This window comes from Aurantiacibacter sp. MUD11 (assembly GCF_026967575.1).
Taxonomy (GTDB): Bacteria; Pseudomonadota; Alphaproteobacteria; order Sphingomonadales; family Sphingomonadaceae; genus Alteraurantiacibacter.
This window is the reverse complement of sequence record NZ_CP114054.1, coordinates 896,249-951,285: the sequence shown is the minus strand read 5'-3', so window position 1 is coordinate 951,285 and position 55,037 is coordinate 896,249. Positions and strand designations below refer to the sequence as shown.

At 65.7% G+C, this 55,037-nt stretch carries 54 protein-coding genes, 1 tRNA gene and 1 pseudogene (2 of these 56 running past the window's edge); 18 read left to right on the top strand and 38 right to left on the bottom strand.

Annotated elements, in window-relative coordinates:
* The 3 genes in view from OZN62_RS04695 to purM are tightly spaced (at most 57 nt apart) and all read right to left on the bottom strand, a layout consistent with a single transcriptional unit that may run on beyond the window.
* Positions 1–879: the 5' portion of a sulfotransferase family protein gene (locus OZN62_RS04695; RefSeq protein WP_269101584.1), read on the bottom strand. It extends 270 nt beyond the left edge of the window; 879 of the gene's 1,149 nt are visible here — the first part of the coding sequence; its start codon is at positions 877–879; its stop codon lies beyond the left edge, outside the window.
* A 57-nt stretch (positions 880–936) separates the two neighbouring features.
* Positions 937–1,899 (bottom strand): phosphoribosylglycinamide formyltransferase, encoded by a 963-nt coding sequence (gene purN / locus OZN62_RS04690; protein ID WP_269101583.1) that lies wholly within the window; start codon positions 1,897–1,899, stop codon positions 937–939.
* Positions 1,892–2,989 (bottom strand): phosphoribosylformylglycinamidine cyclo-ligase, encoded by a 1,098-nt coding sequence (gene purM, locus OZN62_RS04685; protein ID WP_269102106.1) that lies wholly within the window; start codon positions 2,987–2,989, stop codon positions 1,892–1,894. Before purM ends, purN begins: the two co-directional genes overlap by 8 nt.
* A gap of 69 nt (positions 2,990–3,058) precedes the next feature.
* Here purM and OZN62_RS04680 point away from each other — a divergent pair, with 69 nt between their 5' ends.
* The 4 genes from OZN62_RS04680 to OZN62_RS04665 are packed head-to-tail and all read left to right on the top strand — an operon-like array spanning position 3,059 to position 6,101.
* Positions 3,059–4,342, top strand: a complete 1,284-nt coding sequence (locus OZN62_RS04680; protein ID WP_269101582.1) for a heavy-metal-associated domain-containing protein — start codon at positions 3,059–3,061, stop codon at positions 4,340–4,342.
* A gap of 11 nt (positions 4,343–4,353) precedes the next feature.
* Positions 4,354–4,962, top strand: coding sequence for an HdaA/DnaA family protein (locus OZN62_RS04675; RefSeq protein ID WP_269101581.1), 609 nt, complete (start codon positions 4,354–4,356; stop codon positions 4,960–4,962).
* Positions 4,963–5,007: 45 nt separating this feature from the next.
* A complete protein-coding gene (epsC, locus tag OZN62_RS04670; RefSeq protein ID WP_269101580.1) occupies positions 5,008–5,736 on the top strand; it encodes a serine O-acetyltransferase EpsC in 729 nt (242 codons plus the stop codon).
* Positions 5,736–6,101 carry a DUF2794 domain-containing protein gene (locus OZN62_RS04665; RefSeq protein ID WP_269101579.1) on the top strand — a complete coding sequence of 122 codons (366 nt, stop codon included), beginning with the start codon at positions 5,736–5,738 and terminating at the stop codon, positions 6,099–6,101. Before epsC ends, OZN62_RS04665 begins: the two co-directional genes overlap by 1 nt.
* 60 nt (positions 6,102–6,161) lie before the next feature.
* On the opposite strand, the gene OZN62_RS04660 is transcribed toward OZN62_RS04665, so the two are convergent.
* On the bottom strand, positions 6,162–7,214 hold the full coding sequence (locus OZN62_RS04660; RefSeq protein WP_269101578.1) for a hypothetical protein: 1,053 nt from the start codon (positions 7,212–7,214) through the stop codon (positions 6,162–6,164).
* An 82-nt stretch (positions 7,215–7,296) separates the two neighbouring features.
* Positions 7,297–7,968 (bottom strand): HAD-IA family hydrolase, encoded by a 672-nt coding sequence (locus OZN62_RS04655; RefSeq protein WP_269101577.1) that lies wholly within the window; start codon positions 7,966–7,968, stop codon positions 7,297–7,299.
* A 61-nt stretch (positions 7,969–8,029) separates the two neighbouring features.
* Here OZN62_RS04655 and glmU point away from each other — a divergent pair, with 61 nt between their 5' ends.
* The 5 genes from glmU to OZN62_RS04630 all read left to right on the top strand — a co-directional run bounded on the left by glmU (position 8,030) and on the right by OZN62_RS04630 (position 14,558).
* Positions 8,030–9,388 carry a bifunctional UDP-N-acetylglucosamine diphosphorylase/glucosamine-1-phosphate N-acetyltransferase GlmU gene (glmU, locus tag OZN62_RS04650; RefSeq protein WP_269101576.1) on the top strand — a complete coding sequence of 453 codons (1,359 nt, stop codon included), beginning with the start codon at positions 8,030–8,032 and terminating at the stop codon, positions 9,386–9,388.
* 28 nt (positions 9,389–9,416) lie between these two features.
* The gene (locus OZN62_RS04645) at positions 9,417–9,728 is read left to right on the top strand and encodes a hypothetical protein (protein WP_269101575.1); all 312 of its coding nucleotides are present in this window, start codon (positions 9,417–9,419) and stop codon (positions 9,726–9,728) included.
* A gap of 17 nt (positions 9,729–9,745) precedes the next feature.
* Positions 9,746–10,195 (top strand): hypothetical protein, encoded by a 450-nt coding sequence (locus tag OZN62_RS04640; protein WP_269101574.1) that lies wholly within the window; start codon positions 9,746–9,748, stop codon positions 10,193–10,195.
* A gap of 116 nt (positions 10,196–10,311) precedes the next feature.
* A complete protein-coding gene (glmS, locus tag OZN62_RS04635) occupies positions 10,312–12,135 on the top strand; it encodes a glutamine--fructose-6-phosphate transaminase (isomerizing) (protein ID WP_269101573.1) in 1,824 nt (607 codons plus the stop codon).
* A 71-nt stretch (positions 12,136–12,206) separates the two neighbouring features.
* A complete protein-coding gene (locus OZN62_RS04630) occupies positions 12,207–14,558 on the top strand; it encodes a putative bifunctional diguanylate cyclase/phosphodiesterase (protein WP_269101572.1) in 2,352 nt (783 codons plus the stop codon).
* A gap of 37 nt (positions 14,559–14,595) precedes the next feature.
* On the opposite strand, the gene purQ is transcribed toward OZN62_RS04630, so the two are convergent.
* From purQ to wrbA, 8 genes are all read right to left on the bottom strand, one after another.
* Positions 14,596–15,267 carry a phosphoribosylformylglycinamidine synthase subunit PurQ gene (gene purQ, locus OZN62_RS04625; RefSeq protein WP_269101571.1) on the bottom strand — a complete coding sequence of 224 codons (672 nt, stop codon included), beginning with the start codon at positions 15,265–15,267 and terminating at the stop codon, positions 14,596–14,598.
* Positions 15,267–15,500: a phosphoribosylformylglycinamidine synthase subunit PurS gene (gene purS, locus OZN62_RS04620; protein ID WP_269101570.1), complete on the bottom strand. Its 234-nt coding sequence runs from the start codon at positions 15,498–15,500 to the stop codon at positions 15,267–15,269. Before purS ends, purQ begins: the two co-directional genes overlap by 1 nt.
* Before the next feature lie 92 nt (positions 15,501–15,592).
* Positions 15,593–18,490, bottom strand: coding sequence for a M16 family metallopeptidase (locus tag OZN62_RS04615; protein WP_269101569.1), 2,898 nt, complete (start codon positions 18,488–18,490; stop codon positions 15,593–15,595).
* Between the two features lie 56 nt (positions 18,491–18,546).
* Positions 18,547–19,353 (bottom strand): phosphoribosylaminoimidazolesuccinocarboxamide synthase, encoded by an 807-nt coding sequence (gene purC, locus OZN62_RS04610; RefSeq protein WP_269101568.1) that lies wholly within the window; start codon positions 19,351–19,353, stop codon positions 18,547–18,549.
* A gap of 200 nt (positions 19,354–19,553) precedes the next feature.
* The gene (locus OZN62_RS04605) at positions 19,554–20,069 is read right to left on the bottom strand and encodes a hypothetical protein (protein WP_269101567.1); all 516 of its coding nucleotides are present in this window, start codon (positions 20,067–20,069) and stop codon (positions 19,554–19,556) included.
* A gap of 132 nt (positions 20,070–20,201) precedes the next feature.
* Complete coding sequence (locus OZN62_RS04600) at positions 20,202–21,494, bottom strand: cation:proton antiporter (protein ID WP_269101566.1); 1,293 nt, start codon at positions 21,492–21,494, stop codon at positions 20,202–20,204.
* A 71-nt stretch (positions 21,495–21,565) separates the two neighbouring features.
* The gene (locus tag OZN62_RS04595; protein WP_269101565.1) at positions 21,566–22,003 is read right to left on the bottom strand and encodes a DUF2267 domain-containing protein; all 438 of its coding nucleotides are present in this window, start codon (positions 22,001–22,003) and stop codon (positions 21,566–21,568) included.
* Between the two features lie 119 nt (positions 22,004–22,122).
* On the bottom strand, positions 22,123–22,725 hold the full coding sequence (gene wrbA, locus OZN62_RS04590) for an NAD(P)H:quinone oxidoreductase (protein ID WP_269101564.1): 603 nt from the start codon (positions 22,723–22,725) through the stop codon (positions 22,123–22,125).
* Between the two features lie 63 nt (positions 22,726–22,788).
* Here wrbA and OZN62_RS04585 point away from each other — a divergent pair, with 63 nt between their 5' ends.
* Together OZN62_RS04585 and OZN62_RS04580 are read left to right on the top strand one after the other, a co-directional pair.
* Positions 22,789–23,781: a hypothetical protein gene (locus OZN62_RS04585; RefSeq protein WP_269101563.1), complete on the top strand. Its 993-nt coding sequence runs from the start codon at positions 22,789–22,791 to the stop codon at positions 23,779–23,781.
* Positions 23,778–24,827, top strand: a complete 1,050-nt coding sequence (locus OZN62_RS04580) for a hypothetical protein (protein WP_269101562.1) — start codon at positions 23,778–23,780, stop codon at positions 24,825–24,827. The genes OZN62_RS04585 and OZN62_RS04580 overlap by 4 nt, the downstream gene beginning before the upstream one ends.
* Positions 24,828–24,837: 10 nt before the next feature.
* Here OZN62_RS04580 and OZN62_RS04575 read toward each other — a convergent pair.
* From OZN62_RS04575 to infA, 5 genes are all read right to left on the bottom strand, one after another.
* Positions 24,838–24,912 (bottom strand) — tRNA-Phe (locus OZN62_RS04575).
* Between the two features lie 100 nt (positions 24,913–25,012).
* The gene (locus OZN62_RS04570) at positions 25,013–25,186 is read right to left on the bottom strand and encodes a DNA gyrase inhibitor YacG (protein ID WP_269101560.1); all 174 of its coding nucleotides are present in this window, start codon (positions 25,184–25,186) and stop codon (positions 25,013–25,015) included.
* Positions 25,183–26,181, bottom strand: coding sequence for a ribonuclease (locus OZN62_RS04565; RefSeq protein WP_269101559.1), 999 nt, complete (start codon positions 26,179–26,181; stop codon positions 25,183–25,185). The genes OZN62_RS04570 and OZN62_RS04565 overlap by 4 nt, the downstream gene beginning before the upstream one ends.
* Positions 26,174–26,755, bottom strand: coding sequence for a Maf family protein (locus tag OZN62_RS04560; RefSeq protein ID WP_269101558.1), 582 nt, complete (start codon positions 26,753–26,755; stop codon positions 26,174–26,176). The genes OZN62_RS04565 and OZN62_RS04560 overlap by 8 nt, the downstream gene beginning before the upstream one ends.
* Positions 26,756–26,771: 16 nt before the next feature.
* Entirely contained in the window at positions 26,772–27,023 is a 252-nt protein-coding gene (infA, locus tag OZN62_RS04555; protein WP_119585286.1) for a translation initiation factor IF-1, read from the bottom strand.
* Positions 27,024–27,344: 321 nt separating this feature from the next.
* Here infA and OZN62_RS04550 point away from each other — a divergent pair, with 321 nt between their 5' ends.
* Positions 27,345–30,194 (top strand): TonB-dependent receptor plug domain-containing protein, encoded by a 2,850-nt coding sequence (locus OZN62_RS04550; RefSeq protein ID WP_269101557.1) that lies wholly within the window; start codon positions 27,345–27,347, stop codon positions 30,192–30,194.
* A 108-nt stretch (positions 30,195–30,302) separates the two neighbouring features.
* Here the strand turns inward: OZN62_RS04550 and OZN62_RS04545 are convergent.
* Positions 30,303–31,483: pseudogene (locus tag OZN62_RS04545) on the bottom strand (NAD(P)/FAD-dependent oxidoreductase).
* Entirely contained in the window at positions 31,484–32,758 is a 1,275-nt protein-coding gene (locus tag OZN62_RS04540; RefSeq protein ID WP_269101556.1) for an APC family permease, read from the bottom strand.
* Between the two features lie 98 nt (positions 32,759–32,856).
* On the opposite strand from OZN62_RS04540, the gene uvrC reads away from it, so the two are divergent.
* Both uvrC and OZN62_RS04530 read left to right on the top strand, forming a co-directional pair.
* Positions 32,857–34,803, top strand: coding sequence for an excinuclease ABC subunit UvrC (gene uvrC, locus OZN62_RS04535; protein WP_269101555.1), 1,947 nt, complete (start codon positions 32,857–32,859; stop codon positions 34,801–34,803).
* A gap of 69 nt (positions 34,804–34,872) precedes the next feature.
* On the top strand, positions 34,873–35,676 hold the full coding sequence (locus tag OZN62_RS04530) for a universal stress protein (protein ID WP_269101554.1): 804 nt from the start codon (positions 34,873–34,875) through the stop codon (positions 35,674–35,676).
* A gap of 16 nt (positions 35,677–35,692) precedes the next feature.
* Here the strand turns inward: OZN62_RS04530 and OZN62_RS04525 are convergent, their stop codons facing one another.
* From OZN62_RS04525 to hisG, 8 genes are all read right to left on the bottom strand, one after another.
* A complete protein-coding gene (locus OZN62_RS04525; protein ID WP_269101553.1) occupies positions 35,693–36,586 on the bottom strand; it encodes an acyl-CoA thioesterase in 894 nt (297 codons plus the stop codon).
* Positions 36,587–36,619: 33 nt separating this feature from the next.
* Complete coding sequence (locus OZN62_RS04520; RefSeq protein ID WP_269101552.1) at positions 36,620–37,504, bottom strand: cupin-like domain-containing protein; 885 nt, start codon at positions 37,502–37,504, stop codon at positions 36,620–36,622.
* Positions 37,501–38,673, bottom strand: a complete 1,173-nt coding sequence (locus OZN62_RS04515) for a GNAT family N-acetyltransferase (RefSeq protein WP_269101551.1) — start codon at positions 38,671–38,673, stop codon at positions 37,501–37,503. The genes OZN62_RS04520 and OZN62_RS04515 overlap by 4 nt, the downstream gene beginning before the upstream one ends.
* Positions 38,674–38,843: 170 nt before the next feature.
* A complete protein-coding gene (locus OZN62_RS04510; RefSeq protein WP_269101550.1) occupies positions 38,844–40,952 on the bottom strand; it encodes a sodium-translocating pyrophosphatase in 2,109 nt (702 codons plus the stop codon).
* Between the two features lie 140 nt (positions 40,953–41,092).
* Positions 41,093–41,965 carry a thiamine-phosphate kinase gene (thiL, locus tag OZN62_RS04505; RefSeq protein WP_269101549.1) on the bottom strand — a complete coding sequence of 291 codons (873 nt, stop codon included), beginning with the start codon at positions 41,963–41,965 and terminating at the stop codon, positions 41,093–41,095.
* Positions 41,962–42,414 carry a transcription antitermination factor NusB gene (gene nusB, locus OZN62_RS04500; protein ID WP_269101548.1) on the bottom strand — a complete coding sequence of 151 codons (453 nt, stop codon included), beginning with the start codon at positions 42,412–42,414 and terminating at the stop codon, positions 41,962–41,964. Before nusB ends, thiL begins: the two co-directional genes overlap by 4 nt.
* An 11-nt stretch (positions 42,415–42,425) precedes the next feature.
* The gene (gene hisD / locus OZN62_RS04495) at positions 42,426–43,721 is read right to left on the bottom strand and encodes a histidinol dehydrogenase (RefSeq protein WP_269101547.1); all 1,296 of its coding nucleotides are present in this window, start codon (positions 43,719–43,721) and stop codon (positions 42,426–42,428) included.
* Positions 43,721–44,401 carry an ATP phosphoribosyltransferase gene (gene hisG, locus OZN62_RS04490; protein WP_269101546.1) on the bottom strand — a complete coding sequence of 227 codons (681 nt, stop codon included), beginning with the start codon at positions 44,399–44,401 and terminating at the stop codon, positions 43,721–43,723. The genes hisD and hisG overlap by 1 nt, the downstream gene beginning before the upstream one ends.
* A gap of 84 nt (positions 44,402–44,485) precedes the next feature.
* Here hisG and OZN62_RS04485 point away from each other — a divergent pair, with 84 nt between their 5' ends.
* Positions 44,486–45,535, top strand: a complete 1,050-nt coding sequence (locus OZN62_RS04485) for a DUF2332 domain-containing protein (protein WP_269101545.1) — start codon at positions 44,486–44,488, stop codon at positions 45,533–45,535.
* Here OZN62_RS04485 and OZN62_RS04480 read toward each other — a convergent pair.
* The 5 genes from OZN62_RS04480 to OZN62_RS04460 are packed head-to-tail and all read right to left on the bottom strand — an operon-like array spanning position 45,532 to position 48,834.
* On the bottom strand, positions 45,532–46,431 hold the full coding sequence (locus tag OZN62_RS04480; RefSeq protein ID WP_269101544.1) for an alpha/beta fold hydrolase: 900 nt from the start codon (positions 46,429–46,431) through the stop codon (positions 45,532–45,534). The genes OZN62_RS04485 and OZN62_RS04480 overlap by 4 nt on opposite strands.
* A gap of 1 nt (position 46,432) precedes the next feature.
* Positions 46,433–46,921, bottom strand: coding sequence for an FKBP-type peptidyl-prolyl cis-trans isomerase (locus OZN62_RS04475; RefSeq protein ID WP_269101543.1), 489 nt, complete (start codon positions 46,919–46,921; stop codon positions 46,433–46,435).
* A gap of 28 nt (positions 46,922–46,949) precedes the next feature.
* Positions 46,950–47,837, bottom strand: a complete 888-nt coding sequence (locus OZN62_RS04470) for a pirin family protein (protein ID WP_269101542.1) — start codon at positions 47,835–47,837, stop codon at positions 46,950–46,952.
* Positions 47,838–47,851: 14 nt separating this feature from the next.
* The gene (locus OZN62_RS04465; RefSeq protein WP_269101541.1) at positions 47,852–48,559 is read right to left on the bottom strand and encodes a glutathione S-transferase; all 708 of its coding nucleotides are present in this window, start codon (positions 48,557–48,559) and stop codon (positions 47,852–47,854) included.
* On the bottom strand, positions 48,556–48,834 hold the full coding sequence (locus OZN62_RS04460) for a BolA family protein (protein WP_269101540.1): 279 nt from the start codon (positions 48,832–48,834) through the stop codon (positions 48,556–48,558). The genes OZN62_RS04465 and OZN62_RS04460 overlap by 4 nt, the downstream gene beginning before the upstream one ends.
* Before the next feature lie 55 nt (positions 48,835–48,889).
* Between OZN62_RS04460 and OZN62_RS04455 the strand changes: the two genes are divergently transcribed.
* Positions 48,890–49,480: a J domain-containing protein gene (locus tag OZN62_RS04455; protein WP_269101539.1), complete on the top strand. Its 591-nt coding sequence runs from the start codon at positions 48,890–48,892 to the stop codon at positions 49,478–49,480.
* Here the strand turns inward: OZN62_RS04455 and OZN62_RS04450 are convergent.
* The 3 genes from OZN62_RS04450 to OZN62_RS04440 all read right to left on the bottom strand — a co-directional run bounded on the left by OZN62_RS04450 (position 49,477) and on the right by OZN62_RS04440 (position 51,220).
* The gene (locus OZN62_RS04450) at positions 49,477–50,073 is read right to left on the bottom strand and encodes a glutathione S-transferase family protein (RefSeq protein ID WP_269101538.1); all 597 of its coding nucleotides are present in this window, start codon (positions 50,071–50,073) and stop codon (positions 49,477–49,479) included. The genes OZN62_RS04455 and OZN62_RS04450 overlap by 4 nt on opposite strands.
* Positions 50,074–50,191: 118 nt before the next feature.
* Positions 50,192–50,548 (bottom strand): DUF1428 domain-containing protein, encoded by a 357-nt coding sequence (locus OZN62_RS04445; RefSeq protein WP_269101537.1) that lies wholly within the window; start codon positions 50,546–50,548, stop codon positions 50,192–50,194.
* Positions 50,549–50,563: 15 nt separating this feature from the next.
* A complete protein-coding gene (locus OZN62_RS04440; protein ID WP_269101536.1) occupies positions 50,564–51,220 on the bottom strand; it encodes a glutathione S-transferase family protein in 657 nt (218 codons plus the stop codon).
* 82 nt (positions 51,221–51,302) lie between these two features.
* Between OZN62_RS04440 and cobS the strand changes: the two genes are divergently transcribed.
* The gene (gene cobS / locus OZN62_RS04435) at positions 51,303–52,286 is read left to right on the top strand and encodes a cobaltochelatase subunit CobS (protein ID WP_269101535.1); all 984 of its coding nucleotides are present in this window, start codon (positions 51,303–51,305) and stop codon (positions 52,284–52,286) included.
* A 4-nt stretch (positions 52,287–52,290) separates the two neighbouring features.
* On the opposite strand, the gene OZN62_RS04430 is transcribed toward cobS, so the two are convergent.
* Both OZN62_RS04430 and OZN62_RS04425 read right to left on the bottom strand, forming a co-directional pair.
* Positions 52,291–53,985, bottom strand: a complete 1,695-nt coding sequence (locus tag OZN62_RS04430; RefSeq protein WP_269101534.1) for an SMP-30/gluconolactonase/LRE family protein — start codon at positions 53,983–53,985, stop codon at positions 52,291–52,293.
* Complete coding sequence (locus OZN62_RS04425) at positions 53,982–54,362, bottom strand: DUF6152 family protein (RefSeq protein WP_269101533.1); 381 nt, start codon at positions 54,360–54,362, stop codon at positions 53,982–53,984. The genes OZN62_RS04430 and OZN62_RS04425 overlap by 4 nt, the downstream gene beginning before the upstream one ends.
* A gap of 208 nt (positions 54,363–54,570) precedes the next feature.
* On the opposite strand from OZN62_RS04425, the gene OZN62_RS04420 reads away from it, so the two are divergent.
* On the top strand, positions 54,571–55,037 hold the 5' portion of the coding sequence (locus OZN62_RS04420; protein ID WP_269101532.1) for a transglycosylase domain-containing protein. Its footprint extends 1,711 nt past the window's final position; only the first 467 of its 2,178 coding nucleotides appear in the window; its start codon is at positions 54,571–54,573; the stop codon falls past the right edge of the window.

The window sequence follows — 55,037 nt, the reverse complement described above, 5'->3', positions numbered from 1 at the left end:
CCAGGCATAGTCCACCGCGTTGGACTGGATCGCCATCTGGTTGGCGACTAGCGAGGCGGAACTGCGCACGAGATCCTCCTCGCAGCGCTTGGTGAGCACGACGCGTGCATCGGGGAACTGGGCCAGCAGGGTGGGCAGGTCTTCGGCGAATTGCGGCACCTTGAGCACGCGCGGACGCTCTGCGCTACCATGCCAGGCGGCATCGGTGCGCAACATGCGGGCAAATTCGCGGTAGACCGGGCCGGGTTCGCGGCCTTCGCTGAAGGCGGTGAAAGTCGGGATGCGCCACTGCGCTTCGTAGGCGCAGTGATCCAGGGCGGCGGCCAGCCAGCCCAGTTCCTCGTCGGCGCGGGTGACGCCGAAGGGATGGATCGTATCCAGCCACGGGTCCAGCGCGCGGGCGAACATCAGCGACAGGGCAGACCATGCCGGGCGCGTATCGGGCGTGCGGGGAACGGGATGCCAGCTGTCGCAGAAGCGCGTCGATGACAGGGCCGGGTCCGCCGCCAGCAGGCGATGGACGCGCGTCGTGCCGCTGCGCATCTGGCCGACCACGATGATCGGGGGCGCCAGCGGCGTTTGCAGCAGTTCCGGTTCGCGCTGCCACAGTGCACCGAGGTGCAGCCGCTGCCGGATGACCCGCACCAGCTGACCGTGCGCCATGGTCAGACCCAGCGAATTGAGCTGCGCTTCGGCCTGCAGCGATTCCGCCAGGATTTCCAGTCGCAGGCGGAAGTCGGCCATTTCGGCATCGCTACGCGGTCCGCCTTCGCCATGCGCGGGGGCATCCTTCAGCGCCTTCGCCCACAGGGCATCGGGATCAAGCGTGGGGCGCGTGCTCAGCCCCTTGCGCCAGGCCGCCTCCAGCCAGCCGATCACCCGGTCGACGCGCGCGGAACGAGTGCAGGGATGAGGGCGATGGGGGGCTGGCATCCGTCAGAATTCGTCCGCTGCGTCGAGCAACCTGGTCAGCCGCTTGGGCGCCACCGTCCGCCAGCTGCGTTCCAGCCATTCGGATACGTGGTCCCAGTCAACGCCCGGACGGTTCAGGATGATCCCGACCCAGCCGCTGGCGCCGTAGTAGGCTGGTTTGAAATAGGTTTCCGGTGCGGTTTCGACGAGGCCGGCAAGCTCGTCCGGCCCGCTGGTCTTCACCAGCACGGCGATATGCTCGCTGCCGTGGTGCTGGTCGGTGAAATAGGCGAAGTACTTGCCGCTTTTCCCGCCAGTACGCCAGCCGGGCGAACCGTGGCTTTCGCGTTCCTCCACCTCGGGCAGGTCCATCGCGCGAGCGTGGACCTGTTCCAGCAGCCAGTCGGTGCGGTACTGTCGCCCGACATAGTCGGCGACCATGCGCGGATAGAGCTGGTATTCCGCCAGGATCACGCGATGGGCGAGGCTCTCTGCCGTGTCGGTGGGGAGGATGGCGACGGGCAGCTGGCCCAGCAGCGGACCTCCATCCAGTTCCGGCGTGACGATATGGACCGAACAGCCGCCGAATTTCTCGCCCGCGTCGATGGCGCGCTGGTGGGTGTCGAGCCCCTTGTACTTAGGCAGCAGCGAAGGATGCGTGTTGACCATCCGGCCCTCCCACCCGCTGACGAATTCAGCGGTGAGGATGCGCATGTAACCGCACAGCGCGAGGTACTCGGCACCGCTGTCGCGCAAGGCCTTGTCCATCACCTGTTCGTGCTCGCGGCGACCCAGCCCGGTGTGCGGGTAGGAGAAGGTCGGGATACCTTCCGCTTCGGCGATCTTCAGCCCAGGGGCGTCGGGCACGTTGGAAGCCACCAGCACGATTTCATAGGGGCAGTCGGGCAGGCGGGACTGGAACAGCAGCGCCGACATGGTCGTGCCGTTGCCCGATAGCAGGCAGGCGATCTTCGCCTTCTCAGGCATCGTGCCCCGCTTGCCAGTCTTCCTTCGCGCTCCAGGTGCCTTGCGCGCCGCTGACCGTGCAGCCCCGCTGGCCGGCGACGATCTCGCCGACGCGGAAGACGGTTTCGCCAGCCTCGGTGAGCGCCGAGGTGACGGCATCCACCTTGTCCGCCGTGACCGCCAACACCATGCCCACACCGCAGTTGAAGGTACGCGCCATTTCGCCCGGCTCGATATTGCCCTGTGCCTGCAGGAAGGCCATCAGCCGGGGCTGTTCCCAGGCATCGGCATCGACCATCGCGCGCGCGCCTTCGGGCAGCACGCGCGGGATGTTCTCGAGCAGGCCGCCGCCGGTGATATGCGCCAGCGCGTCGATCATGCCGGCACGGACGACGGGCAGCAGGCTCTTCACGTAGATGCGGGTGGGTGCCAGCAGGGCATCGACCAGCAGCACCTCGGGATCGAACAGGGCGGGGCGGTCCAGCTTCCAGCCCTTGTCCGCAGCCAGCCGCCGGACCAGCGAATAGCCGTTGGAATGCACGCCCGAACTGGCGAGGCCGAGCAGCACGTGGCCGGGCGCAACGCGCTCTCCGGTCAGCTGCTCGCCGCGCTCGACGGCGCCGACGCAGAAGCCTGCCAAGTCGTAGTCGCCCTCGGCATACATGCCGGGCATTTCCGCCGTTTCGCCGCCGATCAGTGCGCAGCCGGCCTGCTGGCAGCCCTCGGCAATGCCCGCGATCACGCGCTCCGCCACGCCGCCTTCCAGCTTGCCGGTGGCGAAATAGTCGAGGAAGAACAGCGGCTCCGCGCCCTGCACGATCAGGTCGTTCACGCACATGGCCACCAGGTCGATGCCGACCGTGTCGTGGCGATCGGTGTCGATGGCCAGTTTCAGCTTGGTGCCCACGCCGTCATTGCCGGCCACCAGCAGCGGATCCTTGTAGCCTGCCGCCTTGGGATCGAAGAAGCCGCCGAAGCCGCCGATTTCGGCATCGGCTCCGGGGCGCATGGTCGCCTTGACCAGCGGGCCGATGGCCTTGACCAGGCGGTTGCCGGCCTCGATCGAGACGCCGGCCTGTTCGTAGGTATAGGATTGCTTGTCGCCACTCATACGCAACCGCATAGCCTTTCGCGCTTGGAATTCCACTCGCCTTTAGGCAAAAGGCACGCGATTTCCCCGATGAGCGCGCTTTCCATCCCCTCCCGCCTGTCCGCGAACCGCTTTCCGACCCTTGTCGGCGCGCTCGCCTTTGCCGTTCTCGCTTTCGTCGCCGTGGCCTCGCTGGTGGCGCAGGTTGGCGGTGAACGCGGCATCGCGCCGGTCGCCAGCAGCAGCGATATCGATGTGAGCGGGATCGAGGTGAATGTCACCGGCGCCAATGCGGAGGAAGCCCGGGCCAACGGCTGGCGACAGGCGCAGCGTCTTGCCTGGGAGCAACTGGGCGGTCCCGACATTCCGGACGAGCGACTCGAATCGCTGGTCGCGGCCATCGTGGTGGAAGAAGAGAATATCGGCCCCCGTCGCTACATCGCGCGGCTTGGCGTCATCTTCGATCGCCAGCGTGCCGGTGCCTTGCTGGGCGCTGGCGGCACGACGCGTACTTCGGCCCCGATGCTCACGCTGCCGGTGCTGATTTCCGGCGGCACGCAGACGATGTTCGAGGTGCGCAATCCTTGGCAGCGGGCCTGGGCGGAATACCAGTTCGGCACCAGCGCCATCGACTATGTCCGTCCTTCCGGCGTCGGCGGCGAATCGCTGCTGCTGACCTATGGCCAGACCGGCCGGCGCAGCCGTGCCTGGTGGAATGTCATCCTCGACCAGTTCGGTGCCGCCGACGTGCTGGTGCCGATTGCCAACCTGACCTGGCAATGGCCCGGCGGCCCGGTGGAGGGCGAGTTCACCGCCCGCTATGGCCCCGACAATCGCTATCTCGGCAGCTTCCGCATGCGGGCGAACAGCGCCGACGAGCTGCCGGCCATGCTCGAACGCGCGGTTGGCCGGTTCGACGAGATCTTCGCCGCGGCACTGGCCAACGGCACGCTGCGCCCCGACCCCACGCTGACGCTGGACAATATCGAGATCAGCCCGGAAATCCGCAGCCTGCTGGAACAGGCCCGTTCGGCCGAGGCCGCGGAAGAGGCCGCTGCAGCCGGACTGGACGAGCCGAGCGCCGAAACGGTGGAACCGGGTGCCGAAGCGCCGGAGCCGGTGGAGCCGGTAACGCCGGCGGCGACTTTCCCCGTGCAGGTGGCCACCCCCGATGCCCGCGCCTTTGACGGAGCGCTGACGGCCCTGCGCGCCGTGCCGGGCGTCAACCGCGTTTCGGTGACCTCGACCGCGATCGGCGGCGCCTCGGTGCTCTCGGTAACCTATACCGGCGACCTGTCTTCGCTCGCCGCAGCCCTGCGGCAGCGCGGCTGGGCGGTGAACGAAGGCCAGGGCGCGCTCGGCATCTCGCGCTGACCGGTTTGGCGATGAGCCAGATCGCGCTTCCCCTTGCCCCCGGCAGCAAAGGCCCGGCCCGGATCGTGGTCGGCAATGCCAATGCCCATGTGGCCGAAGCCCTGCTCAATCCGGAAAGCTGGCCTTACCGCACCGCCGTGCTCACCGGCCCGCCACGCTCGGGCAAGTCGCTGCTGGCGCGCTGGTTCGCCAACAGCGGCCGGGGCGAATCCATCGACGATGCGCAGGACTGGGCGGAGGACGAGCTGTTCCATCGCTGGAACCGCGCGCAGGAGGATGGCACGGCACTGCTGATCGTGGGCGGTGAACCGCCATGGGAAATCAGCTTGCCGGACCTGAAATCGCGGCTTGGCGGCTCCCTGCAAATGGAAATCGGGCAGCCGGACGACGAGATGGCGCGCGAGTTGCTGCTCTCGCTCGCCGAGGAGCGAGGACTGCCGCTGCGCGCCGACGCCGCCGACTACTTGATCCCGCGCGCCTCCCGCTCGCAGGCGGACCTTGAGCGGCTGGTGGCAACGATTGATCGCTTGTCTCTGGAACGAAAGGCCCCACCTAACCTTGGTATCTGGCGCGCCGCCCTGGAGGCGGTGCAGGGGCCGGAGGAGCCGCGCTTGCTTTGAGCCGGTTTTGATGGGAAACTGAAGGCATGCGCAGAGGAAGCCTCCATGTTCGGTAACCTGATCGCCTATCTGGACTCGGTCCGCGCGCGCGATCCCGCACCGCGTTCGCGCTGGGAAATCCTGCTTTATCCGGGGGTTCTGGCGCTTGGTTTACACAAGGTCGCACATTGGCTGTTCGAAGCGCGGATGTATTTCCTCGCTCGCTTCGTGAACCATTTCAGTCGCTGGCTGACCGCGATCGACATTCATCCGGGCGCGACGATCGGCAAGAACTTCTTCATCGACCACGGCTTCACCGTCATCGGGGAAACCGCCGAAATCGGCGACAACGTGACCATCTACCAGTGTGTGACGCTGGGCGGCACCAACCCCACCAGCGGGCAGGGGGGCAAGCGCCACCCGACGCTGTGCGACAACGTGATCATCGGGTCCGGGGCGCAGGTTATCGGCCCCATCACCGTGGGTGAACGCGCCCGCGTCGGGGCTAACGCCGTCGTCACCGACGACGTGCCCGAAGGCGCGACCATGATCGGCCTCAAGGCGCGCTCCACGCTGGTGCCGGCCGAAGAATGGATTCGCGAATTCATTCCCTATGGCACGCCCTGCGACGAGCCCTGCGAACCTGCACCCAGCGAGCGTGTGCAGGTGCTGGAAACCGAAGTACAACTGCTGCGCGAGGAACTGGCCGAGATGCGCAAGGCGCTGGGCAAGCCGGAAGCGGATGACGGCCCCGACCTGTTCTCCGACACGCGCAAGAGCGGGACCAAGCGCTGATGGCGGCTGGCAACGCGCCCGGCGCTCCCAACATCGTCGCATTCCCCGGCCAGCGCCTGCCAGAACAGGTGGGCTTCGACCGGTACGAACTGGCGAAGATCCTCGATCTTTACGGTCGCATGGTCGCCGCCGGCGAATGGCGCGATTACGCGATGGACTTTACCCGCGATTGCGCCACGTTCGCCGCCTTCCGTCGCACCGCCGAAGTGCCGCAGATGCGGCTGGAAAAGCGCCCCGCGCTGCGCCAGCGGCAAGGCATGTGGGCGCTGTTCGGCGAACAGGGCCAGATCCTGAAGCGCGGGCACGAGCTTTCCAACGTGCTCGCCCCGCTGGAACGTCGGCTGGTCAAGCTGGTCGAGGTATGAAGAAACCCCGCCAGGCTGGTGCCTGACGGGGCCTCCCCTCCCATTATCGGGTTCAGTTGATCAGGCCGCGTGGGCGATGGGGCCCACGACGGGCAGCTTCTCGCGCAGGTCACTTGGCAGCTTGTCGACCACCACCGCGCGGATGCCCGGCCAGAAGGCCGACAGCATCAGCAGAGCGGAGCCGATTACCAGCGCGGTAAGCGCGACGCTGAGCTCCACCATGCCATAGTCCTCGAACAGGCTGGTGAGGGCGAACAGCACATAGGCCAGCGCCGATACCAGCAGCGCCCGGCGGTCTACCGCCAGTGCCACCAGGCCGAAGACGACATAGACCGCCAGCACCAGCAGCACGCCGCCGATACCGACCACGTCACCCTCGGTAATGCCCAGCCAGTGGAACAGCGGGTGGGCGATCATCGGGGCGGCCAGCAGGTGCAGCCAGAAGGCCACGTCGCTGCGGCGCGTTTCGCGGGTGCGGTCGCTGATGTCCCAGCGCATGGCGAAGGCGAAGACCGCGAGGCCAGCGACGAACACCATGGGCAGGATTACCGTATCGGGCGTCACCATGGCGGGGCCGATGGCAGTGACGATCAGGGCGATGGTCGCCGCCACGGCGGTTGCCGCCAGCGCGGCAATGGTGATCGGCACCATGAAACGCTTCCAGTGCACCCATGCGCCGATGGCGCCGGCGACGAAGGCACCGGTGACCAGCGCACCCATCAGTCGCTCGTTCTCGTCGAAACTGGTCTGGCTGAGGATCTCGATCGGGGCCGCCACGATGCCGCCGACGAAGGCCAGTAGCAGTACGATGGAGGGCAGCGCCATCCGGCGACGGCGGGTGAAGAACTCGCTCATCATCCAGGCCGCGCCTGCCACCAGCAGGCCGGCCAGCCCGGAGACGATGGCGTTGCCGATGCCCGCCATGGCCACCAGCAGCAACACGGCCGCGATGGTGACGAAGATGTCGTTGAAGGAATTGATGAGGCGGAAATTCTCCTCGTCGGTTACCGGCATCCGGCGCACCTGCGCGACATGCGCGCGCAGTGCCCGTGCTGCCTCCTCGGTAATTGCGCCGCCCGCAACCGCGTCGCGCAAGTCCTGTTCGCTATACATTTGCTACTCCCCCGCTTGGGTTTCTCAGTCCCTTGGCGCGAGAAGGTAGCTTACTGTTATAAGGAGTCAATACACCTGTGGATTACAGGTCTTCCAGCACCCCTACCAGCTGGTTGAAATGATCGATCAACACGTCGCCGCCCAGCTCGTCCACCGGCACGTCGTGATAACCATAACGGTATGTAACAACAGGGATTTCTGCGTTACGCGCGGCACGCACATCATAGGTCGAATCGCCTACCAGGGCCGCGCGACCGCCGCCGCAATCGGCAATGGCGGCCAGCAGCATGTCGGGCGCGGGCTTGGCCTTTTCGCGACCCAAAGTGTCTCCGCCGTAGATCGCGGCGAAGCGATCGGTCAGGTCAAGCTGGTCGAGCAATTGCCGTGCCGGACCCTCGGCCTTGTTGGTGCAGACGCCCAGCTTGCAGCCGCGATCCGCCAGTTCGTCCAGCGCGCCGAGCACGCCCGCGAAGGGCACGGTGTTGTCGGCGATATGCGCCCAGTAATGTTCCAGCAGCGCCTGGCTCAGTTCCTTGAAGCGTGCTTCCGGAACCGGGCCGCCGGTGCGTTCCAGCCCGCGCTCCAGCATCGGCACGGCGCCGCCGCCGATCAGCTGGCGCACTTCGGCCAGCGGCAGGGTGGGGCGGCCCTCCAGCGTCAGCGCGTGGTTGATCGCGGGGCCGAGGTCGAGGTTGGAATCGACCAGCGTTCCGTCGAGGTCGAAAAGGACGATATCAAAGGGAAAGTCTGCCATCGCGCCGCCATGTGGGGCAGGCATATGGAAACTGCAATGAATTGATGGCATGGCGCGGTTCATGAGTGATCGCCCGATAGCTGCCGTCATCCTTGCCGCGGGCAAGGGCACCCGCATGAAGAGCGCCAAGCACAAGGTGCTGCACGAGGTCGCGGGACGCTCGATGATCGAGCACCTGCTGGCCAGCGTCGAGCAGCTGGCACCGGAAAAGCTGGTCGCCATCGTCGGCGAATCCCGCGAACAGCTGGAGGAACGGCTGGCGGGCCGCTGCGCCTTCGCCGTGCAGGAACCGCAATTGGGCACCGGCCATGCGGTGCAGCAGGCGGAGGAGGCGCTGGCAGGCTTCGACGGCGACGTGCTGGTGCTCTACGGTGACGTGCCCTTCGTAAAGGCGGAAACCATGCGCGCGATGATCGACCGCCTGCGTGCCGTCGATGCCCCTGCTGCCGTGGTGCTTGGCTTCGAGCCGGAAGACCCGCTGCGCTATGGCCGCGTGATCGCGCAGCAGGGCCAGATCATCAAGATGGTCGAATACAAGGATGCCAGCGAGGACGAGCGGGCTTGCCGCCTGTGTAATTCGGGCCTGCTGGCGGCGCGGTCTGATGACCTGTTCGCATTGCTTGGCCGGGTGAAGAACGAGAACGCGCAGGCGGAGTACTACCTGCCCGATATCGTCAACATCGCCATCGCCGACGGGCGCAACTGTGCCGTCGTCTCCTGCGAGACGCCGGACGAGGTCGCCGGCGTGAACAGCCGCGCCGAACTGGCCGCAGCCGAAGCGCAATGGCAGGAATACAAGCGCGCCGAGGTGATGGAAGCGGGCGTCACCCTGCGCGCGCCGGAAACCGTCTTCTTCAGCTGGGATACCGACCTGGCAGCCGACGTGGTGGTGGAGCAGAACGTTGTCTTCGGACCCGGCGTCTCCGTGGCCAGCGGGGCGACGATCAGGGCGTTCAGCCACTTGGAAGGTGCAACTGTAGGCGAGAATGTCGAAGTCGGTCCTTACGCTCGCCTGCGCCCCGGGGCCACGCTGGAAAAGGGCAGCAAGGTCGGCAATTTCGTCGAGATCAAGAAGGCCACCCTGGGCGAGGGGGCCAAGGCCAACCACCTCACCTACCTCGGCGATGCGACGGTGGGGGCGGGCGCCAATATCGGCGCGGGCACCATCACCTGCAATTACGATGGCTATTTCAAGCACCAGACGGTGATCGGCCCGCGCGCCTTCATCGGCTCCAACTCCGCGCTGATCGCCCCGGTCAGCATCGGTGCCGACGCGATCGTGGCTGCCGGAAGCGCGGTCAGCCGCGATGTGGGTGACGGGGAACTGCGCATGGTGCGCGCCGAACAGCTCATCAAGCCGGGCTGGGCCGACCGTTTCCACGACGCGATGAAAAAGAAGAAGGCCGAGAAAAAGGCGTGAGGGCTGCGCCAGCCCCCAGGGAAACCCGATGACCGACCGTTACGAAGGCAAGCCCTTTCTCCGCCTGCTCGACAGCTATGTGCTCGATGCCATCGGCCACCTTGACGAGGCGAACGCCAGGTGGCTGACTGAGGCCGAACCGCATTTTCGCGCGACCTTCGGCGAAAAGGGCACATGGCGCGAAATCGTCGAGGCGCGGATGCGGTTTCCCGCCGGGATGCCCGCCGCCATTCGCGAGCTGTGGGACAAGGGCCGGGTGAGGGCCCTGGCGGCGAACGGCGTCGAGCCGACGCCAGGTCAGTTCATCCGTCAGTTCGTCGATACCAATTTCCCCCATTGAACCAGCCAGGAGCCAGCATGTCCGAATCCGAAGTCTCCGAAGACCAGATGGCCCTCTTGCTGCAGGGTTCCCGCCAGTTTGCATTCGAGCAGATGTCCGCCGGAAGGCGCCTGCTGCCGTTCGCGGCGCGGGTGAAGACCGATGGCGAGATCGAGTTCGTCAGCTTCGCCAAGGAAGACAGCGAACAGCCGCTGGAGGAAATCTACGCGGTAACGCAGCAGGCCATGGCGCAGCAGGCGAAGGACGGGGTCATCGTCGCGGCCAGCCTGGTGGCGGCGGTGCAGATCCAGGATCCGGCGAAGGAATTCGAGCAGGCCATCCGGATTCACCTCGAAGCGCCCGGATTCGTCCGGCAGGTCCTCGCGCCTTACGCCATCGTGCCCGATGCGGAGGATGCCAACACTGCCTCGATCAACCTCGGCGAAATGATTCCCGTCGCCTGCGAGGCGGAAGTGTTCACCGGCTGATTTTGTGCCAGCGCAGGTTCAGTCGGCGCTTGGCAAGAACGAGCAATCGACCTTACAGGTTTTTCCAGGCAACCGCGGTACTTGGGACCGCATGAATTTGAGGGGCCATCGCAAGCATGTGCGGAATTATCGGAATTGTCGGCGAACGTGATGTTGCGGCGCGGCTGGTGGATGGCCTCAGGCGCATGGAATATCGCGGGTACGACAGTGCCGGCGTCTGCACGGTCAACGGCGGCGCGCTGGTGCGCCGCCGGGCCGAGGGCAAGCTGAACAACCTCGTCGAGGTGCTGGCCGCCAATCCGGCCCCCGGCCACACCGGCATCGCCCACACCCGCTGGGCAACACACGGTGCACCGACCGAGAAGAACGCCCACCCCCACGCGACCGAGCATGTCGCGCTGGTGCACAACGGTATCATCGAGAATTTCAAGGAACTGCGCGACGAACTGCGCGAAGCCGGTCGCACGCTGGAAAGCGAAACCGACACCGAGGTCGTCGTTCACCTGATCAGCCGCGAGATCGAAGGCGGCAAGTCGCCCGAAGAGGCCGTCGCCGATGTCCTGCCGCGCCTGCGCGGCGCGTTCGCGCTCGCCATCACCTTCCGTGACAATCCGGACCTGCTGATCGGCGCGCGCCTCGGTTCGCCGCTCGTCGTCGGTTACGGCGAGGGTGAGATGTTCCTTGGTTCCGATGCGCTGGCGCTCGCTCCGCTGACCCAGCAGATAGCCTATCTCGAAGAGGGCGACTGGGTCACGATCACCCGCGAATCCGCGACGATCCGGGACGTCGACGGGAATGTCGTCGAACGCGAGATCGGCACTTCGGGGGCCTCTGCCGCTGCCATCGAGAAGGGCAATTATCGCCACTTCATGCAGAAGGAGATCTTCGAGCAGCCGACCGTGGTGGCGCAGACGCTGCGGTCCTACCTGCGGCCCAGCGAACAGCGCGTGGCCCTGCCGCAGATCGACTTCGACATTTCCGCCATCGACCGTGTCACCATCGTGGCCTGTGGCACCTCGTACTACGCCGGCATGGTCGCAAAGTACTGGTTCGAACAGTTCGCCCGCGTCCCGGTCGACATCGATTTCGCCTCCGAGTTCCGGTACCGCGAGCCGATTCTGCCCGATGGTGGCCTGGCGCTGTTCATCAGCCAGAGCGGCGAGACAGCCGACACGCTGGCCGCGCTCAAGCACTGTAAGGCGCAGGGCCAGGTGATCGCGGCGGTGGTGAACGTGCCCACCAGCTCCATGGCGCGCGAGGCAGACTTGTTGCTGCCCACGCACGCCGGACCGGAAATCGGCGTCGCCTCGACCAAGGCCTTCACCTGCCAGCTGGCCGTGCTGGCCGCGCTGGCCGCGCATTTCGCGGTGAAGAAGGGCCTGATGGGCCGCGAGGAAGAGGCCAAGGTGGTCGAGCACCTGCTCGAAGCGCCTGCGTGCCTCAATGCCGCGCTCGACCATGACGAGGAAATTGCCGACATGGCGCACCTCATCGCCCCGGCGCGCGACGTGCTGTACCTCGGCCGCGGGGCGGACTTCCCGCTGGCCTTGGAAGGCGCGCTGAAACTGAAGGAAATCAGTTATATCCACGCTGAAGGCTATGCCAGCGGCGAGATGAAGCATGGGCCCATTGCGCTGATCGACGACGCCGTTCCGGTCATCGTGCTGGCGCCTTCGGGTCCGCTGTTCGAGAAGACCGTGTCCAACATGCAGGAAGTGCAGGCGCGCGGGGGCAAGGTGGTGCTGATTTCCGACCGGGAAGGCATCGACCAGGCGGGCGAAGGCTGCATGGCCGTGATCGAGATGCCCAAGGTGCATCCGCTGATTGCGCCGCTGGTCTATGCCGTGCCGGTGCAATTGCTGGCCTATCACGTCGCCGTCGCCAAGGGCACGGACGTCGACCAGCCGCGAAATCTCGCGAAATCGGTGACCGTCGAATAGGGATTCGATTCACCTAATCGCAAGGCTGCGACTTTACCGCACAATAACCATTCCGCGGGTACCAAGACCGCGTGAGCGACAAGCATTCTGGTCTGCCAAGCCTGCCTCTGCGGTTGAACGCGTTGCAGGTTATCGGCCTGCGCGACCCCGGAGAGGGCGACTGGACCCGCCTGCGCTCGCTCCAGTACGCCGAGCTGCCCAAGGTCAATCCGATCCGGATCGGCTCGCACGGCCTCGCCGCGATGCTGGCCGTCACGCTCTATGCCGATGTCATCGCTCACTGGATCCTCGGCCTGTGGCTGCTCACCATCGTGGCTGCCGTCTGGAACGTCGGCCGGCTGGAAAACAAGTTTGTCGATGCGGACAAGCGCGGCTCGCTGCGAAGCGAGTTCTTCCGTCAGGCCCTGGGCGTAGCCGGCTGCACCGTTCCCTGGGTTGCGGCCCTGCTGTTCTTCGTGCCGCTCGGTGGCACCACCGAACACTATGCCCTCTGGGCGCTCGTCGCCATGCTCATCGCCGGCAGCGCCGCAGCCATGTCGAGCGCACCGGTCGCCATCGTGGTGTTCGACCTCATCGTGGGGGTGGCTGCTACGGCGTCTTTCCTGCTGGTCAGCAACTTCGGGTTCGCCATCGCCAGCATCGGCTACACCATTGCCATCGTCGTCGCGGCCCTGCGCTCGGCACGCACCTATCTCTCCGCCAGGATCGCCGAGGCGGGCGTTGCGGAGAAGGACGAGGTCGTCTCGCTGCTGTTGCGAGAGTTCGAGGAGAAGGAATCCGACTGGCTGTGGCAGGTCGATACCAACCGCCGCATTCGCAGCGCATCGCCGCGTTTCGCCTTTGCGCTGGGGGCCCAGCCGAACGAGATCGAAGGCGAAAGCTTCATCAAGCGGATTGCCGGGTCGGCCTGGGAAAGCGGCAATTTCGCACCCAGCCTGCACGAGCTGGCCGAGAAGCTGAAGAACCGCGAACACTTCTCCAACCTGCTGGTGCAGGTGGAACTTGAAGGCGGTCGCCGTTGGTGGGAGCTTTCGGGCACGCCGCTGCACAACGAGAACGGGGCCTACATCGGCTTCCGCGGGGTCGGTTCCGACGTCACCGAACAACGCGACCGCGACGAGAAGATCGCCTACCTCGCACGCTATGACACGCTGACCGGCTTGCCCAACCGCCTGATGCTGAACGAGGCGCTGGGCGAGGCGATGCGCTATGCTGACAAGTGGAAGACGCGCTGCGCCTTCCTGATGATCGACCTCGACCGCTTCAAGGCGGTCAACGATTCACTGGGGCACCACATCGGCGACAAGCTGCTGGCGAAGGTTTCGCGGCGTCTTGCCGAAGTGATGACTGAGAACGAGCAGTGCGGACGCCTTGGCGGGGACGAATTTGCGGTGGTGATGCGCGATGCCAGCGATCGTAGCCGGGTGGAGCAGCTGGCGGATTCCATCATCCACACCCTGTCGCAGCCCTATGTGATCGACAATCACAACCTCTTCATCGGTGCCAGCGTGGGCTCGGCCATCGGCCCTCGCGACGGCAACACGGTAGAGATGCTGATGCGCAATGCCGACCTTGCGCTCTATCGCGCGAAGGACGAGGGCGGCAACGAGCACTTCGAATATGTCCCGTCGCTGCATGCCGACGCCGAGGAGCGGCGGACCATGGAGGCGGCGCTGCGGAACGCCGTGAGCAACGAGGAGCTGGAACTGAATTTCCAGCCCGTGGTCAACGCCAAGACCGAAACGGTGGTCAGCTTCGAGGCGCTGCTGCGCTGGAACAGCGAGGAGCTCGGCTTCGTCAGCCCGGCGAAGTTCATCCCGCTGGCCGAGGATACCCGCCTGATCGTGCCGATCGGCGACTGGGTGCTGCACCAGGCCTGCAAGGAAGCGACCAACTGGACGGACGATATCAAGGTTGCGGTCAACGTTTCGGGCGAGCAGCTGCTCGAACCCAATTTCCCCGCCACCATTGTCAGGGCGCTGGCCGAAACCGGTCTCCCCGCCCACCGGCTGGAAATCGAGGTGACCGAAAGCGTCTTCCTGCGCGATGGCCGCACCGCGCGCCAGACGCTGGAAGAGATCACGGCGCTGGGTTGTTCCATCGCGCTGGACGATTTCGGCACCGGTTATTCGTCGCTGGGTTACCTGCGGACGCTACGTTTCTCGACCATCAAGGTGGATCGCAGCTTCGTGCAGGGCGCGGCGCAGGACAACCAGGAAAGCCTGGCGATTATCCGCGCGGTGGTGGCCATGGCGCGCAGCCTGGAAATGTCGACCACGGCCGAGGGCGTCGAGGATGCCGAGCAGGCCGCGCTGATTCGCGAGCTGGGCTGCACCAAGATCCAGGGCTACTACTTCGGCCGGCCGATGAAAGCGCTGGAGGCGCGTTCGCTGGTGTCGAAGCGCCGCACTCGCGCCGCTTGATCATGTTGCGCAGCCGCGGATGCGGCTGCGCAGAGAATCAGGCAGCGACCAGGCTTCCGATCACGCTCTCGAACAGTCGACGACCGTCGCTGCCGCCGTGGTCGTCCTCGATGGCGCGTTCGGGGTGCGGCATCATGCCCAGCACGTTGCCCTGCGCGTTCAGCACGCCGGCAATGTCGCGCTGCGAGCCGTTGACGCTTTCGAGATAGCGGAAGGCCACGCGGCCTTCGCCTTCGAGCCGGTCCAGCGTTTCCTCGTCGGCGAAGTAGTTGCCGTCGTGGTGGGCGACCGGGATATGGATCGTCTCGCCTGCCTCATAGGCGCTGGTAAACAGGCTCTGGCTGTTCTCCACCTTCAGTGGCACCGTGCGGCAGATGAAGGTCTGCCCCGCGTTGCGCATCAGCGCGCCGGGCAGCAGGCCGCTTTCGGTCAACACCTGGAAGCCGTTGCAAACGCCCAGCACGGGCACGCCGCGCTCTGCCGCCGCCTTGACCGAGCGCATGATCGGGCTGTTGGCCGCCATCGCGCCGCTGCGCAGGTAATCACCGTAGGAAAAGCCACCGGGCAGGGCGATGAAATCGAGGCCATCGGGCAGGTCGGCATCGCCGTGCCAGACCTTCACCGGGTCCTTGCCGGAAACGTCGCGCAGGGCGACCCACATGTCCCGGTCGCAGTTGGAACCGGGAAAGGTGACAACCGCCGTCTTCATCAGCCGACCTTCTCGATGCGGTAGTTCTCGATCACCATGTTGGCGAGCAGCTTCTGGCACATCTCGTCCAGCGCGGCGTCGGTGGTGTTGTCGGCCACGTCCAGTTCGATCAGCCGACCGACGCGCACATCCTCGACGCCTTCGAAGCCAAGGCCCTCCAGCGCGTGGTGGACGGCACGACCTTGCGGATCGAGCACGCCGGGCTTCAGGCTCACGTGGATGCGGACTTTCATGGGTTCTGGCCTTTGCAGCGGGAATTCTGCCGCAGCCTATGGCGATTGAACCCGCCGCCTGCAAGACCCGCGCTGGCCTTGGCAGGGGATGGTCAGTCGGCAGTCGCTGCGGCAGGCCGGGGCAGCACCACGAACTCCAGCCGTTCCTCCGGATCGAGATAGCGCTGCGCCAGCGCCTGCACGTCTTCCGGCGTAACCGCGCGGAAGATTTCCTCGGCCCGCAGGAAGCGGTCGATCCAGGGCTGTTCGGTCTGTGCGCGGTCGACCAGGCTCATCCACCCCCCGTTGCTGTCGAGCGTGTTGCTGACCGTTTCGAGCAGCGGCTGGCGCGCGCGCAGCAGGGTGTCCTCGTCAACCGGTGAATTGCGCAGGCCGCGCACGGCCGAGAGCATGGCTTCGCGCGTCGCATCCACCTGCGCGGTATCGACCTGCGCCGAGATGTCGAAGGTGCCGAAGCCGGGATAGGTGCGCGACGGCGAGGAATCGACACTGGGCGAATAGGTCTGCCCCAGTTCCTCGCGGATGACGTCCAGCAGGCGGATCCGCATGACGCGGTCGAGCAGCATCAGTTGCAGCGATTCCTCGTCGGCGCGGTCGTCGCGGGTCGGCCAGACCATTTGCAGCATCGCCTGGTCGGGCTGCCCATCGTGATAGACCACGTGGATGCCGCGATTGTCGGTGAATGTGCGCTGCCGCTGGTCTTCATAGCTGCCGAACTCGGCTTCGCGCGGGGGCAGAGTACCGAGCGTGGCGGCGACCAGCGCGATGGTGGCGTCCTCGTCGATATCGCCGACGATCGCCAGCTCGATCGCGCCGTTCTGCCAGCGATCGGCGATGTCCTGCCGCAGCTTGGCGAAGGTCAGGCCGAGGTAGTCCTCCTCCGACTGCAGCGAGAAGCGCGGGTCGCCATCGGAGATGACGCCACCGGCCTCGGCGCTGAGCGCGGAAGCCGGCGTCGCCGTCACGCTGTCGAACCAGGCGACCACGTTGCGACGGAACTGCGCTTCGCTGGTCGAACGGAAGCCGGGATCGAGCAGGGCAGCGGTGAACAGCTGCATCTGCAACTGCAGGTCGTCCGGCGTGGTGATGCCGGACAGGCGGAAGGTCTCTTCGGCGGAATTGACGTTGAGGGAGACCTGGCGGCCCGCCATGATCGTCTGCAGTTCGTCCAGCGTGTGCGCGCCGAGCCCGCCCTGCGGCAGTGAACCGGCCAGTGCGGTGGCAAGCGGGTTATCCTGCGTGTCCAGCAGGTTCCCGCCATCGATGTTCATCTGCACGAGCACCCGGTCTTCCTCGAGATCGGTGCGCTTCAGGTTCAGCATCACGCCATTGGCAAACCGCAGCGTGCGGATACCGAGGCGGTCGTCGACCGTGTCCTGCACCAGCTCACCGGGTTCGCCGAAATCGGTGTAGGCGAACTCCACGGCCTCGCTCTCGGTATTCGCTTCCAGTTCCAGCGCCATGCCGGCATCCCAGGCCACCCGTAGCGCAGCCTCGCCGCCTTCGGGCGGGGTCTGCCCTTCAAAGCGGATCAGCGGGTTCTCCAGCTCCACCACGTCGGCGCGCAGGGCTTCCAGCACGGCTTCGGGGGTGATCAGCGGCTCATGCTCGCGCCAGCGCTCCAGCGCGCTGGCCGGCGTGGTCGGCACCTGTCCGTCGCGCAGCAGGGTGACCGCGCCGACGACGAAGCTCTGGTTGCCGCGTGTCGCCGCGCCTGCCGCATTGCTCTCGATGGCCTGCCGCAGATTGGCGACCTGTTCGGCAACTTCGGCTTCGGTAAAGCCGAAGTCCAATGCCCGGCGATATTCCCTCTGCGCTGCTGCAAGGCCGCGCTGCCATTCACCCTCTGCCGCCAGCACGGCAAGGTCGGTGACGCGGCCTTCCTCGAAGAAGTCGCTGGTGCTGAAACCGGCGGCGCGGAAGGGCGGGTCTTCAGTGCGGGTCAGCCGCTGCAGGCGGCGGTTGACGATGCCGTAGCCGATCTGGCGCAAGGCGCGCTCGCGGCGGCTCTGGATGGTGTCGGGCTGTCCGCGCCATTCGCCGATCCGCGACACGCGGATTTCCTCGGATAGCGCCGGGTCGAGATAGATGTCGGTCGCGCCGGCATGGTCGGGGTCGACCGGGCCGAAGGCGGGCGTGTCGAGGCGTGGCTCGCCTTGCCAGTCGCCGAACTTTTCACGGATCGCCGCCTCGACGGTGTCGGCGTCGTAATCGCCGATCACGATAATCGCGGTGTTCTCGGGTCGGTAATACCGTTGGTAGAGGGCGCGCAGCTTGTCGCCGTTGGCGGCTTCGATCGTCTCGATCGTGCCGATAGGCAGGCGCTGCGACATGCGGCTACCCGGATAGAGGAAAGCGAAGTTGTCGACCGCCGTGCGCAGCTGGTAGGTATCGCGCACGCGCCGTTCGGACAGGATGATGCCTTTCTCGCGCTCCACCGCGTCGTCGGCAAAGGTCACCTCGCTGGCGACTTCGCGCATCAGCATCAGCGCAGTGTCGAGCAGGTCCGCATCGTTGCGCGGCAGGTCCAGCCGATAGAGCGTGGTGTCGAAGCCGGTCGAGGCGTTGGTGTCGGCACCGAAGGCCAGTCCCTCGCGTTCCAGCAAGCGCACCATCTCGCCTTCGGGGATGTTGGTCGAACCGTTGAAGGCCATGTGCTCGATGAAGTGCGCATAGCCCTGCTCGTCCTCGGCCTCCGCGACGGAGCCGAAATCGACCCAGAACTGCACCAGACCCTGTTCCGGCGGGGTGGCGTTGGAACGGATGATGTAGCGCATCCCGTTGTCGAGCCGGCCGACCCGGTAGTCGGTGTCGAACGGCAGGTCGCTATCCGCGATTTCCGGAAAGGCCTCAGCGACTTCGGCCGGGATGTTCGCAGGCACGTCCCACGGCTGGGCGGCAAGCTCCGGCGCCTGTGCGGCGACGGGAGGGGCAAAAGCGAACGGAAGGGCGAGCGCTGCCAGCAGCGCCGGGAGGAACTTTGACTTCATGAGTGCTCTTTTGCCGACCAAAGCCTTAACCGACAATGGCCGACCTTGGGCCGTGCTTACTTCTTCGGCTTGGACGGGGGCGTGCGCAGGCGCGAGCGGTGGGCATCCATGTCCAGCACTTCGCCGGGGCCGTTGTCGTCGCCCGACAGCACGCCGAGGCGGCGGGCGACTTCCTGGTAGGCCTCTTCCTCGCCGCCGAGGTCGCGCCGGAAGCGGTCCTTGTCCAGCTTTTCGCCGCTGGCCATGTCCCACAGGCGGCAGTTGTCGGGGCTGAACTCGTCGGCCAGGATGACGCGGCTGAATTCGCCGTCGTAAATACGGCCGAATTCCAGCTTGAAGTCGATCAGGCGGATATCGACCGCGGCGAACATGCCGCAAAGGAAATCGTTGATGCGGATGGCCATGCTGGAGATGTCCTGCATCTCCTCGTGACCGGCCCAGTTGAAGCAGGCGATGTGCTCTTCGGCCACCATCGGGTCGCCCAGCTCATCGTCCTTCAGGTAGTACTCGATCAGCGTGTGCGGCAGCATCTCGCCTTCTTCGATGCCCAGCTTCTTGGCGATCGAACCGGCCGCGACATTGCGCACCACCACTTCCAGCGGAATGATTTCCACCTGTCGCACCAGCTGCTCGCGCATGTTGAGGCGGCGGATGAAATGGGTGGGGATGCCGATGTGCGCCAGGCGCGTGAAGATATACTCGCTGATGCGGTTGTTGATCACGCCCTTGCCGTTGATCGTGCCCTTCTTCTGGGCGTTGAAGGCCGTGGCATCATCCTTGAAATACTGGATGATCGTGCCCGGTTCGGGGCCTTCGTAAAGGATCTTGGCCTTGCCTTCGTAGATCTGGCGACGGCGGGACATGGGCGGCAACCTTTCCAACTTGAAAAAGCGAGCGCCCCGGCGTGGCGAAACGGGTTCGCATGGGCCGGGGCGCGCGGAAGCCGAGCCTATACACGAGGGGGCAGGGCGAGGCAATTGCAGGCGGAGTGACGGCCCCCGGCAAAGAAAAGGGGCGCGGCAGTCGCCTGCCGCGCCCCGTCAATTCGCATTGGCGAACCGGCTCAGTCTTCTTCGTCGGCAGCGCCGGCGACCAGGCCCTGGTCGACCAGGCCTTCGCGCACGTCGGCTTCGACTTCGGCGTTGTATTCGGCAACGGTGCTGATCACTTCACCGTCCTTGTCGAGCAGCAGGGCTTCGCCATTCTCGCCGACCGGAACCATGCGGACATAGACCGGATCGGGATAGAGGTGGTTGGAAGCACCATTGCTGGCATCCACCACGCCGCCGATGATGCCGCCGGCCAGCAGGTTGCCGGCAACGCCGCCACCGGTGCGGCTCTGAATCATGACTTCGACGTCCTGGTAGCCATCGCGCGAGAAGGTCACGATGTTATCGTCGCCACGGCGCATTTCGAACGAGCACGGGGTCGTGCAGCTCTGGCCGCTGTAGAGTTCGATCACCGCACCATCGGGATCGGACTGGAATTCGACCGGCTGGTTCACGCCATTCAGAACGGTGGCGCAGCCAGACAGGCCGACGGACGCCGCAAGCACGGCGGTCGCAAACTTCAACTTCATAGGAAATTGTCCCCCTAGTGTCAGACCATGTTTGGCCTGCGCCATGGATGTGCGCAATTGAGAGCGTTCGCAAGCGACATTTTTCACCAGTAACCAGTCACCTACACTTGTCTGAGCAGTGTGGCGGGAAGGTCACTCAAGCCCGGCAGGAACCTCGCCTTCGTGCGGCACCTTGCTGCGCTCGATCATGCGGCCCAGCGTGGCTCGCTGGACGAGGACGCTGAACAGAACGGCCCCGAATGTGGCGGCCAGGACCAGGTCTCGCACCGGCCCGGCGGGCAGCGACAGGGCCAGTGCCACGGAGATGCCACCGCGCAGACCGCCCCACCACAGGACGCCCCATGCGCCCTCTGCCTTGGGCCGGGCGGCGGGCACCACGCGGGTCGACAGCGTCACGGCCGCGGCGCGAGCGAACAGGGTGACGGGGATGGCCGCCAGCATCAGCAGGCTTTCATCCACGCCCGGCACCAGCGCGATCATTTCCAGCCCGATCAGCAGGAACAGGACGGAGTTGAGCAGCTCGTCCACCACCTCCCAGAACTTGATGACATAATCGCGGGTGATGTCGCTCATCGCGTAGGTGACGCCGTGATTGCCGATCAGCAGGCCGGCGACCGCCATCGCCAGCGGGCCGGACACGTGCAGCGCATGGCACAGCGCATAGCCGCCCATGACGACGGCGAGCGTGATCGTCACCTCCAGCCCGTATTCGTCCATGGAGCGCATGGCGCGGAAGCCCATGTAGCCCGCGACCAGGCCGATCAGGATTCCCCCGCCAGCTTCCATCACGAACAGCCGCGCGCCTTCGCCGATGTCGAAGTCCTGGCCGGTCACGGCGGCGCCCAGCAGGATTGTGAAGACCACGATGCCGACGCCGTCGTTGAACAGGCTTTCGCCGGCGACGCTGGCCTGCAGGCTTTCCTCGACGTGTTCCTCTTTCAGCACGCCCAGCACCGCCACCGGGTCGGTCGGGGCGATCAGCGCGCCGAAAACGAAGTACCATATCGGTGCGATGGGTAGTTCGAGCAGCAGGCCGACGCCCCAGGTCAGCAGGCCGACGATGACCGTGGAGACGATCACGCCGACGGTGGAGAGCAGCAGAACGGGCGCCCAGTCGGCCTTCAACCGGTCGAGATCGACATGCAGCGCGCCGGCGAACAGCAGGAAGCTGAGCATCCCCTGCAGCAGCGTGTCGGTGAAGTTCATCCGTTCCAGCAGGCGGGCGACGGTATCGTCCAGGGTGACGCCGGGGATGAAGGCATTGGCGACCAGCAGGCCCACCGCGGCCACCGCGCCCATCACTGTCAGCCCGATGACGTGGGGCAGCTTGATGAAGTGGTGGTTGAACCAGCCCAGCAGGGCGGAGGCGACCACCAGCATGGCCGCGAGGTCGAAGGGGGATAGTCCGCCTGAAGTTTCATGCATTACGCACGGTTAGCCGCGCGCAGAGCGCTTGACCATATCGATCACAGTGGGTGCGCGGTGGATTGGCTCGGTCAGGCCAGCATCTCTTCGGGCCACAGCGCGCGCAGGTTCTTGGGCAGCGCGTGGCGCACCTTTTCGATCTGTCCTCTCGAAACGTGGCCGGAAAGGACGGAGAAGACCGCCTCGATCGCGTCCTTGGAATCGACGGTGCGGGTGTTGTGCAGCCCGTCCTGTACCGCGTGGATGAACTCCTCCGCGCTCTGCATGTCGCTGGGCAGCTTTTCGGGTTCGAACTGATCGTAATAGATGCCGCGCACCATCAGCGGCAGTTGTGCTCCCAGGTGCGCGGCGACCTGCATCGGCAGGCGATCGCGCAAGGTGTGCAGCACGACGGACAGGACTTTCCAGGCGACGGCGCGGTCCGGCCCGATCTTGTCGTTGATTTCATCGAGCCAGATATGGGTCGTGTGAAGTGTCTTGTCGAAGACCTCGAGTCCGGTGGTGCTCATGACGGAACCTCCTCAGATATCGGAGCAACAATGCGGCCCGCATCGCAGATGCCGCACCTATTACTCTGATATCACTGAACGGGTCCGTCATTGATCTCGATCACATCGAGATTCCGGCGTTAGTCCATCAGCTTGGCGGCCGTGTTCGCCACGCGGCGGCCGAGGTACTTGGCGCCTTCCACCTCGACTTCGCTCGGCTGGCGGCTGCCGTCCGGCCCGGCAATGGTGGTGGCACCGTAAGGCGCGCCGCCCTTGACTTCGTCGACGCCGTTCTGGCCGTCGAAGCCGTAGTCGAGACCGATGATGGACATGCCGAAATGCAGCAGGTTGGTGATCATGGAGAACAACGTGGTTTCCTGCCCGCCGTGCTGCGAATTGCTGGAAGTGAACACCGCGCCCGGCTTGCCGATCAGCGCGCCACTGGCCCAGACGCCGCCACAGGTGTCGAGGAAGGCGGCCATCTGGCTGGGCAGGCGGCCAAAGCGGGTCGGGGCGCCCAGCACCAGGCCGTCATAGCTGCCCAGGGCATCCGGGCCTTCGATCAGCGGATGCTCGTCATTGGTCTGGAAGCCGAAGTTCTCGACGATCTCCTGCGGTGCGGTTTCCGGCACGCGGCGGATGTCGGCCTCGTGCCCGGCATCGCGAATGCCGGCGGCCACGGCTTCCGCCATCTGCGAGATGTGACCGTAGGAGGAATAGTAGAGCACGAGGATGCGGGCCATGAGTGAAGTCCTTTTGCTTGCCGGATAATTCCTTGCCGTTAAGCTCGCGGCGAGGGGAGTTCCATGCGTAGATTGATTCTGTCCGCTTTTGCAATGCTGGCCCTTGGGCCGGGTTCCCAGGCGATCAATCCATTATCCGCCCATGACAACGGCTGCGCGCGCGAATGCCTGGAGGGGCATGTCGATGCCTACCTGACGGCGATGGTGGCGAAAGACCTCGACGCGCTGCCGCTGGCGGAGGAGGTGCGCTTCGCGGAGAATGGCGTGCAGCTGGAGCCGGGGCGGGGCAGCTGGGCGACCATCGACGGGCTGGGAACCTATCGTCACGTCTTCGCCGATCCGCATACGGGCAACGTCGGCGTCATCACCACCGTTACCGAACACGGCGCGCCCGCCATGCTCGACCTGCGGATGCGGGTAATGGGCGGCGAAATCCACGAGATCGAGACGCTCTACATCCGTGATCCGGGTGGCTACGCCCGCTACGAGGAAATGGGTGAGGCCGAAGCCACCTGGTACGAAACCGTACCGGAGGAAGAGCGCCTGTCGCGTGACGAGATGGTCAGCGTGGTGAACCGCTACTTCACCGCCATGGTGCGCAACGATGGCCGTGCCGACTACACCTTCTTCCATCCGGACTGCGACCGGCTGGAGCACGGGCTGAAGACCACCAATCTCGAGACTGCCGAGGCCTATGGCCACTCGCAGGACACCGATTTCCGCTCGCTCGATTGCCGCAACCAGTTCGGCATGGGCTTCCTCGGTTTCGTCACCGACATTCGTGACCGGCGCTTCCTGGTGCTGGACGAGGAACGGCAGGCGGTGCTGGCCATGGTCTACCTCGACCATGACGGCACGGTGCGCGAGCTGCCGCTTTCGACCGGCAACACCTTCGTGCTGCCGCCCTATTTCAACGTTCCGCGCGGCCTGACCGTGGTGGAAGGCTTCAAGTTGAAGGACGGCATGATCCACCGCATCGAGATGACGCTGATCGAAACGCCCTATGGCAATCCGCCCCCATGGGCCGATGCCGAAGGCGTGGTGGTGATCCCATGAGCGCGCGCTGGATGATTGCCGCAGCGGCGGTGCTGGTTGCGACTCCCGCAACGGCGCAGAGCTCGCCGGAAGACCTCGCGGACCGTTTCGAGCGGGCACTGGTCGCGGGCGACTACCGCGTGTTGCCCCTGGCGGAGGGCTTCACCTACACCGAGAACGGCGCCCGGCTGGACCCGTGGGACGGCATGTGGCGCACAACCACGGCGCTGGAAGGCGCGGTGGACTTTCCCGAGCTCGATTACCGCGTGGAACTGGCCGATGGCGATACGGTCGTCCGCATCGTCGAAAGCATCGAGAACACCGTCCACGGCGTGATGGCCTATCGTCTGGTGGCCGATGGTGACCAGATTGCCAGTGTGGACGTGCTGCCGATCCGCGAGGAATTCGGTGGCGACCGGGGCGGCACGATTACCCTGTTGCAACCGATGCTGCCCTTTACGATGGATGGCGAACTGGTCGGGCCGCCTGATCCCGCTTTTGCGCAGGCGCATTCAAACCCTGTGCAGGATATCGAACAGACTATCAGGCGCTACTTCGCCTTCGCGACTGGCGAGGCGGAAGGGCCATTGCCGATGGATTTCGGCTTTCCCGACGATTGCGTGCGCACCGACAACGGACAGCGCGCGACCGACGTAAGCGATGCGGACCTGCTCGATCCCGCACAGCCGGGATTTCGACCTTTCGCGCTGGGCTGCAATGCGCAGATGCAAAGCGGCTACTACTCCAACTTCTCGGTAGGCGACGTGCGCATTTTTGCCGATAGCGCGCGTGGCATCGGGATCGCCTTCGTAAGGCTCGACCAAGCCGGCACCGTGCTTTCGTTCGAAGCTCCGGGCATTGGCACGGTGACCTATCCCGGACCTCGTGGCGCGGTTGAGGGGGCGAATACCGGCGAACAGTTCGACGGTCGCATCCTGACCAACATGATCTCGCCGATGTCCGTGAACGGCGCGTACCTGTTTAAGCTGGACGAACGCGGCGGGATCGCCCGCATCGACGCGTTCTATCGCGGCGCGCCACTCGGCTGGGACGCGGTTCCGGACTAGTCTGGAGGAGTGGTGCCCGGGGGCGGAGTCGAACCACCGACACGACGATTTTCAGTCGTCTGCTCTACCACTGAGCTACCCAGGCATCTCATCGGCGACAGGCATCTTCGAAGTGCCCGGCCAGCGAGTGAAGCGCGCCTATGGCGAAGCCTTGCGCGCTTGGCAAGACCCCTTGTCGGCAAAAATCAGTCTTCGCGTGCGATATCGTCGGGGGAGGCCGGCGGACCGGGCACGGCATAGCCATCGTTGAACCACGCCGCCAGGTCGCGATCGCGGCAACGGCTGGAGCAGAAGGGCGCGAATTCCTCGCTGCGCGGCTTCTTGCACATCGGGCAGGGTTTGGCGGTCTTGGTGCTCATCGTGGCACAAGCTGGGCGTGCGGTGCTTCGATCGCAAGGGTCGGATCCGGCCTTGTTGACACCTCGCGGCCGGTACGTCGCTGGAGTTCCGCCAGCCACTCCTCCGTCAGCTTGGCAATGACGGCAGGGTGCGCGGCCAGTTCGATCTTGCCGGCACCTTCCAGCCTTTCGGCACGGCGCAAGAGGAAACGGGCGGCAGCTCCGACGCGGTGACAGGCAAGGCGCTGCAACATGCTCGGCTGCTCCAGCCGCGCGACGATCTGCACGAAGCCGAAACCGTTCATGGCGGTGCGTTCATGCGGCCAGTCTGCAAGGAACTTCGACAGACGATCGTCGATGGCCTTGCGGTCCGACTTGTCGAGCGTGGGGAAATCGATGCCGATATTGCCGCCGATGTTCATCCGCGCCAGCGTGCGCGCCAGGACCGGAATACCGTTGTGGTACAGCGCCTCGGGATAGTCGTGCAGGTCCACGTCGATCAGCGTCATCGCCGGTGTGGGGGAAAGGATCAGCGATCCGCCGCTGAAGGGCACCTCGCCTGTCCAGGCCTCGATGAACAATTCGTCCCAGTCGGCCTCGCCAGGGAAGGCTGTCACTTCGCGGGCATCTGCGCCTTCGGATGTAAGCTGTTGCAGCAGGCCCGGCGGTGGGGTGACCGCTTCCTCTGTGAACGTGGATCTGGCGATTTTCAGCCGTCCGCGTTCGGCAATCGCCTCTCGCGTCACCTTTTGCCGCACCCGCATGCCTTCGGTGGTCTCGCGCGGAATCCTGCTGGCGTGGGCTTCCTGGCCGTTGGCAAAGCGGACGATACCGCTGTTGCGCCAGGCGCCGTTCGATCGGAGGCTGACGACCACCGCGTCTTCTACCTGGCCAAGCGTCAGGTTGCCCGGCCAATGGATGCGTGCGGCAACGATCTCGCCGTCCTGCGAGCGGATCGCCCGTTCCTCGCCGATGCCCCGTTCGACGAGCCAGCCGTCGGAGGGGCGCTCAGCCAATGGGGAACCCCGCTGCCTTCAGCAAGGCGCGTGTCTCGTAAAGCGGCAGGCCGACCACGCCGGAATGGCTGCCCTGGATCCACGGGATCAGCGCTTCGGCCATGCCCTGGATGGCATAGCCGCCGGCCTTGCCGTGCCATTCGCCGCTGGCGATGTAGGCCTCGATCTCGGCGGCGGAGAGGCGCTTGAACTTGAGCTGGGTCTCGCTCAGTCGCTCGGCGATGGAGCCGTCAGGCGCGGCCAGCGCAATCGCGGACAGGACGCGGTGGCGACGGCCGGAGAGCAGTTGCAGGCATTCGCGTGCGGTCGCTTCGTCCTCGGCCTTGGGCAGGATGCGCCGCCCGGCGGCAACGACCGTGTCGCCCGCCAGTACATGCGCTCCGCCTCCATCCACGGCCTGCGCCTTCTCCCGCGCCATGCGCATGGCATAGGCGCGCGGCAGTTCGCGGGGCAGGGGGCTTTCGTCGATGTCGGCGGGGGCAACCGCGTCCGGCTCTACGCCAAGGCGGCCCAGCAGTTCGCGCCTGCGCGGGCTGGCCGATGCAAGGATGAGCTTGGGTGTACCGGAGGTCACGGGCGCTCTTTGCGCCTCAGCCGTTGTATCCCGGCGGGCCGCTGCGGCCTGGCATGAAGCGATAGGTGATACGCGCCTTCGTCAGGTCGTAGGGCGTCAGTTCGCACAGGACTTCGTCGCCCACCAGCACGCGGATGCGGTTCTTGCGCATGCGACCGGCGGTGTGACCGAGCACTTCGTGGCCGTTCTCGAGCTCGACGCGGAACATTGCATTGGGCAGCAGCTCCACCACCTTGCCGCGCATTTCGAGAAGTTCTTCTTTAGCCATTCAGTTTCTTGGTCCTTGTTAGCAATTCAGCGCAAATACGAGATATTGGCGGCGCGCCATAGCGGCAAGCGGCCCAAAAGGGAAGCCACCCCTTACCAAGGTACCGGTGGAACCCGCCTGAATCCCTGCGAAAGCTGCGATACATCTGCGACAAAATAAGACAACGGTCCGTATTGCGCGTTTTTGCGCTGCAGCACATATGCGCGTCCAACGCATTCGTTGATTTTGTCCGGAGCCCCCCAAGGCGTGAGAATTTCGCAATCTAGCAGCGTATTGGCCATCGCCTCGATGTTGTGTGCCTCCCCTGTTCTGGCGGAGGAGGTGGAGCCCGCACCGTCCGCCGCCACGGCACAGGAAAATGACGGACCCGCCACCGGCCCCGCGCCGGAAGTGGAGGAGGATGACGTCAACACCATCCTCGTGCTCGGCGCGCGGCTGGTCGGACAGGTGGATGCACCCGAACCGCCGATCCTCGAACTCGATGAAGCGGATATCGCCGCCTACGGTGCGGGTTCAATTGCCGAACTGCTGCAGGCGCTTGGCCCGCAGGTGAATTCCAGCCGTGGGCGCGGTGGCAGTGGCGGTTTCGGCGGTGGCGGTGGCCCGGTCATCCTCGTCAACGGCGTGCGCATTTCCTCCTTCCGCGAACTGCGCAGCTACCCGCCGGAGGCGATCGAGCGGACCGAGGTGTTCAGCGAGGACGTGGCCCAGCGCTATGGCTATTCGCCGGACCAGCGGGTGGTGAACTTCATCCTCAAGGACAATTTCTCCAGCCGCGAGATCGAAGTCGAATATGGCCAGCCCTTCGATGGCGGCTATTCGACGCAGGAGGTGGAAGGCACCTACCTACGGATCGACGGGCCGAGCCGGCTCAACCTCAATCTCGAATGGGACAATTCGAGCATGCTGACCGAGGCCGAGCGCGATATCGTGCAGGCCGACGGCAGTCTGCCGGACCTCGCCACCGATCCCGATCCCGCCGAATACCGCAGCCTGGTGGCCGATTCCGCCGGAGTGGAGGCGACCGTCAACTGGTCGACGCGCCTTGGCCAGGCTGGCAATTCGCTCAGCCTCAATGCGACCTACGAGCGCGAGGACAGTCTGCGCCTGCAGGGCCTCGACATCGTGCTGCTGACCGACGACCAGAACAACACTTTGCGGCGCACCTTCAACGAGGAAGACCCGCTGACGGTCGACCGGCGCAGTGAAACCTACGCCATGGGCAGCACGGTCAACCTGCAACTCGGCGAGTGGGAAGTCACGGGTACGCTCGACGGGACCTACGTGGATTCCATCAGCCGCACCGGCCGCCGCGTCGATACCACGGCGCTCGTCGCCGATGCTGCCGCCGGGCTGATCGCCATCGACGGTGACCTGGGCACTTTCGCAGAGGCGGGCGTCGATGAATCGCTGACCGACACCTACACATTCAACGCGCTGTCGACCGCGCGGGCGACACCGATCTTCCTGCCTGCCGGGGACATCTCCGTGACGCTCGACGCAGGCTATCGCTGGAACCGCATCGAGAGCAGCGACACCCGCGCGCTGGCAGCCGATATCGGCCTTTCGCGCAGCCGCGTGTTCGGCGGAGCCAACGTCGCCATCCCGCTGACCAGCCGCGACGAGGAAGTTGTTGGCGCGGTGGGCGATATTACGCTGAACCTGAATGTGGGCGTCGATTACCTCTCGGACTTCGGCACGCTGACCGACTGGACCGCCGGCGTGACCTGGGGCGTGACCGACACGATCACCTTCACCGCCAATCATATAAACCGCGAAGTTGCCCCGTCGCTCAGCCAGCTGGGCAATCCGGCGATTGCGACACCCAACGTGCCGGTGTTCGACATTCTCAACAACGAGACGGTGCTGGCCACCGTCATCACCGGCGGCAATCCCAACTTGCCGGCGCAGGACCAGAGCGACTGGAAGTTCGGCGTCATCTGGGAACTGCCCTTCATCGATGGCGGCTCGGTATCGGTCGACTATTACGACAACCACTCCACCAACGTCACCGCCAGCCTGCCGGTGCTGACGCCGGAAATCGAAGCGGCCTTTCCGGATCGCGTCACCCGCGATGCCACTGGCCAGCTGATCCAGGTGGACGAGCGCTTCATCACCTTTGCCGAGCGCGACGAGCGGCGACTGCAGTTCGGCCTGAACCTCTCGGGTCGTATCGGTGGCGAAAGCGAAGGCCGCGGCGGTCGCGGCGGACCGCCGGGTGGCGCCGCCGGTGGCCCACCGCCCGGTGCCTTCGGCGGCGGTCAAGGCGGCGCAACGGGGCAGGGCGGTCCGCCCAATGCCGAGCGCTTCCAGGCCATGCGCGCGACCTTCTGCGAGACCGAGCCGGACCAGTTGGCCGACCTGTTCAACCGCGCCATCGCGGCGCAGGCGGCCGGTGAAGAACCACCGGTCGGACCGGACGGCCAGCCGATTGCCATCCCGCCGCAGATGCTGGAGCGGCTGACCGGCGAGAACGGCCAGGTCGATCCCGAACGATTTGCTGCGATTCGCGAACGGATTTGCAGCGCGGATGGGCCGCCGCAGTTCGCTGGACAGGGTGGACCGCAAGGAGGTCCTCCGGGCGGTCCGCCACAGGCCGGGCAGGGCGGTCCGCCGGCCGGTGGGGGCCGTGGTCGCGGCGGTTTCCGTGGCGGCTTCGGCCCCTTCGGGGGCTCCGGTGGTCCGCCCAGCGGACGCTGGTTCCTGAACCTGAACTACACGCTGGAGCTGGAAAACACCGTGCTCATCGCACCGGGCCTGCCGCGTCTCGACCTGCTCGATGGCGATGCGCTGACCGGCGGCGGCGAACCGCGCCATGCCGCCAGTGCGCGGGCCGGCGTATTTTATGACGGCTTCGGCCTGATTTCCTTCGCCAACTACACCGGTTCCTCGCGCATCGAAGGCAGCAGCCAGCCGGGCAGCACGGACCTCTATTTCGACGATATCGTCACCTTCAACCTGCGCGCTTTCGCCGATCTTGGCCGGCGTCAGGGACTGGTGGAGCAGGTGCCGTTCTTCGAGAATACCCGCATCGGCATCGGCATCGACAACCTGTTCGATGCGCGCCAGCGGGTGACCGACAGCAACGGCGATACGCCGCAGCGTTACCAGCCGCTGCTGCTCGATCCGGTGGGACGCAGCTTCGAAATCGAGATCCGCAAGTTGTTCTGAGTTCGTTTTTCGAACCCGCCTCCGCGGCTTCGTCCTCGGTACTTTTCGCTCCGCTACGCTTTGCAGCACCTGCGGGCGGGCGTTCGCACTTGTGGTCCTGCGGACCGGTCAGAGCGCCTGCGCCGCCGCGTGGGCGGAGGCCCATGCCCACTGGAAGTTGTAGCCGCCCAGCCAGCCGGTAACGTCCACGGCCTCGCCGATGGCGTAGAGGCCGGGCACCTTGTGGGCTTCCATCGTTTGCGATGACAGTTCCCGGGTATCGATCCCGCCCACGGTCACTTCGGCCTTGGCAAAGCCCTCGGTGCCGTTGGGGTGGAACTGCCAGTTGGCGAGGCGTTCCTCAGCGGATCGCAGCGCCTTGTCGGGGACGTTGCCGAGGTCACCCTCGATGCCGAGCTGGTCTGCCAGCACATCGGCCAGCCGGTCTGGCAGATGCGTGCGCAACAGCGCGCGGAAATGTTGTGACGGGGACTGCCGCTTGGCTTCCAGCAGCCAGCCTTGCGGCTGCTCCGGCAGGAAGCGGATCGATACCGGATCGCCGGGGCGCCAGTAACTGGAGACCTGCAGGATGGCGGGGCCGGACAGGCCACGGTGGGTGAACAGCGCAGCTTCGCGGAATTTCGCCTTGTTTGCCGTTGCCTCGACTTCGGCGGCAACGCCTGACAGTTCGCGAAACAGCACTTCCTCTCCGCCAAGCGTCAGCGGGACGAGGGCAGGGCGCGGTTCGATCACCTTCAGGCCGAACTGGCGGGCAAGGCCATAGGCGAAATCGCTCGCGCCCATCTTGGGGATCGAGGGCCCCCGGTTGCGATCACCAGTGAAGGCGCGGAGAAGCTGCCGTACTGGGTGGTGACGGTGAACACGCCGTCAGCATGGTCGACGCCCGCGATTTCCTCGTTGCAGCGAATCGTCACCTTGCCGGGACCGGCCGCGCATTCGTCCAGCAGCATGTCGACGATCTGGCGCGCCGAACCGTCGCAGAACAGCTGGCCCAGCGTCTTCTCGTGCCAGGCGATGCCGTGTTTCTCGACCAGCTCGATGAAATCCTGCGGCCGATACCGGCTGAGCGCCGACTTGGCGAAATGCCGGTTGGCGCTGAGATAGTTGGCAGGCCCCGCGCCGATATTGGTGAAATTGCAGCGCCCGCCGCCCGAAATCAGGATTTTCTTGCCGACCTTCTCGGCGCGTTCGAGCACGAGCACATCTCGGCTGCGCTGCCCGGCAAGGGCGGCGCAGAACAGGCCGGCGGCTCCCCCGCCAAGGACAATGGCGTCGAACTGGTCAGTCAATCAGGCCTCGGCAGCGTTCTGCTGGCGAGCGGCGACGAAGAACAGGCCTGTGCCCACCACGAAGATGATGCCGAGCATCTGGAATGCCTCCATGCTGGCATGGCTGGCCACCCAAAGCGTCGCCGTGATGGCGAGGCCTGCAACCGGCAGGTGCCACCAGGGCGCATTCTCCCGGTCGCGCCGCTCCAGCACGGGCAGCGCCATGGCCGAGAGGAAATAGGTCACCAGTCGTGACAGCGTGCTGGCTACCGCCAGCGCGGCGAACCCGCCCCACAGGCTGAACAGGATGGCGACCCCGCCATAGAACAGGATCGACACGTCCGGCGTACGGAAGCGCGGCGAGACGTGCGCGAAGAAGGCGGGCAAGGTGCCTTGCTCGGCCATGCCATAGGTCATGCGCGGGATAACAATGCCGCCGTTCAGCGTGTTCGCCGCCACCGAGAAGGCCGCAGCTATCGAAATGGCAATAATGCCGGTTTGCCCGGCAATCTCTCCGGCTGCAGCGGCCAGCGCACTTTCTCCGTCGCCAGCATCGGGCGCGATGGCGAGATAGGCCCAGATAACCAGCATGTAGAACAGCGCGACCGCCACCAGCGTGGTCATCAGCGCCAAGGGAATGGTGCGGCGCGGGTTCTGCAATTCGCCGGCGGGGAAGTTGGCATTTTCGAAAGCCATGTAGGCGTAGAAGGTCAGCAGCACGACGCTTTCGAAGGCGGTGAATTCGGGCAGGCTGAAGCCGACCGCCGGATCGCGCGTTGCCAGTCCCCACACCACCAGGACCACCAGTGGGGCGAGCTTGATGACTGTCATGAAGCCAAGCGCCCCGACCGAGGCGCGCATGCCCACGAGGTTCACCAATGTGACGAAGGCGATGAAGGCGATGGTCGCGGCAGAGCGCAGTGTGGGGTCCTCCAGCACCGGGAACAGCACTGCGAGATAGGCAATCGCGACATGGGTATTGGCCGCCACGGCCACCACGGCGGAAGCATAGCGCATCCAGCCCGACTGGAAGCCGGTGAACTTGCCGAAGGCCGCATTGGCATAGAGCACCGGGCCGCCATGCCCGTCAAAACGCATGGCTAGGGCAGCGAATACCCATGCCAGCGGCAGGATGATCAGCGCGCCCAGCAACATCATCCACGGGGCGAAGTTGCCGACCGCCGCGACAAGGATGGCCGGCATGGCGAAAATGCCCGAACCGATCATGCCGTTCACCGGGAACAGGGCGGTGCCCCAGAACCCCACCGTGCGCGGCAGTTTCTCCGCTGTTGCCATTGCCCGTCCCCGTCTTCGTGCGAAAGACGCACGCTGCCCTGTGGGACTGGATTGCGCAAGCTTTGCCAAGCGCGCTGTCACAACCTATCTCCGCTGGCATGAGCCGCAGCGAAGCCGGATCCCCGCCAGACCCCAGAGGTGCCGAGCGCTTCAACGAGGAGCGCGCGACCTATACGGTGAAAGGCAGCGCCCAGCCGGACCTGGAGGCCGGGGTGACGGCTATTCGCGAAGTGGTGAAGACGCTGAAGCCCAAGCCGGGTGTCTATCGAATGCTCGATGCGCGGGGCGACGTGCTCTACGTCGGCAAGGCGCGCAGCCTGAAGGCGCGGGTGGCCAATTACACGCAGGTGAAGGCGCTATCCAACCGCCTGCAGCGCATGGTCAGCCAGTGCCGCGGCATGGAAATCGTCACCACCAATTCCGAGGCCGAGGCGCTGCTGCTGGAAGCGCAGTTCATCAAGCGATTTCGCCCACCTTACAATGTCTTGCTGCGCGATGATAAGAGCTTTCCTTTCATCCTGCTGCGCGAGGGGCACGACTTCCCCCGCATCATGAAACATCGCGGTGCGCGCAAGGCCAAGGGCAGCTATTACGGCCCCTTCGCCAGTGCCGGATCGGTCAACACCACGATTAATGCGCTGCAGAAACTCTTCCTCCTAAGGTCCTGTACCGACAGCTTTTTCGAGCGGCGCGACCGGCCCTGCCTGCTGTACCAGATCAAGCGGTGCTCGGCCCCATGCGTCGGGCGGATCGACAAGGAGGGCTATGACGCGCTGCTGCGCGAGGCGAAGGACTTTCTCGGCGGTAAGTCCGGCGCGGTGCAGGCGCGGATCGAGAAGCAGATGCAGGAGGCGGCCGAGAACCTCGACTTCGAGACCGCGGCCCTGCTGCGTGACCGCTTGCGCGCTGCCACCTTCATCCAGGGCAGTCAGGCCGTAAATGCCGATGGCGTGGGCGATGCCGACGTCTTCGCACTGGCCAGCAAGGGCGGGCAGATCGGCATCCAGGGCTTCTTCGTGCGCGGCGGGCAGAACTGGGGCCACAAGGCCTTCTTCCCGAAGAACACCGGCGACGTGGAAGAGGCGGACGTGCTGGCCGACGTGCTGCTGCAATTCTACGAGGAAGTGCCGCCGCCGCGCACCATCCTCGTCGACCGCGAGCTGCCCGAACAGGAACTGCTGGAGGAAGCCTTCAGCGCCTTGGCGGAGCGCAAGGTTGCGATTTCCATTCCGCAACGGGGCGAGCGGCGCAAGCTGATGCAGCAGGCCAGCCGCAATGCGGTGGAGGCGCTCGACCGGCGGCTGGCGGAAACCGGCACGCAGGCGAAGATCATGCGCGAGCTGGCCGAGTTCCTCGAGCTGGCGGACGTGCCGCAGCGCATCGAGATCTACGACAACAGCCATATCCAGGGCGCGAAGGCCGTGGGGGCGATGGTGGTCGCGGGGCCGGACGGCTTCATCAAGAACCAGTATCGCAAGTTCAACATCAGGAGCGCGCAGTCGAACGACGATTTCGGCATGATGCGCGAAGTGATGGAGCGCCGCTTCAGCCGGGCGATGAAGGAAGACCCGGACCGCGAGCAGGCCGGTGTCTGGCCGGACCTGGTGCTGATCGACGGCGGCAAGGGCCAGATGTCCAGCGTGCGCGACACGCTGGAGGAGCTGGGCATCGAGGACGTGCCGCTGATCGCCATCGCCAAGGGGCCACACCACGGGCGCGAAGGGCGCGAGGTGTTCCATTTTCCCGACGGGCGGGAAAAGATGCTGCCGACAAAGTCGCCCGTGCTGTTCTACCTGCAGCGCCTGCGTGACGAGGCGCACCGGTATGTCATCGGCGCCCACCGGGCCAAGCGCAGCCGCGCCATCAGCGCCTCGCCGCTCGACGAAATCCCCGGCATCGGGCCGGCCCGCAAGCGCGCGCTGCTGCTGCACTTCGGCACCGCCAGCAAGGTGCGCGCCGCTGCCCTGGACGACCTCAAGCGCGTGCCCGGCGTGAGCGAAAGCGTGGCGCAGAAGGTCTACGATTTCTACCACGCCGGCGGTTAGGCGGTTGACCTGCCTCAATGCGCGGGAGCAGACTGGCGTGCATTATCACTCCATAATCAGGAGGATCATATGCGCTCGCTACTCGTCCATGCCAGTAATGACGGGACTTTCGAATCCCGCCTGCAGGTCAGCTTAGACCTTGCCCGTCGCTTTGATGCCCACCTGACCTTCCTGCAGACCATTGCCTTCGACGTGGTGATCCCGACCGATCCCTTCACCATCGGCGGTGGGGAGTTGTCGGCGCTCACCAAGCAGCGGGCAGAGGAATTCCGCGAGCAGGTAACCGCGCGGCTGGGCAAGGAGGACGTGCGCTGGGACTGGCAGGTCGAATCCGGCTATGACGGTGCCACCATGACGCGGCATGCCTCGCTGAACGACCTGGCTGTCATGGGCGGTGGCACCGAGGGCGTGAACACGCCGCTGATCGGGCTGCTGGCAATCCACTGCAAGGCACCGCTGTTCGTCGTGCCGCAGGATATGCAATCCTTCGATGCCGGCGGTGCGGCGGTGATCTGCTGGAACGGGTCGACCGAGGCCGCACGTGCCATGCGGGCGTCCCTGCCGCTGCTGACCGCTGCGGCGAAGGTCCACCTGGTGGCCGTCGGCAGCGAGGACGACATCGACAACCACGAACTGCCAATGACCTCCGCCATCACCTATCTCGGTCGCCATGGGGTGGATTGCGAAGCGGTGACCCTGCCGCGCGGGGACGAGCCCGTGCCGGAAACCCTGCGTAAGGCCGCCATGGCGCGCGAAGCCGCGTTCATGGTGATGGGGGCCTATGGCCAGCCGCGCTTCTTCGAGACGCTGTTCGGCGGGGTGACGCGCTCAATCCTGAACGACCTGCCGGTGCCGGTCCTGATGGCGCACTAGCGTGGGCAACGGCACCTCAGACGTGCCGTAGCATCCCTTCCTGGGTGACGCTGGCAACCAGCGTCCCGTCGCGCCTGAACACCTGTCCCCGAGCGAATCCGCGCGCGCCGCCGCTCCAGGGGCTGTCGGTGACGAACAGCAGCCAGTCGTCGGCGGAGAAAGGGGCGTGGAACCACACGGCGTGATCGAGGCTGGCGCCCTTCACCTCGCCGGTATGGATGCCCTTGCCGTGCGGGTGCAGCGCTGTCGCCAGGATCTGGAAGTCCGAGGTGTAGGCCAGCACCGCGCGGTGCACGGCATCCTCGGCTGGCAGCGGGGCGACCGTGCGGAACCACACGTGTGCCTTCGGGGCGCGCTTTTCCGGCGCCAGCCAGTCGCGCGGCTCGACCGAGCGGAAATCGATCGGGGAGGGGCGCAAAAGCAATTGCCGGATCTTGCCCTCCGGCACGTGCCTGGCCACTTCCTGGCGAATATCCGCATCCGGCGGCAGGTCCTCCGGTCCGGGCACATCGGGCATTTCGCCAAACTGGTGCCCGGGGCCGTCGACCGGACGCTGGAACGAGGCCGTGAGGTTGAGGATGGGCTTGCCCTCCTGGCTCGCCACCACTCTGCGGTTGGAGAAGCTGCGGCCGTCGAGGTCGCGTTTTACGCGGTATTCGATCGGCAGGTCGTCGCTGCCGGGACGCAGGAAATAGGCATGGAGCGAGTGCGCCTCGCGGTCGGCATCGACCGTGCGCCGCGCCGCGCCAAGCGCTTGCGCAATTGCCTGTCCGCCGAAGACGCGGCCCGTGCCGTCAGGGCGGCGGCGCCCGATGAAGCGATCACCGCCCTTGGGTTCCAGGTCGAGCAGGAACACCAGGTCTGCGACCAGTTGCTCGGGCGTTTGCGACTGTTCGGAAACGGAATCCATCGCCAGCGGCATTGCGCGCCTGCCGCGGGCGCGTCAACCCAGGCCGGGGATGCGCCGGGCAATCCGCATGGCGATGGCCTTCGCCTTGTTGCCTGCGGGCCACCGTTTCGGCGGGCGCGGATTGATGCCGAACTTGCGCAGCAGCGCGTTGAATGCGCGCGCGTCGGCCTCGGCGTAACTCCATTCGGAACGCCAGGTGATCGACAGCGAGATGGATGGCTGGGGGCCGTTGCGCACATAGTGCGGGGCCATCACCGGCACATAGATCGCATCGCCCGGTTCCAACTGGAAGGTAATCCCGTGCTCGGCGAAGGACTCGTCCCATTTGAGCTCGCGCCCGCCGCCCGTGTGATAGCTTTCATGCACCAGGTCCGAGGCGAAGTGCTGGCAGCCGGCGGGAAATAGCGTCATCGACTTCGTGCCGCGCAACTGCAGCAGGATGTTGTGTTCCGGATCGAAGTGAAACGGCGTGACCGCATCCGGGCTGGAGACGAAAATGAAGCCTTGCGGTGATAGCACCTTGCCGGTGCGCGGTTCGATCACTTCGCGCATCTCCTCCAGCAATTCGCCCAGCAGGGCGGCATAGGCCGGGGACTGTTCGATATTCTTCAGCACGGCCCAGCTGTTGGCCTGGTCGATGTTGCGGATGGTCTCACCGATCGTCAGCCCGGTGCCTTCGGGCTTCCCGTCGACGCCGATAGGCAGGTCGCCCCGGTTGTACTCGATGCTGGAGTCCGGCAGCTGCTCGCCGAGTTCGGCCAGCGCATCGAGCTCCAGCAGGGGGTGCGCGATAAGGTCGTGCTCCAGCTTGTGCGCGCCTTCGGGATAGGACGAGGCGAAGTAGGCGCGACTGCGGGCCGGGAAGATCTGCCGCGCGCCAACCGAGCGCCCGTGTAGTTGTCCGACATGGTGGCTCATAGGATGCCTCCTCCAGGCTGCCCGGTTTCACGCCGGGCGATCGCGCGGAACAGCATCCTGCGCAGGGAGCCGCCAATTCCGAAGGAATGGCGGGCGATGGTACGGCGTTCGCGCCAGATATGGTCGATCATCGGGTGGTCTTCGGCAGCACAACTGTCGATCCACTCGATATCTGCGCGGTCGAGCATGGCCAGGTTTTCCCGCTGCAACAGCACGCCAGGCGAGAAGCGGGAATAGGCTTCGTCGAAGGCGGTCTTGTAGGCATAGGCACCCGGCGGGGTGAGAAAATTGGCCAGCATCGCGATGGGTTTGCCGTCGAGTCGCAGCGAGAGCCGCTCAAGCCTTCCGCGTGCCGCGGCACCGGCGATGGCATAGGTGAACAGGCTGCTGGTCGCCCCGTCGCTGTCCATGGCCGAGCCTGCATTGCCCTTCCATCCGCGGGCTTCCAGCGACAGGAATTCGCGCGTCCAGACAGCGATGTCGGTGTAGTCCGTCAGCCGCTCGAACGTGAGTTTTCCCTCGTCGGAGAGACGGCGATGCTGGCGACGCAGTTCCTTGCGCTTCTTCGCGCTGAGCGACCCTTCGAGATATTCTTCGGGACTGGCGGTGGAGGCCAGCATAGCCCGCTCTTCCCGGTGCACCGTTGCTGCCGGTCGCTTGTCCTGTGCCAGCACCTGCACCAGCGCTTCATGCAGCGGGCCGTTGGCGGGCACCTGCATCAGGTGCAGGAACAGCGAGGTGCCGGGATTGGCATCGCAGTATTTGAAAAGCGCCCGCCAGAACTGTCGCTCGAACCCGCGCGCCACCAGCGGCAGGCCGAGGAAGCAGTTGGGATGCACCCAGTTGCGCAGGTGCGGCAGGGGATACCCGTAATAGTCGCGCTCGCGCCTAACCGGCAGCAGGCCGGCGATCTGGCCATTGGTTTCCAGCATCAGCATCTGCACGTCTTCGTCGCTCGCCAGGGCGCGCAGCGCAGGCAGCAGGTACCAGCTTTCGTAGAAGGGATTGGGTTCGGCAGCGCAGGCCGCAAGGGCATCCCAGGCGGTAATCCGTCCGCGCTGTTCGAAATCGCGCCACCGCCGCGCGGTTATCCGGGCGTCAGTCGATGCCACCTCGCGGACTTGCGCGAAGCCGTCATGGTCGAAGGCGCCAAGTCGGGGAAGGGGCACATCATGAGCCAATGAAAAAGGTTAACCTCGCATCGCCAGACCCCACACTGGGGATGCGCCTGTTCTAGGATATCCGCGGACAAGGAAAGTTTAACCCGAAAGGTAAAGAAAGCCCTGCCCGGCGGGTGCCGGGCAGGGCATTTTGTTAACCGCAATCGCGGGTTCTGCGACTAGGTGGCGAGCGCCGCCAGCAGCAGCAGGGCCACGATATTGGTGATCTTGATCATCGGGTTCACGGCCGGACCGGCGGTGTCCTTGTAGGGGTCACCAACGGTGTCGCCGGTCACCGCAGCCTTGTGGGCTTCGGAACCCTTGCCGCCGTGGTTACCGTCCTCGATGTACTTCTTGGCGTTGTCCCAGGCACCACCACCGGCGGTCATGGACAGGGCCACGAACAGGCCGCCCACGATCACGCCCAGCAGCAGGGCACCCAGCGCGGCAAAGCCATTGGCTTCACCGGCAACGGCGGTGATCACGAAGTAGACGACGACCGGAGCCAGCACCGGCAGCAGCGACGGAATGATCATTTCCTTGATCGCGGCCTTGGTGACGAGGTCCACCGTGCGGGCATAGTTGGGACGGCTGGTGCCTTCCATGATGCCCTTGTCGGCGGCGAACTGCTCACGCACGTCCTTCACCACGTCGCCGGCAGCGCGGCCCACCGCGGTCATGCCCATGGCTCCGAAGAGGTAGGGCAGCAGCGCGCCGAGCAGCAGGCCGACGATGACGTAGGGATTCTCGAGTGAGAAATCGACGTCCACATCGGGGAAGAACTCGGCAAGGTCGGTGGTGTAGGCGGCGAACAGCACCAGGGCGGCGAGGCCGGCCGAACCGATGGCATAGCCCTTGGTCACGGCCTTGGTGGTGTTGCCGACAGCGTCGAGCAGGTCGGTCTTCTCGCGCACGGAATCGTCGAGGCCCGCCATTTCGGCGATGCCGCCGGCATTGTCGGTGACGGGACCGTAGGCGTCGAGAGCCACGACCATGCCTGCCAGCGCCAGCATGGCGGTGGCTGCGTAGGCGATGCCGATCAGGCCGGCCAGTTGGTAGGCAATAACGATACCGGAAACGATCACCAGCGTGGGCAGCGCGGTCGCTTCCAGCGAGATCGCGAGGCCCTGGATCACGTTGGTGCCGTGGCCCGTTTCCGAAGCCTTGGCGATCGACTTCACCGGACGGAAGTTGGTGCCGGTGTAGTACTCGGTGATCCAGATGATCAGGCCGGTGATGACCAGGCCCAGCAACGAGCACCAGAACAGGTCCATGCCGGTGAACGGAGCGACCGAGCTTTCGCTATCGGCACCGCCGATCACGGTGGACATGTCGCCGAGCGCATACTGCGTGACGAGGTAGATCAGCGGCACGGCCAGCACGGCGGTGACGATGAAGCCCTTGTACATCGCGCCCATCACGTTCGTGCCGCCACCCAGGCGGACGAAGTAGGTGCCGATGATGCTGGTGACGATGCAGGCACCGCCGATCAGCAGCGGCAGGGCCATCATCGGCAGCAGCAGCTCGCCCAGGCCCGAGAGCAGCAGGGCGGTGAGTACCATGGTGGCGCCGACGGTAACGACATAGGTTTCGAACAGGTCGGCAGCCATGCCGGCACAGTCACCCACGTTGTCACCCACGTTGTCGGCGATCACGGCGGGGTTACGAGGGTCATCTTCCGGGATGCCCGCTTCCACCTTGCCGACGAGGTCGGCGCCGACGTCGGCGGCCTTGGTGAAGATGCCGCCGCCCAGACGGGCGAAGATCGAGATCAGCGAGGCGCCGAAGGCGAGGGCGACCAGTGCGTCGACCACTTCACGGCTGTTTGCTTCGTGCCCCATCGGGCCGATCAGCACGTAGAAGAACACGGCGATGGCCAGCAGCGCGAGGCCGGCGACCAGCAGGCCGGTAATGGCACCGGCGCGGAACGCGATGGTCAGGCCTTCCTGCAGGCCCTTTTCGGCAGCCGCCGCGGTACGCACGTTGGAACGTACCGAGATGTTCATGCCGATGTAGCCGGCGACACCCGACAGGATCGCGCCGACTACGAAGCCGACAGCCGGGATGATGTTGAGGAACACCGCGACCAGCACGGCGACGACCACCCCGACCATGCCGATGGTGGTGTACTGGCGGTTCAGGTAAGCCTGCGCGCCTTCCTGGATCGCGCCTGCAATTTCCTGCATTTTCTCGTTGCCGGCGCTGGCACCCAGCACCTGGCGGCTGGTGACGAAGCCGTACACGACGGCCAGCGCACCAGCGATGATAGCGTAAATGACTAGGTCCATGACCTGTTTGTCCCCTCCATAAATGAAAACGGCCCGGTTTGCCGGGTCCGAAGGTGGGACATGGCTAGCAAACTGGTGCCTTTGCACAAGGCCGAAAAAGGGAGGATGCCGCCTTATCCCCGCAAGGGACGGGTTGGCGGTTAGTCGTGGAGGTATCCCAGCCCTTTGGCATTGGTCACCGGCTCGCCATCGACGAACAAGGGCGCGAAGCCGCGCGGCTCGACCTTGCCGATGCAGGTGGCGGTCACGGCGGGAGCGACGCCATCGGGCAGGGTGAACAGCAACTGGTAGTCGTCACCCCAGGTCAGGCACTCCATGCGCCGGCCCGGATCGGCGACTGGAACCGCCTTGCTGTCGACGGCGATGGAGACCTGGCTCGCTTCGGCCATGCGGAAGCTGTCCAGCAGCAATCCGTCCGAAATATCCATCATTGCAGTCACTTGCGGGGCGAGTTGCTGTCCCTCGGCGACCAGTGCGCGCGGCTGGCGATAGGGGAGCGTCGTCTCCGCATCGCCGTCCGGCATGGCGTCGTGGCCGACCATCGCCGCGCCCAGCGTGCCGGTGACCCACAGCCTGTCGCCAATGCCTGCGCCCGAGCGCGAAGGGACCGGCACGTGGACGGCCCGGCCGATAGCGGTGATCCCGAAGCTGCGGGCAGAGGGCGAGGAAACCGTATCGCCGCCCAGCAGGGCCACGTCGAATGCCTCCATCGCCGCGTGCATGCCGGCAACGAAGCGTTGGTCGTCCCGGCCAAGCGTGTAGCCGAGCAGCAGGCCGATCGGCTTGGCCCCCTTGGCGGCAAGGTCGCTGATGTTGACGGCGACGATCTTCCAGCCGACGTCGAACAGGTCCTGGTCGGGCCGGAAGTGGACGCCTTCCACCATCACGTCATGGGTGATGACCAGCGTTTCGCCGCCGATCTCCAGGACTGCGGTATCGTCTTCCAGGTTGCGGGCGCCGGGGTGCAGCGGCAGCTGCCGCAGGGCCGAAATGAATTCGGCCTCGCCCCTCACCCGCGCGCGTCCCTGGCCACTGCGTCGAGGATGCCGTTGACGAATTTCGCCTCGCGCTCGTCGAAGAAGGCGTGGGCGACATCGACATATTCGCTGATCGCCGTGGCGGTCGGCACGTCGGCACGGCCGAGCAGTTCGTAGGCACCACAGCGCAGGATCTGCAGCATGGTCTTGTCGAGGCGAGCGAGCGTCCAGCCCTCGGCCAGCTTGCTCACCAGCGTGTCGTCGATTTCTTCCCCGCGCGCGACGACGCCGGCGACGATGTCGTCGAAGAAGTCGACCTCGGCCTCTTCATACTGGTCGTCCTCGATTTCCGCGCCCAGCCGGTGCTGGTGGAATTCGTCGAGCAACTTCGCGGTCGGGGTATTCTCCATGTGGCGCTGGTAAAGCGCCTGCACGGCGGCGAGGCGGGCGGCGCTGCGGGCGCGGGAGCGCTGGTTCTGGCTCATTGGCGGTGTCCTTACTTGAGCCGCACGGTAACGCTGCGGGCGTGGGCGGGCAGGCCCTCGATCTCGGCCAGCGCGGCGGCGGCAGGCCCGATAGCATCCAGCGCGCCCTCGTCCAGCGAAATGAAGCTGGTGCGCTTCATGAAGTCGAGCACCGACAGACCGCTGGCGAAGCGCGCGCGGCGGCCGGTGGGCAGCACGTGGTTCGGCCCGGCGACGTAATCGCCGACGGCTTCGGGCGTGTAGCGGCCAAGGAAGACGCTGCCGGCATGCCTGAGCCGGGCGAACATCTCTTCCGCATTGTTGAGCGCCAGCTGTACGTGTTCGGCGGCCAGGCGATCGGCGAGGGCGGGGGCCTGTTGGAGCAGGTCTTCCACCACGATCACCACACCGTGCTTGTCCCAGCTCTCGGTGGCGGTGCGCTCGGTGCTGAGCTGCGAAAGCAGCACGTCGACCGCATCTTCCACCGCGGCGGCATAGGCGGCATCGTCGGTAATCAGGATCGACTGGCTCGACGGGTCATGCTCGGCCTGGCTCAGCAGGTCGGCAGCGATCCAGTCTGGATCGTTCTGGTTGTCGGCAATGACGAGGATTTCGCTCGGTCCCGCCACCATGTCGATGCCGACCACGCCGTAAAGCTGGCGCTTGGCTTCGGCGACATAGGCGTTGCCGGGGCCGGTGATGACGTCGACAGGACGAATGCGCTGCGTGCCGAAGGCCAGCGCGGCCACGGCCTGTGCCCCGCCGATGCGCCACATCTCGTCCACCCCGGCGACATGGGCCGCGGCCAGCACCAGGTCGTTCATCTTGCCGCCCGGCGTGGGCGTGGTGACGACCAGCCGCTCGACGCCCGCCACTTTGGCCGGAATGGCGTTCATCAGCAGGCTGGAGGGATAGGCGGCGCGGCCACCGGGCACATACATGCCGGCCGCTTCCACCGCGCTCCACCGCGCGCCGAGGCGGACGTTCTTGGCATCTGTGTAGTCGCGGTTCTCGGGCAGCTGGCCTTCATGGTAGGCGCGGATGCGCTCTGCCGCCATGTCCAGTGCCTCGCGCACGTCGGGCAGCAGCATGTCGTAGGCGACCTTGCACTGGTCCGCCCCGATCCGCCAGCTGGCGAGGTCCGCCGTCAGCGCATGCTTGTCATAGCGCATGGTGTAATCGACCAGCGCATCGTCGCCCTTCTGGCGGACCTGGTCGATGATGCCGCGCACGTCGCTGGCGACATTGTCGTCGCTCTCGCGCCGGTCGTTGACGATCCGGGCGAACTTGCTCTCGAAATCCTCGTCGGTGATGGACAGGCGGCGCATCAGGCGGCCTGCCTCTCTGCTCCGCTGCGGAAACGTTCGACCAGTTCGGCCACGCGCGGATCGGTCTTCCACGCGGCGCGGTTGACGATCAGGCGGGCGCTGACCTGCATGATGACGTCCTTCTCGACGAGGCCGTTCGACTTCAGCGTGCCGCCGGTGGAGACGAGGTCGACGATCCGCCCGGCAAGGCCGGTCGAGGGGGCCAGTTCCATCGCGCCGTTCAGCTTGATGCATTCGGCCTGGATGCCCTGCGCCTCGAAATGGCGGCTGGTGATGTTGGGATACTTGGTGGCGACGCGCAGGTGGCTGGCGTTGCCGTACTTGTATTCGACCGGCTGCTGCGGCTCCGCCACCGACAGGCGGCAGGCACCGATGCCCAGGTCCACCGGTGCATAGAGCTCCGAATAATCGAATTCCTCGATCACGTCGGAACCGACGATGCCCGCCTGCGCTGCACCGAAGGCAACGAAGGTGGCCACGTCGAACGCGCGCACGCGCAGGATGCGTGCCTGGCCGTCCTCGGTCGCGAAACTCAGCGAGCGATCGAGCTTGTCGTGAAAGGCGCTTTCCGGCACGAGGCCGGCGTCCGCCATCACGGGCAGCGCCTCGTCGAGGATGCGACCCTTGGGGACAGCGAAGATCAGCGGCCCGAAACGGCTCTCGGCAGTAGTCGAAGTCATGGGCGCGCGATGTAGGGCCGACAGCGCGAAAGGGCAATGCACATGGCAGATCAGCGGGACCAAAGCCCTAATTCGAAAAAGGTCATGGAAATCGCCAGTGTGCCCGAAGCCATCGAATGGCAGGCGCAGCACATGGAGCGGGCCGGTTCGCCGAACAATGCCCGCGTGCTGAAAGCACTGCTGGCGGTGCTGGAGACGGACACCGCCACCGGGCGGCGCATGGCCAACTGGCAGGGACTGACGCTGGAAGACGCCATGCCGCTGCGCATCGCGGGCGGGTTTCACTACCTGCTGCTGACCGGCGAGGAGGAGCGGCTGGCGGATATCTACGCCGGCCGGATGACCGACCAGGCGGCGATCGACGCCATGGTGGTCGATATCGTCGAGCGGCACGACCACACGCTGCTGCCGTGGCTCGACGGCCCGCCGCAGACCAACGAGGCCGGACGCAGCGCCAGCGTAATGGCGGGTCTGCTGTGGTTGTCCGGCAAGCTGGGGCCGAAGTTCGAGCTGGTCGAGATCGGCGCGAGCGCGGGCGTCAACACGATGATGGCGCGCTATTTCTACGACCTTGGCGGCACGACAGCGGGGCCGAGCCTGTCCTCCATCCGGATCAAGCCCGAGTGGCGCGGCGCCCCGCCGCCGCAGAACCCTGTCGAGACCGTCGGGATCAGAGGCTGCGACGTGGCGCCCATCGACCTGACCGACGCGGCGCAGGCGCTACGCCTGAAAGCCTACATCTGGCCCGAAGCCACCGCCCGGATCGCCCGCATGGATGCCGCCATCGCCATGGCCGAGAAGATGCCGCCCGACCTGGTGCGGATGGACGCGGGCGACTTCGTGGAGGAGCGGCTGGCGGAGCAGCAGGAGCCAGGCGTGACGCGCGTGCTGTTCCACACGGTGATGTGGCAATACCTGCCGCCTGCCACGCGCGAACGGATCACGGCAATGATGGAGGCGGCTGGCGCGAAGGCTTCGGCCGAGAAGCCGCTGGCGTGGATCCGCGTGGAGACCAATCGCGCCACTTTCCGGCACGAACTCACCGTCCGCTATTGGCCGGGCGGCGAGGAATGGGTGCAGCTGGCCGAGGCGCACCCGCATGGTGCCTGGGTGGAATGGCAGGGAGCTGACTAGGCCGTCCTGCCTAGGAAGGCGTCGAGCGCACGGTTCACCGCCTCGGGCGCTTCCCACGTCACGAAATGACCGGATTCCGGCACGCGCTCGATCGTCAGGTCGCTCACCTGCTCCTCCAGCCCTTCGAGGTTGGCGGGCAGCAGCGCCTGGTCCTTCATCCCCCAGACTACCAGTGTCGGGATTTCCAGCTTGGGGAAGGGCGGAGGCGCAAAGCCCTCCGGCAGGCCGACCGGGTCGTCCATCGACGGCACTTCCACCGTGCTGGCGCGATACCAGTTGAGCATGGCGAAAGCGGTGTCGGGATCGCTCCACTGCGACAGCAGCAATTGCAGCTCCGCCGGATCGTATTCCGGACGGTCGTCCCACTTGAGCGCGGTGCGCAGCAGGCCGGCAAGGCCGTGCTCGCGGATCAGCGGATCGTTGGCGGGATCGCGGAAGGCGCGCATGTACTGGCTGGCCGCACGCTGCGCCGGATCGGTCAGCAGCAGGCGCTGGAACACCGCGGGGTGCGGCGCATTGGCGATGACGGCGCGGGTGACCTGCCCGCCAGCCTGCCCGAATGCAGCGACGAGCCAGGCGATGGCTCCGCCCCAGTCGTGGCCGAGGATCGTGTAATTGGGCAGTTCCAGCGCCTGCGCGAGGCCGAAGATGTCCTGCACCAGCAGCTGCGGGGCGTAGTTGCCGACACCATCGGGCCTGGAGGAATTGCCATAGCCCCGCTGGTCCGGCGCGATGCAGCGGAAGCGATCGGATAGGTGCTCGACCTGGTGCCGCCAGGTGCGATGGTTTTCCGGGAAGCCGTGCAGGAAGATCAGCGCGGGCGCATCGCGCGGGCCGGTGTCCCAGACGTCCAGTCCGACGCCGGTGGGCAGGGCAACGCGGGTCAGCTCGCTCATCTCACACGCCCTGGCTGGGGATGCCGACCAGCTCGATGGTGAAGAACAGCGTCGCGCCGCCGGGGATCGGGCCACGGCCCTGCAGGCCATAGGCCAGCTCTGCCGGGATGGCGATTTCAGCGGTGTCGCCCACGCCCATGTAGGGGATGGCAATCTGCCAGCCGCGCACGAGGCGGGAGAGCGGGAATTCGATGGGGGCCGAGCCTTCGTTGCTGTCGAACACCGAGCCGTCGAAGAAAGTGCCGGTGTAGTTCACCTGCACCACGTCACGCAGGCTTGGAGCGGGGCCGGTGCCTTCGCCGGCGGTGCGGCGGAACTTGATGCCCCCTTCCAGCGTCGACCAGCCCTGTTCGGGGCGCAGGCTGTGCAGCGACGATTGCTGGAGGTTGTGCCATGCCAGCGAACCCACTTCCGGCGCGGCGGATTCATCCTGCGCGGCGGCGGGAATGGCAAGGGAAAGGGCGGCGAGGGTCAGGACGGTCTTTTTCATGGGACCGCTCCATAACCGCCATCCGTGCCTAGGGATAGCTTACAGTCAGCGGCTTACCGTCGGGCAGGGGGATAAATTCCGCTTCGTCGCCCGGCACCTTGGCGAAACGGCCCTCGCGCCAGTCCTGCTTGGCCTGGTTGATCCTTTCGCGATCGGAGCTGACGAAGTTCCACCAGACGTGACGTTTGGTGGAGAACGCCTCTCCGCCCAGCAGCATGACGCGGCCGCCGCTGCGGCTGGTCAGCGTCATGGCGGCGCCGGGCTTCAGGATCGTCAGCGCGTAAAGCTCCAGCGGCTGGCCGTCGATGGCGGCTTCCCCGCCCACCAGCATCACCGCGCGCTCGTCGGCCTCGGCATCGATGGGGATGGAACCGCCCTCGGTCAGCACGATCTCGGCATAGATGGTGTCCGCATAGCAGGTGGTTTGCGCCCGCTCGCCCCACAGTTCGCCCATGATGACGCAGGCGCGCGCGCCGTCACCGTCGATCCACGGAAGGTCGCTGACGGCCTCGAAGGCGGGGTCGATCTCTTCCTTGCCGTCGGGCAGCGCCAGCCAGGTCTGCATGCCGTAAAGCGAAGGGCCCTTGGCGCGTTCTTCCTGCGGGCTGCGCTCCGAATGGACGATGCCGCTGCCGGCGGTCATCAGGTTCACCGTGCCGGGACGGATGGTGGAATAGGTGCCCAGGCTGTCGCGGTGGTCGATGGCGCCGTCGAACAGCCACGTCACGGTGGCGAGGTTGATGTGCGGGTGCGGGCGCACGTCCATGCCCTTGCCAAGGTCCAGTTGGGCGGGGCCGAACTGGTCGACGAAGACGAAGGGGCCGACCATGCGGCATTCCTTGCTCGGCACCGCGCGGCGGACGGTGAAATCGCCCAGTTCGTGGCTGACGGGGGTGACGGTCTTGATGATGCTCATGCCCAAATGACCTCTCAGGCTTCGTCGAGTTCCTCGTAATGGCGGAAAATGCCGTCCTCGTTGAATTCCAGCCGCCGCTCGCTGGCAAGGTAATCGGCGAGGCCCTCGATCTCCGGGACGGCGCCTTGCAGGCCCTCAAGGTGCGGCCAGCTGCCCTGCATCTGCTTCATGTAGTTGGGGAACATGTAGTCCAGCCCCTCCATCACCTGGAACAGGCTGGTGTCGACATGGCTGAACTGCTGGCCAAGGCTGAACGGCCCGCCATTGGCGGCAATCGCGTTGTCGAAATGGATCAGGTACTTCGGAATGCGGTTGGCGCGGAAGTTCTGCGCGCGGTCGAAGGCGGCTTCCATCTGGTCGGCATAGTACAGCTCGCTGGCGATGGGGTGGTGGACGGAGTGCACCTCCTCCACGAAATCGGCGATGTCCATCTGCAATTGCAGCAATTGCAGGTCCGTCTCCATCTCGCCCGAGCCAAGGCCTTCCTTGTCGGAGAGGTATTGCAGGATCAGCGCGGTCTGGCCGACCACCACCTCGCCATCGACGATGTAGGGCGGGGCGAAGGGGCGCATGCCCTGCAGGCCGTGCATGTGCTCCACCAGCGCATCGGCGCTCTGTTCGCGGGCCATGTCGGCGTAGTCGATCTCGCCCGCTTCGCAGAACAGGCGGACGAACTCACCACGGCCGGGAATGTCCGGCCAGTACCACAGCTCAACGCTCACGCGGTCTCTCCGGGAGCGAGGCACTTCATCGCGAAGGCGTGCACGCGCTCGCCCGGGATGTCGCCCAGCGCGGCCAGCACAAGCCGCTGGCGGGCAAGGCGGTTCTTGCCGGCGAACTCCTCGCTTTCGACGATCACGGTGAAGTGCGATTCACCGCTGCCGTCGTCGCCGGCGTGGCCATAATGCCGGGCGCTGTCGTTGATGACTTCCAGCCGCGTCGGCGCCAGTGCGTCGCGGAGGAGGGTTTCGATTTCCTGCTGTACGGGTCCACTCATGCAGCCACAGTTGGGGGTTTCCAACAGGCGGTGCAATCCCCATTCATGGGTGTTCATGCGAAACGAGCGATTCCACGGCCGCTACGAGAGCGAGGGGAGGGTGTGCGAACACCCCACCTGCCAGGAGGCAGGCGAATTCCGTGCGCCGGGCAGCCACGGCAACAGTTTCGACGGTCCCGGCGAGTGGCGCTGGTTCTGCCTCGAGCACGTGCGCGAGTTCAACGCCGGCTACGACTGGTTCGAAGGCATGAGCGCGGACGAGATCTATGCCGCGCAGGCCCCCGGGGCCGGCTGGCAGACCGAAAGCCCGGCCTTCAAGCCGACCGCCGGGGTCGACGGCATGCCGCGCTGGGCGGATTTCGCCGATCCGCTGGACGCTATCGGCGCCCGCGCGGGCGACATCAAACGTGCCGCCGCTGGTCGCAGCCACGAACAGCACAGCCGCTTCACCCCGCGCGAGCGGGAGGCGCTGAACGTGATGGGGCTGGGGCCGAAGGCGGACCGTCCCGAATTGCGTCGCCGCTATTCGGAACTGGTGCGCCGCTACCACCCTGACCGCAACGGCGGGGATCGCAGCAAGGAAGCGCTGCTGCAGCGCGTGGTGGAAGCCTACCAGCTGCTGCGCCGGGCAGAGGCCTTCGCCTAGCCGCCGATGCTGGCCCTGAAGGCGTCGCGATCGGAAACGCGGGCGGAATAGGCCTTGAAGCTGTCACGATCGGGCAGGGTGCCGAATTGCAGGCCCCAGTTCACGCTCGATCCGACATAGACATCGGCCATGGTGAACCGGTCACCGCAGACGTAATGGCGATCCGCCAGCCAGGTATCGAGAGCACCCACGGCGCGCTCGAAACTGCCGAAGCCGACAGTACCTTCCTGCTTGGGGCCGTCCGGTTCCCACCCCATCGTCTTGTTGGTGATGGCGGCTTCCAGCGGTCCGGCGGCGAAGAACAGCCAGCGGTAGTAGTCGGCCTTCTCTCCGGGCGTGGGGAGCAGCGCCTTGCCCTCCATTTCCGCCAGGTAATGGCACACGGCGGCGGCCTCGCTCACCACGCGGTCCCCTGCGGGCGTGTGGTGGATGATGGTGGGGATCTTGCCCATGGGGTTGGCCGCCAGCAGTTCTGCCGGCTTGGCGTCCCATTCCACCTGCACGTAGTCCGGCGTGACGCCAACTTCGTGGAAGGCCCAGTTGGCGATCATCGCCCGGCTCATGGGATTGAAGAAAAACGTGTAGTCCGACACCTGTCACCTCCCGCGACTCGTGCTGGATAATGCCAGAGCAAATGACAGAAAATCAATTACCTGCGAAGGCTACCATGATCGTGGGAGGTTGCAGGTCACCCGCCTGCCCGGCCGATGACTAGTTTCTCCCGAGGGTATAGATCGGGCTGAAGCCGCCCCAGATCATGCGCATCCCGTCGAAGGGCATTTCCATGTCCTGCGACCAGAAATCGTCGTCCTGCATCTTCTCGTGGGCAGCATCGGCAGTCGCCTTGTCGGGCCAGATCATCCAGGAAAACACGATCTTTTCGCCCGGCTCGGCCTTGGTCGCCTGGCGGAAATCGGTGTCCTTGCCGTCGGCCACGTCCTCTTCCCATCCCTCGACGATCTCGATGACGCCGTAATTGGCGAATATTTCGCCGGCCTTGGCGGCGAGGTCGCGATAGGCGTCCTTCTTGTCTTCCGGCACGGCGAGCAGGAACCCTTGCACATACATGACGCCATCTCCCCTTCAGCCTTGCTGGTGTTCGCCGCTCCCTTCCGCGGCCGCGAACATTTCCGCCTCCTTCGCCGCGACTGCCTGCCAGGCGGGGCGCGCGTGGACCCGTTCCAGCCAGGCGGAAGTACGCGGACGGGTCGCCACGTCCATACCATAGGCCAGCGTGCGCAGACAGCAGGAAACAGCAATGTCTCCAAGGGAATAGTCACCGCCGGTCAACCAGCCGTCCCCAATCTGCTCCTCCAGCCAGTCGAGCAGCGGGTGGGCTCGCTCTTCCGCCGCGTCAGCTGCGTCGAGATCGCCTGTGATGCCGAGCAGGGTGGGGCCGATGTACCGGTTAAAGCCCACCGCGCGAGCGCTGTCGGCCAGCATGGTATCGGCGAATTCGTCGAACATCATTGCCAGTCCGCGCGCTTTCGGGTCATCCGGCAACAGCTTGGGTTCGGGATACTTGGCGTCGAGGTACAGCGCCATCGCCGTGGAATCGGCGAGGGCGAAGCCGTCCTCTTCCATCGCCGGCATCATGCGGAACGGGCTGGCCGAAAGGAATTCCGGCGTCGGCTTGTGCGGCGTGGCGGGCACCAGCTCGTAGTCGAGGCCCTTCTCCTCCGCCACCAGCAGCGCCTTGCGGACATAGGGGCTGGTTGGAAAACCATAGATCGTCAGCATCGCACTCTCCCGTCTTTTGTCCGTATCGCCCTGCATTACCTTGTTGCAGCAGGGGGAGCGCCCGTCTAGGCAGCGGCGCGAGATGAATGAAATGACCAGCAGCACCGAAACCGGCGGCACCCTGTTGCCCGCACCCGATACCGAAGTGGACGTCCGCGAGACTTTCGGCATCGATGTCGACATGAAAGTCCCCGCCTTCAGCGAGGCGGACGAGCGTGTACCCGACATCGACGAGACCTACGTCTTCGATCCGGATACCACGCTGGCGATCCTGGCCGGCTTTGCGCACAACCGCCGCGTGATGATCCAGGGTTATCACGGTACCGGCAAGTCGACGCACATCGAACAGGTTGCCGCGCGCCTGAAATGGCCGACCATCCGCATCAACCTGGATGCCCACATCAGCCGGATCGACCTGGTCGGTCGCGACGCCATCGTGCTGCGCGATGGCCTGCAGGTGACCGAGTTCCGCGAAGGCCTGCTGCCCTGGGCGCTGCAGCACCCGGTGGCATTGGTGTTCGACGAATACGACGCCGGCCGCCCGGACGTGATGTTCGTGATCCAGCGCGTGCTGGAACAGACCGGCAAGCTGACCCTGCTGGACCAGAACCGCGTTATCCGGCCCGATCCGCACTTCCGCCTGTTCGCTACCGCCAACACCGTTGGCCTGGGCGACACCAGCGGCATGTATCACGGCACGCAGGCCATCAACCAGGCGCAGATGGACCGCTGGAACATCATCGTCGGCCTGAACTACCTGCCGGCCGAGATCGAGCGCGAGATCGTCGGCGCGAAGACCTCGCTGGACGAAAAGCTGGTGGCGGACATGATCCGCGTTGCCGACCTGACCCGACAGGGCTTCATGAACGGCGACATCTCCACGGTGATGAGCCCGCGCACGGTCATCACCTGGGCGCAGAACGCCGAGATCTTCGGCAATGCCGGCTACGCCTTCCGCCTGAGCTTCCTCAACCGCTGCGACGAGGCGGAGCGGATGCTGGTGGCGGAATACTACCAGCGCGTGTTCGGCGAAGACCTGCCGGAAAGTGCGGTCGCCAAGGCCTGAGGCCTCAGCGCGGCCCCGCCGTCAGCACCGGCAGCTTGTAGACCGTCATCGCGACGTTGCGCACGCCTTCGGGCGTGGTCCAGTCCTCGCCTTCGGGCGTTCGGGCGCCCATCGCGCCGACATACAGCGTGCTGCGATCCGTCCCGGCGAAGGCCAGCGTGATCGCGCGGCGCGGGATGGGGATGACTCCCAGCTCCGTTCCATCAGGCGCGAAGACGTAGATGCCCGCATCGCCGGTGACGTAGAGCCGTCCCTCGGCATCGACCGCCAGCCCGTCGCCGCCGAAGCCCTGCGTATCCTGCGACAGCGTCGCGAAGACCCGCTGGTTGGAGGCGTTGCCTTGCGCGTCGAGGTCGAAGGCGACGATCGTGCGCATGTCGGTGACGTAGAGCGTCGAGCCATCGGGGCTGGTGGTCACACCGTTGGTGAAGGCTTCTGGCGTGTAGACCGTGCTGACGGAGCCATCGGCCGCAATGTGGTGCAGGGCGCCCTGCGTCACCCAGGCGCCGCCGCGACCGTCGGCATGCACGTCGTTCAGGCGGCCCAGCGAGCTGCCGTCATCGAAGGCATCGGCAATGATGCGGCGTTCTTCGCCCAGCTGCACCAAGGTGCTCGGCTGGTCGCAGGTGAGCGAGTTGAGGCCGGGATCGGTGCAGCCGCGCTCGATGGCGAGCACCGAACCGTCGTGGGCCACCGAAACCGCGCCCGCACCAAGGACGTAGGGATATTCGACAAAGGCCTGCCCATCGGGCGTCAGGCGCCAGATGGCGTTGCTCTGTTCCTGTGCGAACAGCAGGTGGCCTTCGGGCGTCACGCTCATGCCGTCGGCCGTCATCGGGCCGGACCAGGCGATCTCCCAGGCCGCGCTGGCATCCACCACGCCGTCGATGGCGGGCAGCAGCATGGCGGTGCCGTCAGCGCCAGGCATCTCGATGGTGTTGAAGTTCCCGTCGAAGCCGGTGCGGTCGTTGTCCCAGTCGAACTGGATCATGCGGTCGAAGCCCTCGTCGCGCACGAAGGCGACCTCGACTTCCCAGGGTTCGGACAGGGTGACCGGGTCCTCTATCACCATGCGCGAGACGAGCCGGTCACCCTCCAGTGTGATCCGCTCGTGGTAGACCGCCTCTTCGGAAAAGGGCGGGGCGCCGTGGAAAAAGTCGCTGGGCGTCGTCACCATGCGGGTCTCCACCACCAGCGTATCGCCTTCCCAATGGCCGACGGAGGTGCCGTAGGTGGTGGGCCACATGTCCAGCTCGTCGGGCATGGGCCGCCCGTCGGTGTAGATGTAGCGCGCCTCGTTATAGGCGTTGATGATGGTGACCTGTTCGGGGGTGATGATGATCTGCAGCGGGGTGGCCGCGTTCATCATCATCGGGAAGCCCCAGCCGGTCGACTTGCGCCCACGCGCCCCGGCGCGGACATCGATGCGGCGTTGCCTGCCTTCTTCGGTCCATGGCGCGCTGGCGCCGTTCAGGCGCATGAAGTCGGGGATCGGCTGGCCGGTCTCGCGCGCCTCGATCAGCGCCGGGTTGTGCCCGCCGATCAGCGTTCCGGCCTGCAATTCGCTGACCCAGTAGCCGGGCCAGTAAGGCAGTTCGGCGAAGCTCTCCGCCCGATCCTGCTCTTCGTGATGTTCGGCAAGCGCCGGGCTGGTGGCCAGCGCGATGAGGGAGACCGCGAGCGCGGCATGACGCATCATCGCCGATTGCTCCCGATGGCGTTGCCGTCCATGTCCGTCACGTCGAGCACCGCGCCGCCGGGACGGCCGTTGCGCAGCGGATTGATCCGCACCCGCACTTCCTGGCCGGGGCGCAACGTGCGTGGACGCCAGCCACGGGCGTAGAGGTAGACGGGAGAGCCGAGTTCGAGGCTCCATTCGACCGGTTCGCCCTGATCGCTGGTGGCGACAAGCTGGATATAGGCGTGCGGATTGCTCCACTGGAACTGCCGCACCGTGCCGGTGACGGTAATCTCGCTGTTCTGGTCGAACATGGCCATCGAATGATGCGCCTCGACGCTGCCTGGCCCGCTGGCCAGCAAAAGTGCGGCGGCTGCCGCACCCATTAGCATGCGCATGGTGTACTCCCGATCATGCATCCACTCAGCCCCGCCCTCGTTCAGGCGAAGTCTTTATAGTTTTGCGCATCCTGCCACGATGGCGGGCAAAGGTCATCCTCGAAATTGATTGTGTCCAGCGGGGCGATCTTGTCGGCGGGCCGGTGTCTATCCATATTGGCCCTCGTCAAACGTGTATTACCTTGTTAAGACAGCTCTTGTGAACTTCATGTGGCGTAATCCTTTCAGGCGGAAACCGGCTCGGACCGGGTGGTCGGAGCGCGACCTTGCGCTGGAGAATGCGCCGTGGACGCCGCTGTCCGGACTCGACGATTTCGATGCCGGCAATGCCTCGCCGACCCGCCATTACGACCCATCCCGCTATCGCGAGGGCTGGCGCCGCTGGATGCCCGAACGGACGCGCGGGCGCTCGAGGTGGTGGTGGGCCAGTCGTATCCTGGCGACGCTGATCGGCCTGTTCATCCTGCTGGTCGCCTATCTCGCCGTGACCGCGCCGTTGGGCAAGTCGCTGCAACCCATCGCCCCGCCGCAGATCACGCTGCTGGCCGCCGATGGCACGCCGATCGCCCGCAACGGGGCCGTGGTGGACGAGCCGGTGGAGGTGGCCGAGCTGCCCGACCACGTGATCCAGCCCTTTCTCGCCATCGAGGACCGGCGTTTCTACGATCACTGGGG

What these genes read in the sequence shown, in the direction of transcription:
- purN (WP_269101583.1), bottom strand. Translation starts at nt 1,899, where the DNA reads ATGCCTGAGAAGGCGAAGATCGCCTGCCTGCTATCGGGCAACGGCACG.
- purM (WP_269102106.1), bottom strand. Translation starts at nt 2,989, where the DNA reads ATGAGTGGCGACAAGCAATCCTATACCTACGAACAGGCCGGCGTCTCG.
- OZN62_RS04680 (WP_269101582.1), top strand. Translation starts at nt 3,059, where the DNA reads ATGAGCGCGCTTTCCATCCCCTCCCGCCTGTCCGCGAACCGCTTTCCG.
- OZN62_RS04675 (WP_269101581.1), top strand. Translation starts at nt 4,354, where the DNA reads ATGAGCCAGATCGCGCTTCCCCTTGCCCCCGGCAGCAAAGGCCCGGCC.
- epsC (WP_269101580.1), top strand. Translation starts at nt 5,008, where the DNA reads ATGTTCGGTAACCTGATCGCCTATCTGGACTCGGTCCGCGCGCGCGAT.
- OZN62_RS04665 (WP_269101579.1), top strand. Translation starts at nt 5,736, where the DNA reads ATGGCGGCTGGCAACGCGCCCGGCGCTCCCAACATCGTCGCATTCCCC.
- OZN62_RS04660 (WP_269101578.1), bottom strand. Translation starts at nt 7,214, where the DNA reads ATGTATAGCGAACAGGACTTGCGCGACGCGGTTGCGGGCGGCGCAATT.
- OZN62_RS04655 (WP_269101577.1), bottom strand. Translation starts at nt 7,968, where the DNA reads ATGGCAGACTTTCCCTTTGATATCGTCCTTTTCGACCTCGACGGAACG.
- glmU (WP_269101576.1), top strand. Translation starts at nt 8,030, where the DNA reads ATGAGTGATCGCCCGATAGCTGCCGTCATCCTTGCCGCGGGCAAGGGC.
- OZN62_RS04645 (WP_269101575.1), top strand. Translation starts at nt 9,417, where the DNA reads ATGACCGACCGTTACGAAGGCAAGCCCTTTCTCCGCCTGCTCGACAGC.
- OZN62_RS04640 (WP_269101574.1), top strand. Translation starts at nt 9,746, where the DNA reads ATGTCCGAATCCGAAGTCTCCGAAGACCAGATGGCCCTCTTGCTGCAG.
- glmS (WP_269101573.1), top strand. Translation starts at nt 10,312, where the DNA reads ATGTGCGGAATTATCGGAATTGTCGGCGAACGTGATGTTGCGGCGCGG.
- purQ (WP_269101571.1), bottom strand. Translation starts at nt 15,267, where the DNA reads ATGAAGACGGCGGTTGTCACCTTTCCCGGTTCCAACTGCGACCGGGAC.
- purS (WP_269101570.1), bottom strand. Translation starts at nt 15,500, where the DNA reads ATGAAAGTCCGCATCCACGTGAGCCTGAAGCCCGGCGTGCTCGATCCG.
- OZN62_RS04615 (WP_269101569.1), bottom strand. Translation starts at nt 18,490, where the DNA reads ATGAAGTCAAAGTTCCTCCCGGCGCTGCTGGCAGCGCTCGCCCTTCCG.
- purC (WP_269101568.1), bottom strand. Translation starts at nt 19,353, where the DNA reads ATGTCCCGCCGTCGCCAGATCTACGAAGGCAAGGCCAAGATCCTTTAC.
- OZN62_RS04605 (WP_269101567.1), bottom strand. Translation starts at nt 20,069, where the DNA reads ATGAAGTTGAAGTTTGCGACCGCCGTGCTTGCGGCGTCCGTCGGCCTG.
- OZN62_RS04600 (WP_269101566.1), bottom strand. Translation starts at nt 21,494, where the DNA reads ATGCATGAAACTTCAGGCGGACTATCCCCCTTCGACCTCGCGGCCATG.
- OZN62_RS04595 (WP_269101565.1), bottom strand. Translation starts at nt 22,003, where the DNA reads ATGAGCACCACCGGACTCGAGGTCTTCGACAAGACACTTCACACGACC.
- wrbA (WP_269101564.1), bottom strand. Translation starts at nt 22,725, where the DNA reads ATGGCCCGCATCCTCGTGCTCTACTATTCCTCCTACGGTCACATCTCG.
- OZN62_RS04585 (WP_269101563.1), top strand. Translation starts at nt 22,789, where the DNA reads ATGCGTAGATTGATTCTGTCCGCTTTTGCAATGCTGGCCCTTGGGCCG.
- OZN62_RS04580 (WP_269101562.1), top strand. Translation starts at nt 23,778, where the DNA reads ATGAGCGCGCGCTGGATGATTGCCGCAGCGGCGGTGCTGGTTGCGACT.
- OZN62_RS04570 (WP_269101560.1), bottom strand. Translation starts at nt 25,186, where the DNA reads ATGAGCACCAAGACCGCCAAACCCTGCCCGATGTGCAAGAAGCCGCGC.
- infA (WP_119585286.1), bottom strand. Translation starts at nt 27,023, where the DNA reads ATGGCTAAAGAAGAACTTCTCGAAATGCGCGGCAAGGTGGTGGAGCTG.
- OZN62_RS04540 (WP_269101556.1), bottom strand. Translation starts at nt 32,758, where the DNA reads ATGGCAACAGCGGAGAAACTGCCGCGCACGGTGGGGTTCTGGGGCACC.
- uvrC (WP_269101555.1), top strand. Translation starts at nt 32,857, where the DNA reads ATGAGCCGCAGCGAAGCCGGATCCCCGCCAGACCCCAGAGGTGCCGAG.
- OZN62_RS04530 (WP_269101554.1), top strand. Translation starts at nt 34,873, where the DNA reads ATGCGCTCGCTACTCGTCCATGCCAGTAATGACGGGACTTTCGAATCC.
- OZN62_RS04525 (WP_269101553.1), bottom strand. Translation starts at nt 36,586, where the DNA reads ATGGATTCCGTTTCCGAACAGTCGCAAACGCCCGAGCAACTGGTCGCA.
- OZN62_RS04520 (WP_269101552.1), bottom strand. Translation starts at nt 37,504, where the DNA reads ATGAGCCACCATGTCGGACAACTACACGGGCGCTCGGTTGGCGCGCGG.
- OZN62_RS04510 (WP_269101550.1), bottom strand. Translation starts at nt 40,952, where the DNA reads ATGGACCTAGTCATTTACGCTATCATCGCTGGTGCGCTGGCCGTCGTG.
- nusB (WP_269101548.1), bottom strand. Translation starts at nt 42,414, where the DNA reads ATGAGCCAGAACCAGCGCTCCCGCGCCCGCAGCGCCGCCCGCCTCGCC.
- hisD (WP_269101547.1), bottom strand. Translation starts at nt 43,721, where the DNA reads ATGCGCCGCCTGTCCATCACCGACGAGGATTTCGAGAGCAAGTTCGCC.
- hisG (WP_269101546.1), bottom strand. Translation starts at nt 44,401, where the DNA reads ATGACTTCGACTACTGCCGAGAGCCGTTTCGGGCCGCTGATCTTCGCT.
- OZN62_RS04485 (WP_269101545.1), top strand. Translation starts at nt 44,486, where the DNA reads ATGGAAATCGCCAGTGTGCCCGAAGCCATCGAATGGCAGGCGCAGCAC.
- OZN62_RS04480 (WP_269101544.1), bottom strand. Translation starts at nt 46,431, where the DNA reads ATGAGCGAGCTGACCCGCGTTGCCCTGCCCACCGGCGTCGGACTGGAC.
- OZN62_RS04475 (WP_269101543.1), bottom strand. Translation starts at nt 46,921, where the DNA reads ATGAAAAAGACCGTCCTGACCCTCGCCGCCCTTTCCCTTGCCATTCCC.
- OZN62_RS04470 (WP_269101542.1), bottom strand. Translation starts at nt 47,837, where the DNA reads ATGAGCATCATCAAGACCGTCACCCCCGTCAGCCACGAACTGGGCGAT.
- OZN62_RS04460 (WP_269101540.1), bottom strand. Translation starts at nt 48,834, where the DNA reads ATGAGTGGACCCGTACAGCAGGAAATCGAAACCCTCCTCCGCGACGCA.
- OZN62_RS04455 (WP_269101539.1), top strand. Translation starts at nt 48,890, where the DNA reads ATGCGAAACGAGCGATTCCACGGCCGCTACGAGAGCGAGGGGAGGGTG.
- OZN62_RS04445 (WP_269101537.1), bottom strand. Translation starts at nt 50,548, where the DNA reads ATGTATGTGCAAGGGTTCCTGCTCGCCGTGCCGGAAGACAAGAAGGAC.
- OZN62_RS04440 (WP_269101536.1), bottom strand. Translation starts at nt 51,220, where the DNA reads ATGCTGACGATCTATGGTTTTCCAACCAGCCCCTATGTCCGCAAGGCG.
- cobS (WP_269101535.1), top strand. Translation starts at nt 51,303, where the DNA reads ATGAATGAAATGACCAGCAGCACCGAAACCGGCGGCACCCTGTTGCCC.
- OZN62_RS04430 (WP_269101534.1), bottom strand. Translation starts at nt 53,985, where the DNA reads ATGATGCGTCATGCCGCGCTCGCGGTCTCCCTCATCGCGCTGGCCACC.
- OZN62_RS04425 (WP_269101533.1), bottom strand. Translation starts at nt 54,362, where the DNA reads ATGCGCATGCTAATGGGTGCGGCAGCCGCCGCACTTTTGCTGGCCAGC.